This window comes from Actinoplanes sp. NPDC051851 (genome assembly GCF_040681165.1).
Taxonomy (GTDB): Bacteria; Actinomycetota; Actinomycetes; order Mycobacteriales; family Micromonosporaceae; genus Actinoplanes.
On the sequence record NZ_JBFAYF010000044.1, the window covers coordinates 1 to 56,360 of the forward strand.

The following is a 56,360-nucleotide window of genomic DNA, read 5'->3' on the forward strand; positions in this document are numbered from 1 at the left end:
GCCCCGGCGCGCGCCCGGCCCGGGGCGGGGCGCTTTCCCGTTTTGGGCGGGCCGTTGGGGGCCCCCGCCCCCGTCTCGGCCCACCCCTGAGCACCAGCCAGGACCGGGCGGCGCGCAACGGCCCAGAGTGGGCACGGGCCCTGCGCCGGGTTTGTGATCGTGCTCGCGCCACGGGTTTGTGATCGTGCTCGCGCCACAGGGCTGTGATCGTGCTCGCGTCGGGTTTGTGATCATGCTCGCGCCGGGGTTGTGATCGTGCTCGCGATGCGGGCGGAACGGGCGGAGCGCGGGGCAGCATGGGGACATGTCGACTGCTTCGAAGATCTTCACTCCCGCGGTGTTCGGTGCGCTGGAACCGCGTAACCGGCTCGTGATGGCGCCGCTGACCCGGATCCGTGCCGGTGCCGACGGCGTGCCCGGGGATCTGCTGGTGGAGTACTACGCGCAGCGCGCCTCGATGGGGCTGATCGTGACCGAGGGCACCTGGCCGGTCGCCGAGGGCCGCACCTGGATCGGGCAGCCGGGGATCGAGACGCCCGCGCAGGTCGAGGGCTGGCGGCGGGTGGCGGACGCGGTGCACGGCGCGGGCGGAACGATCGTCATGCAGGTGATGCACGGCGGGCGGATCTCGCACCCGGAGATCACCGGGACCGGGCGGACCGTCGGGCCGAGCGCGGTGGCCGCCCCCGGCGAGATCCGGGTGCCGGACGGGAAGGCCGCGCTGCCGGTGCCGCACGAGCTGACCGTGGCCGAGATCGGTCAGGCGGTGGCCGGATTCGCGGCGGCGGCGCGGAACGCGATCGAGGCCGGGCTGGACGGCGTCGAGGTGCACGGGGCCAACGGCTACCTGATCCACGAGTTCCTCTCGCCGGCCTCGAACCTGCGCGACGACGAGTACGGCGGCACCCCGGCGAAGCGCGCCCGGTTCGCGATCGAGGTGGTCACCGCCGTCGCGGCGGCGATCGGCGCGGACCGGACCGGCATCCGGATCTCGCCGGAACACAACATCCAGGGCGCGCTGGAGACCGACGCGGACGACGTGCTCGCGACCTACCTGGCGCTCGCCGACGGCCTCGCCCCGCTCGGGCTCGCCTTCGTGGACGTCCTGCACGCCGACCCGGCGGGCGCGCTGATCCAGAAGATCCGCGGGGCGGTCGCCGCGCCGGTCATCGTGAACACCGGTTTCGGCGTGGTCACCACCCGCGAGGAGGCGATCCGGCTGGTCGAGGAGGACCACGCCGAGGCGGTGGCGGTCGGCCGCGCGGCGATCGCGAACCCGGACCTGGCCGAGCGCTGGGCGCACGGCCACGGCGAGAACGACATCGACAGCAGCACGTTCTACGCGGGCGGCGCCCGCGGCTACACCGACTATCCCGCCCTGCGCTCGTGATCATCCGGCCCGCTCGGCCGGCCGACGTCGACGTCATCATGGCGTGGCGCCGCGAGCGGGCCGCCTGGCTGGCCGGGCGCGGGGAGGACCAGTGGTCCATCCCGCTGCCCCGGTCGGCGGTCGAGGCCACCGTCGCCGCCGGGCAGACCTGGATGGCCTGGGACGGGAGCGCTCCGGCGGCGACGATCACCCTCACCGGGTACGCCGCGGCCGGCGGGCTCTGGAAACCGGACGTGGACCCGGAGCCGCTCTGGTACCCGGAGGACGACCCGGCCGACGCGCTCTACGCGGCGAAGATGATGGTGCCGCTGGAACGCGCCGGGTACGGGCTCGGCGACGACCTGCTCGACTGGGCCGGAGGGCGTACCTGGGAGGCGGGTTTGACCTGGATCCGTCTCGACGCCTGGACCGGTAATGAACGGCTGCACGCGTTCTACCTGCGACGCGGGTTCGCGCACGTCCGGACGGTGGCGAGCCGGGTCTCGGGGGCCTGCTTCCAGCGCCGCAGCGGACCGTACCGTGGCCGGTTCAGTCCATCCCCCGCCGGCCCGGGGCCCAGAACGGCTTGACCGTGACGGCGCTCCGGGGCCAGCCGCGCTCGGTCATCAGGTGGCGGCGCAGGGTCTGGCAGGTGCGCGCCTCCCCGGCGATGTACGCGACGCCGGGGGTCTCGGGCAGAGCCATCTCCCGCAGCGCCTGGAGCAGGTTCGATTCCTCGCGATGGATCCAGTTGTCCAGTGCGAGCGGCAGGTGGTCGGCCGGGCTCTCCGCCTCGACGACGCCGTACAGCGGCGACGAGACGCCGCGCATCATCGCGCCGAACGGCACCGCGGCGGTCTCGTCGCCGAGGAACAGGTGGTAGGGCGCGTCGGGGCGGACCACCAGGCGGCCCTCGGGACGGGTGAAGCTCACCTGCTCGCCGGCTCCCGCCGCGCGCGCCCAGTCCGCGCCCGGCCCGGGATCCGGGTGGTCGACGAGGACGCAGAGGTCGATCCAGTCCGCGTCGCGGTCCCAGATCGAGTACGTCCGCAGGGTCAGGGCGCCGACCCGGACCCGGACGTGCTGGCCGGGCGTCCACTCCAGCCCGGGCAGCGACTCACCCACGAGCCGGATCCGGCGCATCCGCGGCGTGATCTTCTCGACGTCGGTGACGGTGGCACGGACCAGGAAACGGTCCAGCAGATCGGCTTTGCGCATGCGGCCCAGCATCCGCCTTAATGTGTACATGAAGTCAAGCGTCGGAGAGGTGGCCGCCCGGTTCGGGCTGCCCACCCACGTACTGCGCCACTGGGAGAGCGTGGGCCTGCTCAGCCCGGCCCGGGACGCGGGCGGCCAGCGTCGCTACGGCGAGGCCGACCTGCGCCGGATCGCGCTCATCCTGCTCGGCAAGGAGGCCGGGTTCGGCCTGCGGGACATCCTTCTCATCCTGCAGTCGGGCACCCCGCTCAAGGAGACGGACGTGCTCAAACGCCAGCTGCTCACCCTGGAGCGCCGGATCGCCGAGGCGACCGCGGCGAAGGAGAGCATCGAGCACGCGATGGGGTGCCCGATCCCGTTCGAGGAGTGCCCGGACGCGCAGGCGCACATCACCGCCCGGATCCCACCGGTGCCGGGAGCCGCCGCAGCGACGGCGTGAGCGTGCCGGCGACCGCGATCGCGAGCATCAGCACGGCGAGCAGTCCGATCGTGCCCACCGGACCGAGCCGGGTGAGCGCGTAGCCCCCGGCGACCGAGGCGAGCGGCATGACGCCCCAGGAGATCGTCATCGCGGCGCTCGTCACGCGGCCGAGCAGCTCGTTCGGGACCAGGGTTCCGGCGTACGTCATCAGCACCACGCCGGGCAGCGGCCCGACGAACGCGCAGGCCGCGCCGATCAGGCCGATCCCGACGGGGCCGTCGGCGACCAGCAGGGCCGGTAGCAGCGCCGCCCAGACCCAGTTGACGCCGACCACCATGGTGCGCGCCGTCAGGTGCCGGTGCAGACGGGTGGCGGCGATCGCACCGGCCAGCCCGCCGCCGCTGTACAGGCCGAGCATCAGACCGATCCCGGCCGGGCCGGTGCCGTGCCGCTGGGCGAGCACCACCAGGGTGAGGCCGAGCGCCTGGAAGACGGCGTTGCCGCCGGCCGCACCGACCAGGCCGGCGGTGGCGGGGTCGCCGGTCAGGGCGAGCACGAGCAGGGGCATGGCCGTGCCGCTCGCGGTCGCACCGAGGGCCGAGATCGCCTGCCCGGTCCAGAGGGCCGCGAAGTCCCGGTTCATTTCCCGTACGGCGTCGGAAAGGCGTGGAACAGCACCGTGACGTGCCGGGCGTCCCCGTTCGCCGGGTCGGGTTCGCGGTACCACCGGCTGAGGAAGGCGATGTACTCCTCGCCGAACCGGGCCAGCTCCTCGGCGGTGAGCGTGGTGCCGCCGAACGAGTGCTGGGCCGCCGTCGCGAAGGCGCCGTACCCGTCCCGCTCCGCCAGGTAGGTCCGCAGCTCGCGATCGCCCCGCTCCATCCACTGCCGCCAGACCTCGGCCGCCGCGGCGGCGACCTCGGGATCGTCGGCCTCCTTCGGCAGCCGCATGTCCTGCGGCACGGCCCGCCAGTAGCGGCGTCGCCCGGCGGAGAGCGCGGTGTCCTCCTCGACGAACCCGAACCGTTCGAGCTGCCGCAGGTGGTAGCTGGTGGCCCCACGATCCGCCGAGTACTCACCGGCGAGATCCGCCGAGGTGGCCGGCCCGCCGCGCAGCAGCCGGTGGAAGAGCTGCTGGCGGAGCGGGTGCGCGAGCGCTTTGAGCGTGTCGACGTCGGTGAGCAGTCGCTGCCGGTTCTCGGTCACCTTGAGAAGATATCTATGCAAAGAATTCTTCTCAATAGGCGGCCCGATAGAAGGCGTAGGTGCCCAGGGGACCGCGGCGGTGGGCGCGGCCGGTCTCGGCGGGGGCGGGGAAACCGGCGTCGCGCATCGCGGTGAGCAGTAGGTCGGGGGCGTTGGCGGCGAGCAGGGGGTGGGAGCGGGAGCCGGGCGTGGCGGCGTGGGCGTCGACGACGTGGAGTTCGCCGTCCGGGCGCAGGACGCGGCGTACCTCCAGGAAGGCCTGTGATTTCTGGGGCGGGGTCAGGTGGTGGAGCATGTAGGAGGAGAGGACCCGGTCGAACGAGCCGTCGGGGAAGGGCAGCTCGCCCGCGAAGGCCTCCGTGTAGGTGATCGCGAGGCGGCGGCGGGCGGCGGTGCGGCGGGCCAGGCGCAGCGCCGCCGGGTCGGGATCGATACCGGTCAGATCGGCCTCCGGTACGCGACGGCCCAGGGCCGTCAGCAGGTCGCCGGGGCCGCAGCCGATCTCCAGGACGCGGTGGCCGGACCGGACGCCGGCGCGGTCCAGCAGCTCGCCATGGACACGGCGGAGGCCGGCGAGGCGGGTGAACGGGCGGTAGAGGAAGAGCAGGCGGTGGCGGCCCATCGCCGGGATGTACGTCGATGCGGACATGTGGTCCTCCGAAGCGCTGATCGGACGGAATTCGGGCGTACTCTCAGCGTCACCGGACGGCCGGGCACGGGCATCGCCGGATCCGTGGCGAGGATGGGACGATCTGTGGGTACCAGGCTCGGGGCGAGGGACGCGCGCGGAGTCCCGGTGGCGGTCTTCGACCGGGTGCCCGGAGCGCCCTCGATCGGGGTCGGGCGGCTGCCGGGGCCGGAGCATCCCGCGGTGGGGGAGCAGCGGCACACGCACGACTTCCTGGTGCTCTTCTACGCGCGGCGGGCCGGCGGTTCGTTCCGGATCGACGAACGGAGCTGGACCGTGACCGATGGTGATCTCTTCGTGCTCGCGCCCGGCCAGGTCCTGTCGTTTCCACAGCGCACCGGGGAGATGGTCGGCGACGGGTGGGTGGCGTTCTTCCCGGCCGACGTGATCCGCACCGGGGCGTACGCCACCTGGCGCTCGCACCCGCTGCTCTTCTCGTTCGCCCGGGGCGCCGACCGGGCGCAGCGGCTGCGGATCCCGGAGCCGGACCGGGACGCCTGGTCGGACCGGTTCGCCGCGCTCGGCGACGAGCTGCGCGGACGGCGGGACGGCTATCGGGACGCCGCGCAGGCCCACCTGACGCTGCTGCTGGTGGCGCTGGCCAGGCTCGCGGCCGCCGCCGACGTCGGTGACGAGCTGCGCGAGGCCGACGAGCCGCTGCTCGCCGCGGTCTTCGACGTGATCGAGCGGCGCTACCACGAGCCGATCTCGCTGGCCGACGTCGCGGCCGAGGTGGCGCTCACCCCGGGACACCTGACCACCGCGGTACGCCGGAAGACCGGCCGGACCGTGCAGCGGTGGCTGGCGGAGCGCCGGATGCAGGAGGCCCGCGTCCTGTTGACCGAGACCGATCTGACGGTGGCGGCGGTCGGGCGGCGGGTCGGCTATCCGGACACGAGCTACTTCATCCGGCGCTTCCGGGCCGATCACCAGGTGACACCGGCACGGTGGCGAGGAACGCCGTCAGCGCGTCGTGGTACGGCCGCAGCGAGCTGATCGAGACGTACTCGGAGGGGCCGTGCTGCCCGTCGCCGTCGGGCCCGAAGATCACCGCGTCGATGCCGAGCGCGGAGTAGAACCGGCCGTCCGCGGCGCCGTGCTTGCGCAGCAGGGTGCCGGGGTAGCCGGCCGCCCGCGCCGCCGCCCGCAGGGCCAGCACCGAGGGGCTCGACGGATCGGCGTGGTGCGGTGCGCCCCTCGCGTCGACGACCACCGCGACGTCCGGCCCGGCGATCTCCGCGAGGCGTTCCGCGGTGACCGGATCGGAGGGTGGGCAGCGGATGTCCAGCCAGGCGGTGGCGTCCGCCGGTACCTGGTTGATCGCGGTGTTCCCGGTCGTGATCCGGGCCACGTTGACCGTGGTCGCCCACGCCTCGGCTGCCGGCACCGGATAGCGCTCCAGCACCCGCCCGATCGCCCCGATCAACGTCACCAGCGCGTTGTCGCCGGTCCACGGGTACGCCGCGTGCGCCGCCCGGCCGGACGCGATCAGCCGGGCGTGGACCAGGCCCTTCGACTCGGTGACCACCCGCAGTCCGCTCTGCTCCCCGATGATCACGAAGTCGCCGCGGACGCCCTGGCCGAGCTGGTGCCCGGTCCCGTCGAAGCCGCCCACCTCCTCGTCGGTGACCAGCTGCAGGGCGATCGGGTACGGCAGTGACCCCGCGACCTCCCGAAAGACCGTGGCGAGCACCACCGCGGCGGCCTTCATGTCGTGGGCGCCGCGCCCGTAGAGCCGGTCGCCGTCGATCACCGGCCGGAACTGCTCATCGGTGCCGGGGACCACGTCGAGGTGCGCGTTGAGGATGACGCGGGGGCGGCCGGGCTGCGCGGAAGCGGTCACCAGAGCACTGGGTTTGCCCCGGGACTCGAAACGGCGTACCCGGAAATCGGTTGTTGAGAAAACGGAGAGCACCATCTCCAGGGCGCGGTGCAGCTCGGCGGGCCGGTCCGCGGTGGAGCGGACGCCGAGCAGCTCCACCACGGTGGCGACGAGGTCCTCCATCAATCGAATCTAACGGGGCAGCTGCTCGCCCGCCTCGATCGAGACCGGCAGCCGGTTCTCGGCCGGCGGCAGCGGGCAGGTGGCGAACTCGGTGTACGCGCAGGGCAGGTTCACCGCCCGGTTGAAGTCGAGCACCACGGTCCCGTCCGCGTCCGGCGCGTCGATGGCGAGGCTCCGGTTCGCGGCGTAGGTGGTGATCCCCGAGGTGGCGTCGGTGAAGAGCGCGAAGAGCGACCCGGTGTGCCCGCCGTTGAAGACGGTCAGCGTGAGCGCCTTCCCGTCCAGCTCGAAGTGGATCCGGCCGGGGGATTCGTAGACGTGTTCGAGGCCCTCGGCTACCGAGCCCACCGTGGTCGGCCGCGGCGTCTCGAACGGCTCGAACCGGCCCCGGACCACGTAGTCCGCGGAGGGCGTGTACGCGGGCGTGCCGAGGTACTTCACCCGGGTCGGGTTCTCCGGGTGACGCGGGCGGACCACGTCGTACCCGCCCCGGCGGGCGACCTCGATCACCGCGTCGCCGTACCCGACGGTGACGTCGCCGCGCTCGGGCAGCGGGCCGAACCGGTGTTCGCCGGTGACTCGTTTTTCATCGATGGTGATAAATTCGTCGGCACCGAGCCCCACGGTGACCCCGTCGGGGCCGGTGCTCCACTCGCCCGGCGCGCCGGGGAGGTGCTGCGGGGTCTCGGTCAGCCAGTGCAGGCCGGTGATGGCGAGGAATCCGTGCCGGCCGGCGCGGCGCTCCTCGTGCGCGGCGTGCCACTGGGCCCACTGCTGTTCGAAGGTGGTCATCCTTCGACCTTAATCCCTATCGGGAGACTGGGATATGGTGGGTGATCGTGACATCTGCTAACTTCGTCGGCAGGTCATGAGTGCCAGCGCACAAGCCCCGGCTTGCTGGCCGGCAACCCTTGCGTTCGCGATGGGGTGCCCCGGGTGAAGACCGGGCCGATGTCGACCGACATCGGCAAGTGCGGACTTGCGGAGGCATGACCATGTCAGCTCTCGACGTCATCGGTGACGACCTGAAGGTCGCCCTTCCCACCGGCGAGCCGGTCCGGTTCGTGCACCTCGACTACGCGGCCTCCGCGCCGTGCGTCGAGGCCGCGGCCGCGGCGGTGGCCGATCTCCTGCCGCGCTACGGCAGTGTCCACCGGGGTGCGGGGGTACGCTCACAGGCCAGCACCCTGGCGTACGAGCTGGCCCGGGACGTGGTCGCGGAGTTCGCCGGCGCCGGTCCCGAGGACCACGTGATCTTCACCCGGAACACCACCGACGCGCTGAACCTGCTGGCCCGCGCGCTGCCCGCCGGGACCACCACGCTGCTCTTCGACGGCGAGCACCACGCCAACCTGCTGCCCTGGCCGAACCCGCGCCGCCTGCCCGCCGAGGGGGATCCGGTCGAGGCGCTGCGCGCGGCGCTGCCCGGCCTGACCGGCCCGGCCGTGCTCACCATCACCGGCGCGAGCAACGTCACCGGCGAGCTGTGGCCGGTCCGGGAGCTCGCCGACCTCGCCCACGCCCACGGCGTCCGCGTGATCGTCGACGCCGCGCAGCTGGCGCCGCACCGGCGGATCTCGCTCACCGAGCTCGGCGCCGACTACATCGCGTTCTCCGGGCACAAGCTCTACGCGCCGTTCGGGGCGGGCGTGCTCGCCGGCCGCGCCGACTGGCTGGACGCGGCCGAGCCCTACCTGCTCGGCGGCGGTGCCAGCGCCTCCGTCGGCGACCTGCCCGGCGACCGGGTCTGGTCCACCGGCCCGGCCCGGCACGAGGGCGGCACCCCGAACCTGCCCGGCGCGGTCGCGCTCGCCGCGGTCTGTACCGCGCTCGCCGAGGCCGACCGGGACGCCCTGCACCGCCACGAGCAGGACCTGCTCGCCCGGCTGCGGGAGGGCCTGAGGAGCGTTCCCGAGGCGGTCGAGGTGAGCATCTTCGGCCCGGACCAGCCGCGGGTCGGCATCGTCTCGCTGGCGCTGCCCGGTCATGACCCGGCGCTCGTCGCCGACCGGCTCGGCAAGGAGCACGGCATCGGCGTCCGGGCCGGCCAGTTCTGCGCGCACCCGCTGGTTCGCCGCCTGACCGGCTCGGCCGTCGCGGGCTCCTGCGGCACCAGCGGCACCGGTCTGCTGCGGGCCAGTTTCGGCCTGGGCAGCCGCGCCGAGGACGTCGACCGGTTCGTGACGGCCCTCGCGGCGGTGCTCCGCTCCTGATCCGCTACCTCCCGGAACCTACGCCCCGGGTGGTTTTCGACCGATCATGCGTACGTGGCGACCTGGCTGAAATGGCTCCGCGACCGGCTACCGACCGGCGGCGGACTGCGCGACGAGGACTGGGCGGTGCGGCACCAGCTGCTCACCGTCCTGCTCGGCGTGGTCGTCGTGGTCGTCACGGTCTTCGGCGCGCTCCAGGGTGACCACAGTGAGGCGCTGCTGCTCACCGACGGGCTCGTGCTGCCCTGCGTGGTCGCCGGTACGCTGCTGAAGAACCGGCGGCTGCGCTCGGTCTTCGTCGCGCTCGGCTTCACCGCGGCCTGCGGCGGGTTCGTCTCACTCTGCAACGGCCTGACCGAGGCGCACTTCACCTTCTTCATCGCGGTCGCCGCGCTCGCCCTCTACCGGGACTGGGCGCCGTTCGGCGCGTTCCTGGTCGCCACCACGCTGCACCACGCGGTCTTCGGCGTGCTGATCAGCGACCACACGTACGACCACCACTCGGCGGTGGCCCACCCGCTGGTCTGGGCGCTGCTGCACGGCGTCGCGGTCTTCGCCGCGGCCGGTTTCCAGATCGTCCAGTGGGGGCTCACCGAGGAGGAGGAGCGCCGCGCCCAGGAGAACCTGGACGAGAGCCAGGCCCAGCTCAGCGTCGCGTTCGACGAGACGCCGGTGCCGATGGCGATGTTCGCGCCGGACGGCCGGATGCTGCGCACCAACCACGCGTACCGGGAGTGGCTGGGTCTCCCCGCCCAGCTGCCGGAGGGCTACACCGTCCAGGACATCCCGCTCACCCCGGTCGGCGCCGAGGACCCGGCGTTCGACCACGCGATCCGCAGCCGCGAGCCGATCACCCAGACCCGGCAGTTCCGGCGCCACGACGACGGCACGCTGATCTGGGTCCAGGTGCACAGCACCCCGCTCTACGACAAGCAGGGCACCCTGCGGTTCGTCTTCGCGCACTGCATCGACGTGACCAGTGCCCGCAACCACGAGGCCGAGCTGCGCCGGCAGATCCGGCACGACGCGCTCACCGGGCTGCTCTCCCGGAAGGCGTTCGAGCACGACCTGGGTGAGATGCTCGGCGGGACGGTCCCGGTCAACGTGATCTACCTGGACGTGGACCGCTTCAAGTCGATCAACGACGGCTCCGGGCACGCGACCGGCGACGACGTGCTGCGCGCGCTCGCCGACCGGCTCACCACGGTGGTCCCGTCGCAGGCGCTGCTCGCCCGCCTCGGCGGCGACGAGTTCGTGGTCGGCCTGCCCGGCCCGGCCGCCACCGGCCTGCGGGTCGGCCGGGAGATCCTCGCCGCGCTCGGCGAGCCGCTGCAGGTCGCCGGCAACCCGCTGCCGATCTCGGTCAGCATGGGCGTCGCCACCGACCACGGCACCGAGCACTCGGACGACGTGGTGCTCGCCGCCGACACCGCCATGTACGTGGCCAAGCGCGCCGGCGGCAACCGGATCGAGGTCTTCACCGACGACATGCGCGTCTCCGTGCACGAGCGGCTCGCCGCCGAGTCCCGGCTGCGGCAGGCGCTCGCCGGCAACCCGCGCTGGACGCTGCCGCTCTGGTTCCAGCCGGTGGTCTCCACCGCCACCGGCCGGATCATCGGCGCCGAGGCGCTGGTCCGGATGCGGACACCGGACGGGCGGATCCTCAGCCCGTACCACTTCATCCCGGCCGCCGAGGAGACCGGCCTGATCGTGCCGCTCGGCGAGCACGTGCTGCGCTCCGCCGTCGACCACCTGCTCTACTGGTCCGGCTCGCTCGGCTACGTGTCGGTCAACGTCAGCCCGCGCCAGCTCGCCGAGGCGGACTTCGTGCCGATGATCGCCGACCTGCTCGCCGCGCACCCCGGCCTGGACCCGTCCCGGCTGGTCCTGGAGATCACCGAGACCGCGCTGCTCGCCTCGACGGTCGACGTCAGCGAGCGCCTGGCCACTCTCAAGAAGCTCGGCGTGCGCATCGCGCTGGACGACTTCGGCACCGGCTACAGTTCACTGACCTGGCTGAAGTCGGTCCCGGCCGACATCGTGAAGCTGGACCGCTCGTTCGTGGCCGGCCTGGCGCACGACGCCCGCAAGTCGTCGATCATCTCGGCGGTGCTCTGGCTGGCCCGGTCGCTGGGCATGTCCACCATCGCCGAGGGCGTCGAGGAGATCGACGACTGGGAGGCGCTGCGGGCCGCCGGGTGCCCGGCCGTGCAGGGGTACTTCTTCAGCGAGCCGCGGCCGCCGGAACAGTTCCAGGAGATGCTGCTGGGCGGTGCGTCCGTCACCTCCTCGGGGTCAGTTCACCTGTTTGAAACCACGGAGGGGGCTCTGGCCGGTTAGAGTCCCGGCATCCTGGACAACGTTGATCCCTTCATCGGCACCGCGGCGACCGACCTGCCTCGCGCACACGGTCTTGCTGCCACGTGGTGGTGGCCCAAGCCGCAGGTGGGTAACACCCACCCGGGCGCGACCTCGCCCCTGGGCATGGTCTCGGCCTGCGCCTACTCCGGCGCCTACCCGACCGGTTACGGCCGGTATGCGAAGAACACCGAGGGTGTGCCCGAGGAGATGTTCGAGCGCATACAGGCGTCCGGCTTCACGCACTTCCAGCAGTCCGGCACCGGCGCGATCCGGAAGTACTACAACTATGTCCGCGTCACGCCGATGGTCCAGCCGCTCGACGACCTCGGCCAGTCGTGGACGCTGCACGACGAGCGCGCCGACGCGGGGTACTACGCCGCGAACCTCGACACCGGGGTGCGCTGCGAGATCACCGTCGGCGAGAAGGTCGCCGTGCACCGGTACACCTTCCCGGACCACCACAGCGCGCGGGTCGTCATCGACCTCTCCTGCGGCGGCCTCGCGATAGACCTCGGGCGCACCGTCCCGCTGCGCGCCCAGGTGGAGAGCATGGGGCACGGCCGGGCCCAGGGCACCGTGGTGATGGAGGGCGTGCCGCTCTCCGTCTACCTGGAGGCGGACACCCCTGGCTGGCGGCAGATGCTCTGGTACGACCGCCGCCTCATCCCGGGCGGCACCCGGCTCGACTTCGACAGCATCCGGCACACCACGCTCCGCCCGTTCGGCATGCTCTTCATGGGCTCGGCCCGTGCCGGGCAGAGCATCGAGGTGCGGATGGGCTTCTCGCTGCGCGGCTGCGAGCAGGCCAAACGGAACCTGGAACGCGAGTGCGGCACGTCGGCGCCGGCCTTCGAGGGCGTCCGCAGCCGCACCCGGCACCGCTGGCGCGAGCACATCGACAAGGTCCAGGTGGACGGCGGCACCCCGGCCCGGCGCACGGTGATGGCGACCTCGCTCTACCACTCGCTGATCAAGCCGTGCTTCGCCGACGACGAGAGCCCGTTCTGGCCCACGTCCGGCCCGTACGCGTTCGACATCTGCACCATGTGGGACATCTACAAGACGCAGATCCCGCTGCTGCAGGCGATCGCCCCGGACCGCGCCACCGACCTGCTCGAGTCGCTGATCCGGGTCTGCGAGGAGGAGGGCAACTTCCCGATCGGCTACCGGATGGCCCGGGGCGCCGACCGGTTCTTCCGGCAGGCGTCGGCGCTGGCGCACACCGCGATCGCCGACGCGCACGCCCTGGACCGGCCCGGCCTGGACTGGGGCTGGGCGCTGGTGCACATGGTCGACGACCTGCGCCGGATGTACGGCGAGGACTTCTTCGAGCACGGCGTGGTGCACCCGATCACGCACACCCTCGATCTCGCGTACGCCCACCACTGCACCTCGAAGCTGGCCCGCGCGCTCAACGACCACCGCCTCGCCGACGACCTGGAACGCCGTTCCCGGCACTGGGTGAACGCCTTCGACCCGGGCACCGGGCTGCTGCGCGACTCGGAGTTCTACGAGGGCGGAAAGTGGAACTACTCGTTCCGGCTGCTGCACGACATGGCGGCCCGGATCGAGACGGCCGGCGGCGACGACGGATTCATCGACAAACTCAACCGCTTCTTCGGGTACGACGCCGAGCCGGTCAAGCAGCCCGGCATCGGACCGCAGCCGGCCGAGATGGCCCTCGGATACGCGCTCAACCGCTTCGAGGGCCTGAACAACGAGCCGGACATGGAGGCACCCTGGGCGTACCACTACGCCGGGCGCCCCGACAAGACGGCCGAGGTCGTGCACGCCGCGCTGACCTGGCAGTTCGGCACCGGCCCGGGCGGTCTGCCGGGCAACGACGACTCCGGCGGCCTCAGCTCCTGGTACGTCTGGGCGTCCCTGGGCCTGTTCCCGGTGGCCGGCCAGAACCTCTTCCTGGTGAATACCCCGGCTTTCGCCCGCTCCGCGCTGCGGGTCGGCGACGAGGAGTTCATCATCGAGACCAGCGGGCACCGCGAGACGCCGATCGGCGTGGACGGCCTCGACCGGGACCCGCCGGCCCAGTACGTCCAGTCCGCCACCCTCAATGGAAAACCCCTGCACGCGGCCCATCTGAGCGCCCGCGACGTGCACCGCGGGGGCCGGCTGCACCTGAAGCTCGGCCCCGAGCCCTCCACCTGGGGACACGGGATCCGCCCGCCGTCCCTCTCCCAACCCCCCTCTCGATAGCTAAGGAAAAGACCATGAGCCGTCCTACCCGGAGACTCGTGATCGTGGTCCGCGCCGACCCGGTGATCTGCGGACACTCGGGCGAGGCCCGTAACCTCGCCGAAGTGGCCCTGACCCGGGGTTTCGACGACGTGCGGCTGCTGACCTGGCCGATCGCCACGCTGCAGGCGGCCGGCCTGCCGCTGAAGCCGCTCGATCGGCTGCTGCCCTACAGCGACGGCATCACCGTGGAACGGCCCGAGGCGGTCGGCGACTACCGCGTCCCGGACGGCCGGCACCTCGCCGGTCTCACCGGGCGCCTGGTCGAACTGCTCGCCGAGGAGATCCCGACGGTCGTGCTCTCCATGTACCTCGTGCCGCACACCCAGGTGGTCAACGACGCCGTCACCGCGGTCAAGGCGGCCGGTTTCGACCCGAAGGTGCACACCATCGCCAAGGCGGTCGGCTCGGACGTCACCAACGTCATCCGGTCCTGCCTGCGTGAGGGCCGGTTCGGTGCGGCGATGACCCTGCTGACCACGTTCCTCGCCAGCGACGAGCTGGTCGCCGTCTCGGAGTACACCAAGGACGAGATCGTGGCGTCCGCCGAGGAGGTCGACGCGCACAGCGGCACCCGCTTCGCGCAGCAGTGCCGGGACCGGGTGACGGTCAGCTACCCGCCGATCGACTCGTCCGCGTTCCTCGGCCTGGACGACGCCGCGGTGGAGGCCGCCCTGGACAAGCGGGGTCTCAAGCGCGGCCGGTACATCCTCTTCCTCTCCCGGGTGGCCCGGGCGAAGGGCATCTACGACCTGGTGATCGCGTACGGCCAGATGCGTGCCCGGGACGAGATGCCGCTGGTCATCGCCGGCAACGGCCCCGCGCTGGAGCACGTGCGGGCGATGGCGAAGGAGGACGACAACATCATCTTCCTCAACGACGTGGACGACGACGAGAAGCCGCTGCTGATGGCGGGGTGTGCGGCGTACGCGCTGCCCACCAAGCCGGAGCCGGACTTCGTCGAGACGTTCGGCATCGCCCTCTCCGAGAAGATGCTGGCCGGCGGCGGCCCGATCGTCACCACCATCACCGGCGGCACCGGCGAGGCGGTGGGCGACACCGCGATCATCGTCGAGGCGGGCGACATCAACGCCCTCGGTGACGCCCTCGACCGGGTCGTCCTCGACATGCCGGAGGAGGAGAAGAGGGCGATGGAGCAGAAGGCGCGCGACTACGCCATGCGCTTCGACCGCGTCGCCGTCTTCGACGACCTCCTCCCCACCAAGGATTGACGCACGCTCTCCGGGCAGGTCACCCCCCTGCCCGGAGACCTTCTTCCTTTTCCGGTACGCCCACCGCGCTCACGACACGGTCCACAACTCCACGTCGTCGCCGTCCGTGGCCACCACGTATCTCGCATCGTTGTCACGCACCGCGAGCGCCGCTACCCGGCTGAGCCGGCTCGACGTGACGTGCAGCGACTCCGTCACGGCCCCGGCCGGATGGAACCGCAGGGTCCCCTCGTTGCTGCCGGTGACGACGACCGACTGGTCGGGAGAGACCGCGATCGCGCTGATCCCGGCGTCGCCGTGCAGTGTTCTCACGGTCCGCGGCAGCCGGGTGTCGCCGTAGGACACGACCGACTCGTCGGGGACCCTCCGGGCGGCGACCCCGGAGCTCCCGACCATGGTGACCACCGGTGACGGGTTCTTGTCCGTCGGCGATGCCGCGGGACCGAGGCGTTCCGCCGTCGCCCCTGCGGGCAGCACGGAGATCCCTCCGAAGGCGTCGGCCGCGGCGAGCCGGGCGTCGCCATCGCCGAAGGAGAGGCTGTCGATCTCCCGGTCGACGTCCCACCGGGACAGCGTCCTACCGATACGATCCAGCAGCCGGACGGCGTGGGGCGACCGCGTAGCCGAACGGTGATAGTCGTTCGTGACGGCGATCGCGAGGCGTTCGCCATCGGGCGACACCGCCACCGCGGTGATCGCATCGAGGTCGTCGGGCAGGACGATCGGCGCACGCGGCACGCCCTTCGCCGCGTCGAGATCGAGATCCCAGACATCGACCCTTCGCCCCTCACCCAGGGCGAGCACGGTGCCGTCCCGGTTCAGGGACACCGTCTGGTCCGGCGCCCAGCTCCGGGGCCGGTCGAGCCGGATGACCAGGGCGGTGGCCGGCTGGTGGAGCACGGTCACGGTGGCGCCCAGCATCGCCGCCGCCGCGACGCCCGCCACGGCGATCCGCAGGCGCCGCCGCCTGGCGAGGGCCTCCTCGTCCGGTGGTGGCGTGGCCTCGGCGGGTCGCCCGGCGAGCCGCTCCTGGAGGCGTACGTGCCGGAACTGGTACATGCCGCCGGACTCGCGGAGCAGGCCGCGGTCCCGCGCGTAGGCCAGGAAGCGGGGCAGATCCCAGGGCAGCTGGCGTCGCAGGGCCAGCACGAGGCGCACCGCGAGATACCGGGGCCAGGCGTGCGTGAGGAGCACCAGCAGCCCGATCGTGATCGCCGGGAACACGAAGACGTACCCCCAGGCCAGGTTGTCCTCCGCCGACGAGAAGTCGGACCAGCCGAAGGCCGGGGTGGCCAGGCCGTCGGGTTCCGGTTCGCCGGAGAGCCAGCGCAGGAGCGCGCTCCCGCCCCCGGCGCTGAGCGTGGCCGCGGCGAAGACCACCGGCAGGAGCCCGGTGGCGATGACCCCCGCGGTGGCGGCCGCTCCCCGCAACGCCGATCCGCGGTCGTCCCGGAGGAAACGTGCCGGGCTCGGCTTCTCGGAGAGCTCGGACGGCGCGCTCAGCACGGCGTCGCACCCGACGGCGAGGCCGAGCAGCACGCTGACACCCAGGACCATCGCGATCGCACTGATGAAGGTCTGGCCCATGCCGAAGTCCCAGTCGTCGAAGACGGTCACCGCCACGGCCCAGCCGATGAATCCCGGCACCGCGGGGATGGCGGCCACCATGAGACCGGCCGCGATGCCGCCCCGGAACCGGGGCAGGCTGCCGCGGAGCGAGGACGGTGACCGGCCGGGTGGCCGGGCCGGCGCGGCGTACCAGGTCAGCATGGCCAGCACGGCGAAGCCGCCACCGAAGCAGGCGCCGATGCCGAGGACCAGGTCCTGGGGGAAGGCTCTCGGGGCGAGCGCCGCCGCGAGGCCGCCGTAGGCGAGCGTCACGGCCAGCAGGGCCGTGCCCGCGACGAGGGTGATGACCGGGATCGCCCAGCGGCTCAGCAGACGTTCGCTCAGCCGCCACCAGGCGATGTCCCGCTCCCGGTGCCGGTGCAGGTACTCGGCGAGGAAGACCAGCCAGCGCTCCACCTGCTCCGCGTCCCACGGCGAGGCGGCGACCGCGGGCTGCCACGGGCGGCGGCGGTCGTCGCGGAATTCGGCCGCCACCACCCGGTCGAGGAGGTGGTCCTCGGCGTCGTGCCGGCAGGTGATGGCGCCGGTGTCCAGCAGTGGGGACGGATCGCCGTCCGGCCCGCCGTGGACGGTGCTCGCCATCGCGATCATCAACGGCGTCCGCAGCGCCTCGGCCAGCGCGCCCTTCTGTTCCAGAGCGTCGTAGACCTTCTCCCAGACGTCGCTCGCCGAGGTGTTCGCCGTGCGCAGGTAGCCAATGGCGTCGACGGCACTGACCGGGGAGACCTCGATCACCGGCGCCTCGTGCAGGGCCGGCGCACCACCCCGGATGGTGTCCTCGTACTCGACCGCGCGGCAGGTCACCACGACCCGCCCGGCGGGCCCCACGGTGTGGATGATCGCGTGCACGGCGCTGCGCCGGGCCGCCTCCGGGATCTCGTCGAGCCCGTCCACGATCGGCAGCAGCAGCCCGGCCCGGAGCAGGTCGCGCGGCGCCTCCGGGGTGTCGCCGAAGTAGGAGAGGGCCAGCGACCGGACGATCCAGTCCTCCATGGTCTCCGAGATCGGGTCCCAGGAGGAGGCGGAGAGCAGCACCGGCACCGGGTCCTCCGCGGTGGGCGGCGGCGCGCCGTCCCAGAACCGTGACTCGGGCAGCAGGCCGACGGCGAGCAGCATCGCCAGGACGGTCTTGCCCGACCCCGGTTCGCCGAGCATGATCAGCCGCCCGCTGCCGATGTCGCGATACACCGCCGCCAGTGAGGCGGCAGCCTCGTCGAAGCGCCCGGCCAGCCGCCCGGACGGCGACCGCAGCCGGTGGCCCGCGCCGGCGCCCACCTCCCTGGCGGTGACCGTCCACTCCAGGGGCAGGACCGGGGCCCGCGTCTGCTCGTTGCGCAGCCAGCGGGCCTCCGCCTCGCCGATCCACTGGGCGCGGACGTCGCGGGCGAGGCGGCGGGCCAGGCCGGTCGTGTCCTTGGGCGCCGGCTCCACAGGGAAGGCCTGGACGACCGCGACGGCGAGCGCGGCCAGCGCCGCGAGCAGGCCGACGACACTGGCCACGGCGGCGGAGCTGTCCAGATCGGTGAACGGCACCCAGGCCAGGAACCCGGCGAAGGAGACGGCGAGGGAGTAGAGGGCCACCCTGCGCAGCAGGACTCGGCGTTGGGGCACTCCGGGATGGTCCTCGGACTACCCGGCGTCCCGCATCTGCCGCGCGTCGCTTGTCACCCGGTCGGCGCGAAGTTGGCAGCCCGCTCAGAGCGTCGGCAGCAGGGTGTCGAGCTTGGCGTAGCCCTGGTTCACGCCGGTCGCCATGCCGCCGTGCAGCCAGGCGTCGCGGTCGGTGAAGCTCTCCACCAGGGACCGGGCGTGCAGCCGGGTGCGGCCGCCGCCGAGGTCCGTGAAGGTCGTCGTGCCGAGCGCGACGCCGTCGGGCTGGCCGTCGAAGGTGAACGTCTGCACGATCCGGTCCGGGCGCACCTCGTGGAAGCAGCCGTGGAACCCGTACGCCTCGTCGCCGCGCCGGTGCACGTAGCGCCAGCGCCCGCCGGTCCGGGCGTCCCACTCCAGGATCTCCGCGGCGACCGAGTCGGGACCGATCCACCGGGCGAACACCGCCGGGTCGGTGTGCGCGCGGAACAGCTGTTCGGGTGTGGCCGTGAAGTCCCGGACGATCCGGATGATCGGCACGTCCGGGTCCGCGGTGATCGTCGCCTCGCTCATCTCTCCAGCCTCCGATACCGGCCCGCTTCGCGGCGACCGCTTGGTGGAAAGTACCGCTGCCGTGTGAGATGGATCGATGAGTGTGTACGGGGAGGCCGAGCGCATGGTGCGCCGGATGTGTGAGGCGGCGTCCGCCGGGGACCTCACGGCCATCGACGAGCTGTTCGCCGCGGATCTCTACAGTCATCCGCTCGGCGCCTGGGGCCTGGACGCGATCCGGGACGTCTGGTCGCGCACCCACGCCCGCTATCCGCAGCTGCGGATCACCCCGGAGGAGATCCTCGCGACCGGGGACCGGGTCGCGGTGCGGGCCAGCGTACGGACGTCCCCGGACGCCGAGCCGGCCACCCTGATGGAGTTCTGGCGCCTGCGCGACGGCCGGATCGCCGAGCTCTGGGGCCTCAGCACACTGCGCTGACCCTGGCTCCGGCGGCCCAGCGCACTGCGCTGACCTTGGCTCCGCCGGCCCATCACGCTGTGCTGACCCTGCGTGATGGTGACCGGGCGGTATGTGTTGTGACGGGTGTCACGACGTCGGTGTTCCGGCAGCACCGGGCGTTGCGAGCCGCCACGCTGTCCTCGACCACGCATCGTCCGGCATGACTATGCGTCAAAATATCGCCCGGCGTCCGCGATCGCGGGCCCGGACAACCCTCACGAGGACCGAGGTTCGGTGCCGAGTTCTGACGACGACCAGCGGCCGGTGTCCCGGGCGGGCCGGCTGCGGCTCACCCGGATGCCGTCCCTGCCACCGGGCGGCACGGGCCGCCCGACCATGGACCGCCTGACCGCCCCGCCCGCCCCGCCCGCGGCGCCCGCGCTCCCGGCCGCGCCCTCCTCACCCACCCCGCCCCACCTGCCCGTTCGGCCCGCCGCGCCGCCGGCGCCCGCCGTCCCCGCCACGCGGCGCCCCCGCTGGATCCTTGCCCTGGCCCTCGTGCTGGTCGCCGGGGCCGGCGCCGCCGTCGCCCAGCGCCTGACCGCCGCCCCCGAGCCGGCCGGCGCGGTGGCCACGCCGCCGCCCGAGCCCGACTACTCGTGGACGCCCCCGGTCCTCGACGAGAGCACGGCCCCGCCGCCGGCCGCGGTCTCGCCGCCCACCGTCGCCCCGTCGTCACCGGCCCCGTCCGCGACCACGTCGCCCACGCCGGACGGCCGCGCCAACCCCTCCGGCGCCAACCTGGCCCTGCGCTCCACGGCCACCGCCTCGGGCGTCGAGGGCGACCCCTGGCTCCCGCGGTACGCCGTCGACGGCGACACGACCACCCGCTGGTCCAGCGCTTTCACCGACCCGGGCTGGATCAGCCTCGACCTCGGCGCCCGCTGGCAGGTGACCACTGTCACGCTGGTGTGGGAACGTTCCTATGGTGTCGCCTACCGCGTCGACACCTCCACCGACGGCAGGGCGTGGAAGACCCTCTGGTCCACCACGGCGGGCACCGGCGGCACCGTGAAGATCCCGGCCCGCGACACGGTCGCCCGCTACGTCCGCATGTACGGCACGAAGCGCGTCAGCGAGTACGGCTACAGCCTCCTGGAGTTCCAGGTCCGCTGACCCGGCCCGGCGGGGCGGCCTCGCGCCCCGCCGGCGCGCGATCAGCGGAGCGGTTTCTCGTAGATCCGGTAGTCGACCGGCGTCGCCAGCATCGGCGCGAGCTGCGGGTACTCCTCCTCGAACTGCCCGGTCCGCTGCACCGCGTAGCCCATCCGGGTGTACCAGCCGTGCAGGAACTCCTTCGAGTCCAGGGTGAACTCCCGCGGCACCAGCAGCTCCAGGCGCATCGTCCGGTCGCCCCGGGCCCGGCACGCCGACTCGGCCCAGCGCACCAGGTCGCGCCCGATGCCCTGGCCACGGCGGCGCGGGTCGGCGGCGAGCATCGCGATCTCGCCGGTGTGCGCGTCGATCTGGTGCACCCGGACCACCCCGGCGAGCTCCCCGTCGAGCATGTCCACGACGAGTTCGCCGAGGTGCGCCAGCACGGTGACCTCACCCACGGTGGTCCGGGCGGCCCCGGCCTGCCAGAGCCCCTCCTCGGACTCCGCGTAGACCTGATTGACCATTTCGGTGACCGCGGTGAGGAGCGCGGTGTCGTCGTCGGCGAGCAAGGAAATCATGTCCCTGCCTACGCATCCGGAGGCCGTCCGGTTCGCCCGCCGCGACACGGTGATCGCTACTTCTGAAGACCGGTCAGGAGATCTTTCAGTACGGCCGTCAGATCGGCGGTGTGGGCGCTCAGCTGATTCTCCGACGTCACGGCGCCCGCCGGGACGAGCGCGGTCACCGTGGCGTTCCCCGACCAGGTGATCGCGTGCAGCTTCCCGCCGTCGGCGTAGATCACGCCGCCCTCGCCCACGCCGGTCAGGTCCGCGGCCGGCTGACCTCGCAGCTGCGCCTCGGTCTTCTCGGTGTTCGCGGCCTCGGCGGGCGGCTCGTCGCCCTCGTCCTTGCCGATCAGGTAGCTCGCGGTCAGCTCGTCCCCGTACGTGCAGGTCGCCGTGTAGAGCGTGGGCGTGTCGATCTCCAGCGACGCGTCGAAGACGCCCTTCCCCTCCCCGGTCAGCGCGGGGCAGGTCCCGCCGATGTCCGTCCAGGTCCCGCCCGCCGCCGCGGCCGCTCCCGGACTCTCCTCGCCACCGCTCTCCCCGCAGCCACCCAGCAACGCCACGACCAGTGCCGCCGTGATCCAACGATGTGCGCGCATCTTTCTCTGTCCCCCCGGTCAATACAAGATCGACAGAATGCTCGCATGTGACAGCGGTGCGTCGCGGTCCTGAACGATGCGTCAGTGATCACAGGAACGGTAGCGGCGACCGGTCGGCGAACTGCAGCTTGCCGGGGTTGGCGACATTGTGGAGCGCGACGATCCGGCCGTCCTCGCCGATCTCCGCGGTCAGCGTCGCCAGCACCCGTCCCGCTCCGCGGAACACCAGGCCCGGCACGCCGTTCAGCTCGACGACCGCCGCCGTCATGTCGGCCGGGTCGACCCCCTCGTACGCCCGCTTGCCGACCCCGGCGAACCAGGCGGCGACCCGCTCCGCGCCGACCACCGGGCGCATCGCCTGCCGGACCCGGCCCCCGCCGTCGGTCCAGAGCGCGACGTCCGGCGCGAGCACCTCCATCAGCGTGTTGATGTCCCCGCCGGACGCCGCCGCGAAGAACCGCTCGGTCACCGCCCGCTGCCGGGCCCGGTCCACCGGGAACCGCGGCCGCCGTGCCCGCACGTGCCCGCGCGCCCGGTGCGCCGTCTGCCGCACGCTCTCCGCCGTCCGGTCCACCGCCGCGGCGATCTCCTCGTACCCGAAGCCGAACGCCTCCCGCAGCACGAACACCGCCCGCTCCAGCGGCGTCAGCGTCTCCAGCACCAGCAGCAGCGCCGGCGTCACGTCCACCTCGGGCGCGCTGGTCGGCACCGGCTCCGGCAGCCACGGCCCGGTGTACGCCTCGCGCCGCGCCGCCCGGAGCCGGTCCATCGCCGTGTTGGTGACGATCCGGACCAGGTACGCCCGTGGGTCGTCCACCCTCGACCGGTCGCCCGCCGACCACTTCAGCCAGGTGTCCTGCACCGCGTCCTCGGCATCCGCCGCACTGCCCATAATCCGGTAGGCGACCGCGAACAGCAGCCCTCGATGTTGATCGAAGTCGGTCACCGGTCCGCCCGGTGGCGTCGCTCCATCCGGCGGCGTCGCCCGGTCCGGTGTCACCGTCGCCATCCCAGCGTCGCGTGGCGCGGGAAGCGCAGGGTGCGCCGGAAGGTCTGCCACGGCGACGCGGTCACCGTCTCCTTGTACCAGACCGCCGCGCGCCCGGTGAGGTACCCGCGCGCCGGGGAGTCGTCGGCGCGGGTGAACTGGACGACCGCGTCGTCCCGGCCCAGGCTCACCGGCGCGTGGACGTAGCCGAACCGGAACGGCCTCGGCGCGCGTCCGTTCAGCTCCCGGACGATCTGGGTGGCGGCGTGCACCCCGGTCGGCATCCCGCTCTGGCAGGTCCCGTGCAGCACCCCGTGACGCTGGGTCACGGCTGCCGCGTCGCCCACGGCGTACACGAAAGAATGCGAAACGGAGCGTAAGCAAGCGTCGGTGACGATGCGTCCCTGGTCATCGGCCGTGAGGCCGGCCTCGGCCGCCAGTGCCGGGGCGCGCACGCCCCCGGTCCAGATCACGAGATCAGCGGGAATGCTCTCACCGCCGGCGATCACGATCCCGTCGGGTCGGATCTGGGTGATCTCCACGCCGGAGCGGACCGCGACGCCGAGTCGCCGCAGGGCCCGGTCCAGGTGTGCCTTCGCGCCCGGTCGCATCCGGCTGCCGGGCGCCTCCCGCCCGGCCAGCGTCACGCCCAGCCCCGGGTACTGCCCGGCGATCTCGGCGGCGGTCTCCAGCCCGGTCAGCCCGCTCCCGCAGACCACCAACCGGCCGTCGCGCATCCCGGCCAGGCGGCTCGCGATGAGCGTCGCCTCGCCGATCCCGTACGCGTGCTCCCGCGCTCCCGGGACGGCATCCGGATCGGTGACGCTGCCGAGCGCGTAGATCAGCGTGTCGAAGCCGATCTCCCGCTCGTCGTCGATCCGCACGACCCGGCCACCCAGATCGATCCCGGTCACCCAGCCCCGCTCGAAGGCGATCCCGCTGCCCCTGACCAGCTCGGGTATCCGCAACTCCGCCAGCCGCTGCCCGGACGCCGCCTGGTGCAGCCGTAGCCGCTCGGCGAACCGATCGCTCGCGGTGACCAGCGTGATCGCCACGTCCCGCCGCCGCCTGGTCCGCCCGGCCAGCCCGGCCGCCGCGATCATCCCGGCGTAGCCCGCTCCGAGCACCACGATCCTGCGCATCGCCCCGCTCCTCCCGTCGTCACCGCGTTCGTTCCGCGCGTTCTTTCCGTGCAGGTGACGACGGGGCCGGCGGCGTTCGTGATGCGCTGTGACGCGCGCCACACTCGGCGGTCTACGTGAGCAGGCGGGAGTCGGCGTGTAGCGATGCCGGGAGCTCGATGGTGATCCACTCGTTGTTGTCGGCGGTGCCCTCGGCGCGGCCGCTGGAGAACGGGAAGTTGTTGTCGTTCAGGACCGCGAGGTGGGTCTGGTCGAGGATCGCCACGTCCTCGATGGTCTGGAACGGGAAGGTGAACGTGGTGCCGAAGCCGCCCAGCCTCTTCGGGTTGGCGATGTTCATCAGGTCGACCAGCAGCGTCTTGTCGAGCAGGCCGTCGCCGTTGCGGTCGCGCTTGTCGGTCAGGTAGAGGCGCTTGAACACGGCCGTCGAACCCTGGCCGCCGTCGCGCTCGATCACCAGGAAACGGTTGTCGTCGACCGCGATGGCGTCACCGATCGCGTTGCTCGCCGACTCCAGGCGGTAGGTGTACCGCTTGCCGGTGTACGCCCCGGCCCGGGTGTCGAACTCGTTCAGCCGGAGCTGTCCCGCGACGTCGCCGTTGACGGTGCCCTCGAGGAGCCCGTACAGGAAACGGCCGTTCGGAGAGGTGGCCAGACCCTCGAAGCCCTTGCTGCTGGTGGTGGTGGCGGTGGCCCCGGTGCGCTTCGCGGTCTCCGGGGCGACCACGCCATCCAGCGGCACCGGCGTGGCGAGCATCCGCCCGGCCCGGTCGAAGTGCAGCAGGTACGGCCCGAACTCCTCCCCGATCCAGTACGACCCGTCCGCCGCCTTCACGATCGACTCGGGGTCGAAGTCCGCCCCGGTCAGGACGCGGTCGGCCCGGGTCAGCGGCCAGGGCACGTACCCGTGCGGATCGGTCAGGTTGATCCCGCCGAGCACGTCCACCTGGCTGTCCGCGAAGCTCGGCGCGAGCCGCTGGACGCGGAGCAGGAAGTCCGCCGAGTTCGCCTGGTTGCCGTACCCGTTGTCGGAGAGGACGCCGTACGTCCCGTCCCCGTTGTCCACGATGCCGGAGAAACCCTGCACCGGCTGGTCGGCGAAGGGCGCGGTGAACCCGTGCAGGTCCCCGGTGGCCGCCGTGCCGGACCCCTCGCTGCCCGGGACGAAGCTGCCCGCGGGCAGCGAGGCCCAGCCGGTCAGGGTCGGCGTGGTGACGTGGGCGTGCGAGCCGGCGTTGGCGTTACCGGCGAGGGCGAGTGTGAGGACCAGCGCGCCGGCGCCGGCCAGCGAGCGATTGATGATCTTTCCCATGTGACCGGACACTAGGCATCGATGATGAACCGGTGTCGACCTCGCGATGGACGACCGTACTCCGTCAGTCGATGCCTTCGATGATGCGGAAGTCGCGCTCGGCGCCGTCGGCGAGGGCGGCCAGCGCCTCCTGGTAGGCCGCGCTCTCGTGCACGGCGACGGCCTGCTCGAAGCTGTCGAACTCGATCAGGACGGTGCGCTCGGCGACACCGGCGTCGTGCGCCACGACCCGGCTGCCTCGGGAGAGGACCCGGCCGCCCCCGGCCGTGACGGCCGGACCGGCCAGCGTGTTGTAGGCGGCCAGCTTCCCGGGGTCCGCGATGGTGCGGTACGCGCTGACCCAGTAGCCCTTGGGCATGGAACCTCCAGTGGTGAACGGGTACATCTGACTCACGACCGACGACGGGCGAGAACGAGGCTCGCCACCGTCGTGATCGCCATGGCGACGACACCGGTCAGCGCCGCCGTGGTGTAGGCGCGGTCGTCGGGGAGGAGACGGCCGGGTGCGGTGCCTGCGGCGAGGATCAGCCCGCCGACGGCGCTGCCCAGGGAGTACCCGACGCTGCGGACGACATAGTTGAAGCTCATCGCGCTCGACGTCTCGCTCCTGGGCGTGACGGCCAGGATGACGCCGGGCATCGCGGCCGAGAAACCGCCGACGCCGAGACCGAGCACGCCCATCGCCACGAAGAGTTCGGCCAGGCCCGACCGGGCCGCCGCGAACAGGACGAACCCGCCGCCGACCACGACGGCGCTGCCGGCCAGCAGCAGGGGGCCGGGGATCCGCTGCTGAGCCCGCGGCGTGAGCTTGCCGGCGGCGAACCCGAGTACCGAGAACGGGATGAGGACCAGCCCGGCGACGAAGGTGGTCAACCCGAAGCCGTAGCCGGCGCCGTGCGGGGTCTGCGCGTACCGGGTGATGAGGGTGAGCAGGAGGTACATGCCGATCCCGCCGACGAACATGGCGAGGTTCGCCCCGGCGACCGCCGGGTGCCGTACCGCCCGCACGTCGATCAGGGGCGCCGGGCTGCGCAGCTCGATGACGGTCCAGACGGCGAGCAGCGCCACCGCGGCGACGGCGAGGCCCGCGGCCGCGGCGGGGTGCCCGCTCCACAGGCTCCGTTCGCCGGCCAGGAACAGCACCAGGAGCAGCGCGGCGGCCAGGACGACCGCGCCCGGCACGTCCACCCGGGCAGAGCGGCCCTCGGGGGCGTCGGGCACGGAGCGCCATGCGGTCAGGAGGGCGGCGGCGGTGACGACCAGGCCGAAGCCGTACGCGGCGCGGACCCCGCCGAGCCCGGCGAGCAGCGCGGCCAGCGGGTAGCCGACGCCGGCCCCGATGATCGAGACCACCGAGATCAGGGCGATCACGGCCGCGCCGCGCTCCTCGGGGAGGTGGTCCCGGGCCACGCCCATCATCAGCGCCGTCAGCCCGAGCCCGACGCCCTGGGCCGCCCGGCCGGCCAGCAGCCACGCGAACGGCAGCGGCAGCACGGTGAGCGCGCTGCCCGCGACGACGACCGCCAGCGTGGCGAGGATGGTGACCCGCCGGTGCGGACCGGCGCCGAGCCGTCCCAGGACCGGTGTGGCGACGGCGCCGCTGAACAGCGCGACGGTCAGCGTCCACTGCGCGCTGCCGAGCGACACGTGGAACGAGGTCGCCACGCTGGTGATGAGCGGCGTCCCGAGGCTGGCGACCGCGGCCACGACCAGAGCGATGAAGACCAGGGCGGGGACGAGCAGCCGCGTCTGCACCCCGTTCATCGCTTCGGCCCGTCGCGGTCCTGGTTCTCCAGCTCCGCCAGATGCCGCAGCGCCGGAAGGGCCGCCATCAGCGCCGCGATCTCGTCGCCGGTGAGCTCGCCGATCAACCGCTCGAACGCCTGGACGCCCGCCTGGTGCCGCGTCCGCACATAGGCGGCGCCGGCCTCGGTCAGGGAGACCAGCGTGACCCGCTTGTCGGACGGGTTGCCCTGCCGCTCGACCAGGCCGGACTCCTCCATCACCCGGACCAGGGTGGTCATCGCGGGCTGGGTGACGCCCTCGACCGCGGCCAGGTCGGTGATCCGCCGCGGCCCGGTCCGGTCCAGGGTGGCCAGGGTGGCGGCGGAGGTCAGGCTCATGTCCCGGGGCAGCCGCCGCGCGGCCCTGGTGGCCAGCCCGTAGAGGGCCGCCCCGATGTCAGCGCCCGCAGCATCGTCTCGACGACTCACGCCCGAAGCATAGCATTTTTATATTTAAATTCTATGGAAGTGACGGTCTCACGGACGCGCGGCGGCGCGGTCCAGCACGTCGTCGGCCGGGCAGCGGTTGCGGTACACGTACGTGTCCGCGAAATCGGCCACCGCGTCGCGCAGTGCCCGGTCGGCGCCGTGCCGCGCGAGCGCGCCGTAGGCCGCCAGGAAGCAGGCCCGGGCCGCGGCGGCGAGGACCGGGTCGGTGAGGCCGTCCCGTGCCGCGCGCTCCCACAGGCCGCGCTCGCCGACCAGGTGCGCGGTCGCCGCGTACGCCTCCGCGGCCGCCGGCGGGTCGTCGAGCAGCACGGTGGCGACGGTCGCCGGGACCCGCCAGTTCTGCCCGGCCTGCCGGTCGGCGACGTCGAGCTCCAGGTGGCCGCGCGCGGCGACCGGCGGGCGCAGGGCGGTGAGGTGCCGCTGCAGGTCGGCCTCGGTGATCCGGTTGCCGGCCCGGAGCCGCTCGCGCAGGGTGCGCCCGGTCACGGTCGGTGCCTCCATGACGTACGCCGTCCAGGCCGTACGCGGATCGACCCCGATCCGGCCCTCGCTGGTCGGCAGCACCGGGAGGTCCCGCCGCAGGGCCTGTCGCACGCTGCGCCAGCCGGTCGGGCGGCCGTGCCGCAGCGGAGCGTTCGCGAACGCGGCGGCCAGCACCGGTGCCAGGGTGTGCGCGAGAGCCCAGCGCTGCTGGAGTCCGAGGATGCCGCCGCCCTCGAGGCCCGCCTCCAGGCCGACCCGGATGCCGGCGGTCGCGGTGCCGAGCGCGTGCGCGGGGCCCTCCGGGTGCACGGTGTCGGTGGCGTGCGGCAGGACGGTCAGCCCGTGCTGCTCGACGACGCGCTGGGAGGCGGCCAGGTCGTCCTGCATCCGGCGCAGCGCCACCTCGAGGCCGGGGGAGGGCGGCCCGCTGACCACCATGACCCGGGGCGAGCGGGCGTCCAGGAATCCGTGGCGCAGGGACCGGCGGCCGGTGGGCGCGCAGGCCGGGTCGAGCAGCAGGTCGACGGCGATTCCCACGAAGCCGGGCACCGCCGGCGCGAACGCGCTCGCGGCGATGAGTTCCTCGGCGGCCCGCTCGGTCAGGAAGGTCACTGCTGCCTCCGAATGCTCGTGTCGCGGTTCCTCCTGCCGCGAGGGCCCACCATAGCATTCCTATCTGAGGGATAGGAATAGCCGGTCACGGCGCCGGCGAATGGCGCCGAGGGCCCGCCCGGCGCCCGCCGGTCGGCGCCGGGAACCTACCGGATCGCACCGTAAAGCACCCTGCCGGGTCACCGATATCGAGATAGGTTCCTAGGATGCCCTAGGGGGCGTCATCGGGGGAACTGCTGATATCCCCGGGGTTCACGGGGTCCTACGGTCGGAGCATGACATCGAATCCGGTCACCGTCCGGTGGTCGGCCCTCGCCGGCCCGGTCCTGCTGCTGTTCTACGGTGTCCTCCGCCTGCTCGGTGGCGTGTTCACGAACCTCGGCCACCTGGCCTTCCTCGTCGGCCTCCTGGTCTTCGCGCTGCTGGTCACCGGCCTGCGCGCCCTGGTCCCGCCCGGTTCCCGCCGGCTCGCCACGATCGCCGCCGGCGCCGCGCTCGCCGGGCTCGCCCTGCTCTGCGCCGCGATCCTCGCCGACCTCCCGTTCGACCTGCGGGAGACGCCGGGCGTACCCGAAACGGCGGGTTTGACTCTCTTCCCGGTGGGTGCGCTGACGCTCTTCGGGCTGCTGGTCGCCGCCCGCCGTCTGCCCGCCTGGACGCCGCTGCTCTTCGGCGCCGGCATCGCCCTGAGCCTGCTGGAGCTCGCCCTGCTCCCAGCCGGCGCCCTGCTCATCCTGCTCGCCCTCGGCCCGCTGCGCCGCCACACGCCCGAGCCCGCCCTACGCCCGCGGCTGGCGAGCGGCCTCCGCTGACCCGGTCGATTCTGTCCCGCCCGGGCCGCCGGATCGTCGGCCCGGGTTCGATCGTGGCCCGGCCGGCGTGCCCCGCGGGCGGTTAGCCGGCGATCCGGAGTGCCTCAGGCCGGTCGGCTGGCGATCCGGAGTGCCTCAGGCCGGTCGGCTGGCGTTCCGGGGTGTCGCGGGCGCTCCGAGAGACCCCGGAACACCAGCCACGCGGGGAAAGCTGGCGCCCAGGGGTCACTCAAGCCCGCCGAGACACCCGTGACCACCAGCCACGGGGATCGTCCCCGCAGTCGATCATGAAAGGTCGATCAAGCCGGGCCACACCGGGCCCACCCCGGACCGTGACCGAGAACGCCCACCCCGCCGGCATCGACCAGCGGAGTCGCCGCGGAGGGGAAGCGAGCGGGATGCACTGAAAACGCACGTCGATCGGGGTATTGAAACGTAAAACCCGACTGCAACGGCCGGGTTCCGCTAGTCGCCGTCGCCCGTGCCGATCTGACCTTTCGTACGGGTCGGAACGGCGAAAGGCGAAGAGATGGGTGCGATCCGGGCACGGGTAGCCGCGTGGCGGCCCCGCCCCTGGGTGACGGCGCTGCTCGCCACCACCCTGGCCGTGCTCTCCGGGCTGGCGCTGCTGGACGCCGGACGGCACGCCCGCATCGTCGACGAGCTCTCCGCGGTCGGGAGTCAGGTCACGGCGTACCAGGAGGCGGCCTATCTCTCGGCGACCGAGCTGTCGCTGATCCAGGCGTCGCTCGCCGAGCCGTACGGTATCGAGCGGGCCCGGCTGCTGGGCGCGGACCGGCAGACGTACGAGGCGATGCGGGCGATCGCCGAGACGGAGGCGGAGTTCGCGATGCAGGCCGGGCTGATCGCGGTACGGCAGCTGAACCTGCGCCCGCAGATCGAGAACTTCCTCGGCCAGCTGGACCGGGGCGACCGCGACGCCGCCCGGGTGACGCTGGCGACGATGCTGGAGCCGGCGTACGGGCGGATCGCCGAGCGCCTCGGTGCGATGAAGAACGTCTACCTGGCCCGCTACCGGGACCGGTTGGCGTCGGCGGAGCACGACTCGGCGGGGCTGCTGCGGGCGAGCCTGACCACCTTCGGGCTGAGCCTGGTGGTGCTGGCCCTCTTCGGCTGGTCGTCGCGGGCGTACCGGCACGCGGTGGAGCGCCTGGCCGCCACCGACGTGCTGACCGGGCTGCCGAACCGGACGGCGTTCACCGCCCACGTGCAGCGTGCGCTGACCGCTGGTCCGGCGCCCTCGGTGCTGATCGTCAACATCGACGGCTTCCGGTACGTCAACGACCAGCTCGGCCCGCGCGTCGGTGACCTGCTGCTCTCCGAGGCCGGTCGCCGGCTGGCCGCCTCGGTCCGCTCCACCGACGTGGTCTCCCGTCTCGGCGGGGACGACTTCGCGGTGCTGCTGCTCGACAGCGACCCGGCGGCCGCCCCGGAGATCGCCGCCCGGCTGCACGCCGCGTTCGACGAGTCGTTCCTGCTGGACGACGTCACCGTGGACCTCGAGGTCAGCGTGGGCGCGGCCACGGCGGGCCCGGACGACGACCTGAGCACGCTGCTCGGGCACGCCGACACCGCGATGCGGGAGGCCAAGGAGCATCGGGAGGGTTTCCGGGCGTACGTCGGAAAGGGCCAGGACGGTGACGCCCGGCTGACCCTGCTCGGCGACCTCCGCCGCGGGATGGACGACCCGGACCAGCTGACGCTGCACTACCAGCCGAAGATCGCCCTGGCGACCGGCGAGATGATCGGCGTCGAGGCCCTCGCGCGCTGGACGCATCCGGTGACCGGCCCGATCTCGCCCGGCCAGTTCATCCCGGTGGTGGAGTCGACCGGCCTGATCCACCGGTTCACCGACCGGGTGCTGGACATCGCCCTGCGGCAGGCCGGAGCCTGGCTGACCGCGGGGCACCGGGTGCCGGTCGCGGTGAACGTCTCCACGCGCAGCCTGCTCGACCCGACGTTCCCGGAGCGGGTCGGCGCCGCCCTGCTCGCCGCCGGTGTCCCCGGTGAGCTGCTCTGCGTCGAGGTCACCGAGCACAGCGTGATGTCCGACCCGTCGACGGCGATCGAGGCGCTGCGCCGGATCCGCGAGCTGGGCGTGAAGACCTCGATCGACGACTACGGCACCGGGTACTCGTCGATGAGCTACCTGCGGCTGCTCCCGGCCGACGAACTGAAGATCGACCGTTCGTTCGTCATGGGGATCACCGCGGACGCCGGGAGCCGCGCGCTGGTCGCGTCCACCGTCGACCTGGGGCACAGCCTGGGCCTGGTGGTGGTCGCCGAGGGCATCGAGGACCAGGAGACCGCGGACGCGCTGACCTCGCTGGGCTGCGACACCGCGCAGGGCTACCACTTCGCCCGCCCGATGCCGGCCGCCGACCTGACCGCCCGGCTGGGTGCGGAGCTCGTCACCAGCGCGGGCTGAGGTTCGCCTCGTGATGCCGTGATGGCCGCCATGCGGCTCGGCGTACTGGTCCGGGCACCTGGGCGCACCGATCGGCTGAGCGGGTCGAGATCGACCGTCCACTGTGGCAGGCTCGGCGGATGACCGAACCGCTCGACTCCGGCCGTCCGCACCCGGCCCGCGTCTACGACTACCTGCTGGGCGGCAAGGACAACTTCGCCGCCGACCGGGCCGCCGCCGAACAGGGCCTGCAGGCGAACCCGAACGCCGCCACCGCGCCGCGGGAGAACCGGGCGTTCCTGCGGCGCACGGTGCGGTTCCTGGCCGAGTCCGGGGTGCGGCAGTTCCTCGACATCGGCACCGGGCTGCCCACCTCGCCGAACACGCACGAGATCGCCCAGGCGGTGAACCCGGCGGCGCGGATCGTCTACGCCGACAACGACCCGCTCGTGCTCGCCCATGCCCGCGCGCTGCTGACCAGCGCACCCGAGGGGCGGACCGCGTACGTCGACGCCGCGTTCCAGGAGGGGGAGCGGATCCTGGACAGCCCCGGGGTCCGGGACACGCTCGACCTGACCGAACCGGTCGCGCTGCTGCTCTTCGCGGTGCTGCACTTCATCGAGGACGCGGACGACCCGTACGGCACCGTCGCGCGGCTGATGGACGCGCTGCCCGGCGGCAGTTACCTGGTGGTCTCGCACATCACCGCCGACCACGACCCGGAGGGCTGGGCGCGGTTCACCGCGGTGATGCGCCGTCAGGGCATGGCCAGCCGGTTGCGCTCGCTCGACGAGGTCGCCCGCTTCTTCACCGGCCTCGACCCGGTCGCCCCGGGTGTCGTCCCGATCCTGCGCTGGCGCCCCGAGGCCGACTCCCCGTTCACCGACACCCAGGTGGCCCTCTACGGCGGTGTCGGGAGAAAGCCCTAGCTCTCAGGTCCGGGCGGCGCCGTCCGATCGTTCTTGGGGGTGGAGGATGCGCTCGGGACAGCTCGGATTGCCGCGGTTCGCCGTCGTGCTGATCACCATGGTGCTGGTCAGCGAGATCCTGGCGGTCGTGTACCCGCCGGCGCGCTCCGCCGTGCTCGGGATCTGGCTGCTGGTGCTCGACCCGCTCGGCGTCGTCTACTCGTGGCGGGCCGCGCGGCGGGCCACCGGGAGCGCGCTGACCTGGCGTCTGGCGACGGCGGGGCGGGCCTGCTCGGCGGCGTCGACGGTGATCTGGACGGTGGACACGCTGCACCATTCGGCGGCGTCGTACTGGGGTGCGACGGTCTGCGGGCTCGCGATGTTCGCGCTGCTGAGCGCGTCGGCGCTGAGCATCTCGACGTACCGTCTCGCGGGCAGTCACCGGTGGGCGTTCCTGGCCGAGGTGGGCACCGTGCTCAGCAGCGGTTTCATGCTGATCTGGTACTTCGCGCTGGAGCCGGCGCTGGTCAAGGGCGCCGGGGCGGCCTGGGGCTACGAGCTCGGCTACCCGCTCGGCAACCTGCTGCTGCTCTGCGCCGTGGTGGTGGTGCTGATCCGCGGCGCGGTGGCGCGGATGGTCCGGCCGCTGATGGTGCTGCTCGGCGGGATGCTGCTCTACGCGGTCGGCGACGCGGCGTTCTCCGCGGTCCGGGTCCAGGGCCAGGCGACCGGCGAGTCGATTCTGGCCTCCAGCTGCCTGGTGATCGCCTCGCTGCTGATGACGGTCGCCGCGATGCAGCAGTGCGCCCGGGACGACACCGAGGCCGCGCCGGCCACCATGCCCGCCTGGTCGGCGCATCTGCCGTACGCCTGCGTCGCGGCCGGCTCCACCCTGCTGGTGGTCTTCACCATCCGCGAGCACGCGTTCATGCCGTGGGGCGGGCTCGCGATCGGCCAGGCGGTGATGACCGCGACGCTCGCGCTGCGCCAGTTCATCTCGGTACGGGACAGCCACCGCCTCACCGTGATCGACGCCCTCACCGGCCTCGCCAACATCACCGGGCTGCGGCTGGCGATGGACCGGCGGCTGCGGGACCGCAACAGCACCGCGCTGATGCTCGTCGACCTGGACGACTTCAAACTGATCAACGACGGGTACGGCCACGCGGTCGGCGACCGGGTGCTCATCGAGTTCGCCCGGCTGACCCGCGGCGCGATCCGGCGCGGCGACGTGGCGGCCCGGGTCGGCGGCGACGAGTTCGTGGTGCTGCTCGCCGGGGTCGCCGAGGAGTCCCAGGCGGTCGCGGTCGCCGACCGGATCCTCGCCGCGCTCGCCGACCACCCGGTGCTCGCCGACGGCGACGAGATCACCATCCGGGCCAGCATCGGCCTGGCGCTGGCCGCGCCCGGCGACTCGGCCCAGGAGCTGCAGCGCCGCGCGGACCTGGCGATGTACGAGTCGAAGCGCTCCGGGGCACACGGCTGGCGGCTCTACGACGCGTCGATGATCGACCGCCGGGCCCGCGAGGCGCTGATCGGTGACAAGCTGCTGCCGAGTCTCGCGGCCGGCCAGTTCGAGCTCCACTACCAGCCGATCGTGCAGCTGCCCGAGGGCTCGGTCCGCTCGGTGGAGGCGCTGCTGCGCTGGACGCACCCGGCGCTCGGCCCGGTCTCCCCGGTCGAGTTCATCCCGATCGCCGAGCGGACCGGCGCGATCGTGGAGATCGGCTCGTGGGTGCTGGCCGAGGCGTGCGCGCAGGCCCAGCGCTGGCGCGAGTCGGGCCTGTCCGCCCTGCACATGAACGTCAACGTCTCCCCGCGCCAGTTGCAGAACGGCGGATTCCTCGCCGAGGTCCTCGCCACCCTGGAGCGCACCGGGCTGCCCGCCGGCCGGCTTCTGCTGGAGATCACCGAGTCCGCGGTCGTCGACGAGTCCGCGGTCCCGGCCCTCGACGCCCTGCGCCGACACGGCGTCCGCATCGCCATCGACGACTTCGGCACGGGCTACTCCTCCCTGCAGTACCTCGCCCGCCTCCCGGTCGACGTCCTCAAGATCGACCGCGCGTTCGTCGCCGAGCTGGACGGCACCCCGCGCGGCGCCGCGGTCGCCGAGGCGGTGATCCGGCTGAGCACGGTCCTCGACCTGTGCGTGGTCGCCGAGGGCGTCGAGACCACGGCCCAGGCCACCGAGCTGCAGTCCCTGGGCTGCTCCGTCGCCCAGGGCTACCTCTACGGCAAGCCCATGACCGCCGCCGAGTTCACTGCCGTCAGCTCCATGCTCCCCACCCATGCCGCCTGACGTCCCTCGCCACCTTCGCTTTCCCCCGCTCTGCGCCCTTGCATGACCATTCTTCGGTACGTGATGTGTTCCGCGACCTTCAGCGCTCCCGCTCAGGGTGGCGCCGGGCCGCGCCGATCTTCCCGTCGGGGTAAGCCCTGATCGATGCTCGTGGTCATCACGGATGTGTGGCGCCGGGGCCCGCTGCGAGCCTGAGCGGATGACCCGCACCTGGCGCACCCTCACCGTCTGGCTGCACGTCCTCACCTCGGTCACCTGGATGGCCCAGGCCATGACCATGTGCCTGCTGCTCTGCGTGGCCTTCGCCACGACCGACCCGTCCGTCGCGCACGCCGCCATGTCGATGTCCCTGAAGGTCGACGGCCGCCTGGTCGGCCCGATGGCGGACGCCTCCGCCTTCACCGGTTTCATGCTGGCGGCCGCCACGCCGTGGGGCTTCTTCCGGCACTGGTGGGTGGCGGTCAAGTTCACCATCACGGTGGTCCAGCTCTACATCGGCATCTTCCTGCTCTCCCCGGCCCTGGCCCATGCCGCGACCGCCGGCCCGACCCCGCTCCAGATCACCGGCACGGTCCTGATGGCCTCCGCGATCGCCTTCCAGGCCTGGCTCTCCCTCGCCAAGCCCTGGGGCCGCATCCGCGCGGCCCGCCCCGCCCCGACCGCACCCCGCTGGATCTTCGTGGTCGCCGTCGCCGGCACCGTCGTCGACCTGGCCGTCGCCTTCTGGGCCGGCCACCCCATGCCCCTGCTCTGCCTGACCCTGCTGACCGTGACCCTGCTCCGCCGCCCGAGCTGGATCCGCACCCCGCGCCGCACCCCCGCGCCCACGACCCCCGTCTGACGGGCCGCTCCCGGTGCCCCACTCCCGCGAAGGCGTTCCGGTGCGGCCCCGGATGGGGTGAGGTGACCGAACCCCGTACCCGGGGAGGAGGGGTGGCATGGTACACAACCTGGCACACACCGATCCTGGTTGAAATGTTTCACAAGGCATGGAACTCTGGCGGGGGATCGGCCGTGGATCGCGTTTCAACGTTACGTTCAAGAAAGGCCACCGGGTTGACACAGCAGCCGCGCAACGGACGGGCCCCCTCGGTCAAGGACGTCGCCGCGGCGGCCGGCGTCTCGCTCGGCACCGTGTCGAACGTGCTGAACCGGCCCTCGGTGGTCAGCACGGCGACCCGGGAGCGGGTCGAGCGGGCGATGGCCGACCTCGGGTTCGTGCGCAACGAGTCGGCGCGCCAGCTGCGGGCCGGGACCAGCCGGGCCCTCGCCTACGTGATGCTCGACGGCGGCAACCCGTTCTTCCACGACGTCGCCGAGGGTATCGAGGACGCCGCCGATGCCGCCGACCTGTCGCTCTTCGTCTGCAACAGCAACGGGCGGGCCGAGCGCGAGTCCAAGCACCTCGACCGGCTGTTGCAGCAGCGGGTGCAGGGCATCCTGATCACCCCGGTCGACCCGGACGCGCAGCATCTGGCGGACATCGCCCGGCGCGGCGTGCCGTTCGTGATGGTCGACCGGCTGAGCCGCGCGGGCGGGCACTGCTCGGTCGCGGTGGACGACGTGCTGGGTGGCCGGATCGCCGTGGAGCACCTGATCGATCGGGGTCACGAGCGGGTCGCGTTCGTCGGTGGCCCGGAGAGCATCGGGCAGGTCCGGGAGCGCTATCAGGGAGCGCGGGAGGTGTGGGCGGAGTTCGGCCGGCCCGCCGAGGACCTGATCTACCTGCCGACCGAGGCGCTGACCGTGAGCGAGGGGCGTTCGGCGGGGGAGCGGCTGGCCGGGCTGCCGTCGCGGCGCCGCCCGACCGCGGCGTTCTGCGCGAACGACCTGCTGGCGCTCGGCCTGCTGCAGCACGCGGTGACGGCCGGGCTGCGGGTGCCGGGCGACCTGGCGATCGTCGGCTTCGACGACATCGACTTCGCGGCGGCCGCGGCGGTCCCGCTGACCTCGGTCCGGCAGCCCCGGCAGGAGCTGGGGCGTACGGCCGCGCGCCTGGTCCTGGACGAGGCGACCAACCCGGACCACGAGCATGAGCAGGCCACGTTCGTCCCGGCGCTGGTCGCCAGGGCGTCGTCGGGGATCGTCCGGGGTGGGTAGGGCCGGGGATCGTCAGGGGTGGGGTAGGAAGGCCGCAGAACGGGTATGAGGACAGGTGACCGAGGAGGTTGCCATGACCATTCCCGAGCCGACCGGCCGGCCGGACATCGAGCGCCCGATCGACCTCAACGACGACCCGGACCGGGCCAAGGCGGGCCCGGCCCCCATGCCGGAACACCACCAGGAGCCGGACAGCCCGCGCACCGGGGTGCCCGCGAGCGACAAGTGAGGAAATGCGGTGGCGGCCCGAACCGGTTACCGCCACCGCTATAGACGAAGACGCGCCGGCACCCGGCGCAGGTTGCCGGGTGCCGGATGAGTCACAGGCCACTATGGCCGAAACAATCGGCTGCTACGAGGTGTGCGGGCAGTTGCCCCGCGACTCCTGGATCGCCGAGCCGCTCGGCAGCGGGCAGAGGAACTGCTCGTACCGGGTGTCGTTGTCGATGAACCGCTTGAGCCAGGAGATGCTGTACTTGGCGATCGTCACGTTCGCCGAGGTCGGCGCGGAGTGGGTGGCGCCGTCCAGCTCGATGTACGCCTTGTCCAACGTGCTCGGCAGGCTGGTGTAGAACACCTCGGCGTGCGAGGACGGCGGCGCCGTGGTGTCGTTCTCCCCGCCGAAGATCAGCGTCGGCACCGTGTCGGTGGAGAAGCTCTTGGTGGTGTGCCAGGGGGCCAGCGGCACCGCGGCCTGCAGCGACGGCCGGTTGACCGAGGCGGAGAGCGCCCCGCCGCCGCCCATCGAGTACCCCATCACGCCGGTCCGGGTCGCGTCGATGCGGGACTTGACCGAGCTGGAGCCGGTCAGGTAGTCGAGCGCGGCGAGCAGCTGGGTGGCCCGGCTGTCCGGGAAGTCCAGCGTGGTGTTCGTGTCGATGATGAACACCACGAAGCCCTGCGAGGCGATCCGCGGGCCCAGCCAGGCGACCGCCGACTGGGAGTTGGTGAAGCCCGGGGCGATGGAGATCGCGCCGAACGTGCCGGCCGTGGTGTCGGTGGGGTAGTAGATCGTCCCGCCGCCGAAGCCGCTGACGCTGGAGCGGGAGACGGTGACCGTCGCGGTGGCGAACGGGCCGGTCACGGCCTCGATGCTGGCGGTGGTCGGCGCGGGACCCCGCTCATAGGGGTTGTCGGCGGCGTGGGCGGGTGCGGTGCTGATCGCGACGATCGTGACGGCGGTGGCGACGATCGCGGCGATTCTTGATCTGACGGCGAGCACGTGGACCTCCGGAGAGGAGCGCAGATCGATGGACGTAGATATCGTCCGTCACGGAGCTACTCGCCGGTAATCCCATGGCCATAATTGTTACCGCGTTATGTCCGGCGCGACAGTACCGAGTTGCTTCACGTGGCGCAGCAGCGGCGCCGACTCGACCCGCTCCACCCCCTCCAGCTGTCCGATCCGCTCGCTCAGATAGCGGTAGAACTCCGGCATGTCCCGGCAGATCGCGGTCACCTGCAGGTTCGTCGGCCCGGTGGTGGCCGCCGCGAAGACCACCTCCTCGTGCTCGCTGAGCGCCTCGCCGACCGCCGCGAGCCGCGACGGCGCCACCGAGAGCCAGAGCAGCACCGCGGCCCGGTACCCGAAGCTCTCCATGTCCACCTCGACGTCGCCGTAGAGCGACCCGGACTCGAAGAGCTCCTGGGTCCGCCGCCGCACCGTCGACTCCGGCCAGCCGGTCACCCCGGCCAGGTCCGCGAAGCTGAGCCGCCCGTCGCGGGCCAGCGCGTCGATCAGCGGCGCGTCCGCGTCGGTCAGGCGGGCCGCCGAGGTCCCGGTGGTGGCCGGCGTGAGGGCGGCGATCTGGTCGTCGGTGAGCGCGCCGTCCCGGCGATCGGGACCCACCGCGCCGCCCACGAAGTTGTGGATCACGCAGTGCGCGGTGACCGCGACCAGGCGCGGGGTCCGGGGCAGCTTCTGCAGCAGCAGCGCCTCCCGGTCGTGGCTGGCCGGCACCCGGACGTTCGCCGAGATCTCGGTGCCGCCCGAGGTGATCGTCACCCAGGCGGTGTCCGGCCGGTGGGCCAGCGCCTTGGCGATCGCCAGCGCCGCGTCGGGCGCCGCGCGCAGCCGGAGCACCCAGTTCTCGTAGCCGAGCCCGATCGGGTTGGGCAGCCCGACCACGCGGACGCCCGCCTCCGCCCGCAGGCGACGGTAGCGGCGCGCCACGGTCTGGTCGGAGACACCGAGGACCGTGCCGATCTCCTTCCAGCCGGCCCGTCCGTTGATGCGCAGGGCGTGCACGACCTGCCGATCAAGATCGTCGAAATCCATGCGAAAAATGTAGCAGCATGTCGAGATCCGCAACACAAGCCGATCTGGAACGAGAAATCCGGGGAAACAGCGCAGAGTGAGCCCATGCGCAAATGGTCACCACTGATCGCCGTCTGCCTCGGCACCTTCCTGTTGCTGGTCGACGTCACCATCGTCGTCGTCGCGCTCCCGGCCATCGCCGGGAAGTTCCACGCCACCTACGCCGACCTGCAGTGGGTCCTCGACGGGTACGCCCTCGCCCTCGCCGCCCTGCTGCTCGGCGCCGGCTCGCTCGCCGACCGGTTCGGCCGCCGCCGCGTCTACCTGATCGGCGTCCTGATCTTCGCCCTCTCCTCGCTGCTCTGCGCGATCGCCCCGAACGAGCAGGCCCTGATCGCCTTCCGGGTGCTGCAGGGCGTCGGCGGCGCCGCCATGTTCGCCACCACGGTCGCGCTGCTCAACGTGACCTATCACGGTCACGACCGGGGCGTCGCGTTCGGCGTCTGGGGTGTGGTCAACGGCGTCGCCGCCGCGGCCGGCCCACTCGCCGGCGGCCTGCTCACCGAACACTTCGGCTGGCGCTGGATCTTCCTGGTCAACCTGCCGGTCTGCATCGCGGCCGCCTGGTTCACGATCGCCGGCGTGGCCGAGTCCAAGGCGCCGTCGGGCGGCCGGTTCGACGTACCCGGAACGCTCACCTTCACCGTCGCCGCCGGCTCGCTGACCTACGGCCTGATCCGCGCCGGTGACGCCGGCTGGACCGACGCCGGTGCGCTGGCCGCGTTCGCCGTCGCGGTCGTCGCCGCCCTCGCGTTCCTCGCCGCCGAACTGCGCTCCGACCACCCGATGCTGGACCTGAGCCTGTTCCGCCGGGTCCCGTTCAGCACGCTGATCGCCGCCGCGTTCCTCACCCAGGCCGCCGCGTTCGGCTACCTGCCCTACCTCACCGTCTGGCTCCAGCAGATCCTCGGCAACGGCCCGGTCGACGCCGGCCTGCTCGGCGCGCTCCCGATGGCCGCCGCGTCGATGCTGGTCGGCGCGTTCGCCGGGCACGCCCTGCAGAAGGTCAAGCCCCGCTGGTCGGTCGGCCTCGGCCTGCTCCTGATCGCCGCCGGCGACCTGCTCCAGGCCCGCCTCGACGACGCCAGCACCGGCAGCGCGCTGATCCCCGGCCTGATCGTCGTCGGTCTCGGCGTCGGCTGCGTCCTGCCGTCGCTCTCCTCCGCGGTACTCGCCGAGGTCCCGCGCGAGCGCAGCGGCATGGCCGGCGGCGCCCTCAACACGTTCCGCCAGCTCGGCTTCGCGGTCGGCGTCGCCGTCTTCGGCTCGGTCTTCCAGCACCACGCCGAGACCGGCGCCTTCGCCGCCGGCCTCAATGCCACCCTCCGCCTCGCCGCGGTGATCGCCCTGGTCGCCGGCCTCCTGGTGCTGGCTCTGGCGCGACACCGCGAGCCCGCTGCGGCCCCGGTCCCGGTGGGTTGAAGGCTTTTCCAGTACGCCGTCCGGGCCCTCGCCGCGCTCAGGAGGCACTGCCTCGCGGGGCGCGCGAGGCAGTGCCCACTCCCGGCCACAGCGCGTCTCCCGCTCCCGGCTGGTGCTCACGGTTGACCCCGCTGGCCGATTCCGGATCGCGGGGTGGGCGTTCTCGGTCGTTGCCCGGGTCGGGGGTTATCCACCGCCGGGGTTTGTCCACAGGGCCCCGGGCCAAGATCGCTGTTTTGTGCCACTGTTCCGTTAGGGATGGGGGTTTCCCCCGGTCGGGGTGGGCCCCGTCTGGCCGGACTTGATCAACATTTCATGATCAACTACGGGTTTGATCTTGGTGGCTGGCGTTCTGGGGTGTGTCGGCGGGCTGGAGTGACCCGTGAGCGCCAGCTTTCCCGGCGCGGCTGGTGTTCAGGGGTCTCTCGGGCGCCGGAGACACCCCGGATCGCCAGCCGACCGGGGCCGAGGCACCCCGGATCGCCAGCCCGCCACCCACGGGGCGCCGCCCGGCCGGTCCACGAACGAATCCTGGCGGGCGGGGCCGGCGATCCGCGGACGGCGAGTGTTCGGGTGGGCTCGCTGGGCGTCGCCGGGTGGGCGGCGGCGGTCCGGGTGGCGTCGCCCCGTTCCGGGCGCGGCGCCGTATCGCCCCCTGCGCGGCGCCGTATCGCCCCCTGCGCGGCGCCGTATCGCCCCCTGCGCGGCGCCGTCTCGATCCGGGCGCATCATCGTGGTGTGCCGAAACGTGTGGACCATGAGGAGCGGCGGCGTCACATCGGGGAGGCGCTGCTGCGGATCGCGAGCGAGCGGGGTCTGCAGTCGGCGACCATGCGGGAGGTGGCGGCCGAGGCGGGCGTGTCGCTACGGCTGGTGCAGTACTACTTCACCAGCAAGGAGGAGCTGCTGGTGGCCTCCCTCGCCTACCTCGCCGAGCAGCTCACCGCCCGGGTCCGGGAGTTCATCCGGGCGCTCGGGGACCCCACCCCGCGCACGATCGTGGTCGGCACGCTGACCGCGGTCCTCCCGACGGACGCCGAGGGATTGCGGCTGACCAGGGCGTACACCGGCTTCTACACGCTGGTGTTCAGCGAGCCGGAGCTGGGCGAGAAGCACGGGCCGACCTATCCGGACAGGATCGAGCGGCTGATCACCACACACCTGCGCGCCGCGCAGGAGGCCGGGCTGGCCGACCCCACCCTGCACCCGGAGATCACCGCGGCCGGTCTGCTCGCCCTGGTCAACGGCCTCGGCTCCAGTGTGCTCGGTGGCCAGCGCGACGGCGCCGCGGCCCTGGAGATCCTGACGTACCACCTGGACCGGATCTTCACACCGAGCGGAGTGCCGGCGGGCGGAGTGCCGGCGGGCGGAGGATCCGCGGACGGCGTCCCATCGAGCACCGCCGATCGCGCCATCGACTGATCGCTGAGCGTGATTGTCCGCGAGCTATCGTCGGACCGTGCCGATTCCCGCCGTGCGGCCCCGTCCGGGCCGAGCCCGCGCGGCGCGGCTGCTGACCGTCGTGGCGTTCACCCTGATCTGCACGCAGGAGGTCCCCGCCGTCCGCCCCGCCGCCGCGCCCGCGGTCGCCGCCGTCGCCCCGTCCCCGTCGGCCTCCCCGTCCCCGAGCCCGTCACCTTCCGGAGTGAAGCCGTCCGCTCTGGATCAGCTCGCCGGCCCGGCCGCCCCCGGTGACCTCGACGTCATGACGTTCAACCTCAAGTACGCCAGCAGGGCCACCCCCAACTCGTGGAAGCAGCGCCGCCCGGTGATGCGCACCCTGCTGACCGTCGAGCACCCCGACCTGATCGGCACCCAGGAGGGCCTCCCCGACCAGCTGCGCGACATCGAGTCCGACCTGGGCCCGGAGTACGACTGGATCGGCCTGGGCCGGGACGGCGGCGACGACGGTGAGCACATGGCGATCTTCTTCGACACCACCCGGCTGAGCCCGGTGAAGTCCGGGAACTACTGGCTCTCCACCACCCCGGGCGTGCCCGCCTCGGTCAGCTGGGGCACCAACTTCACCCGCATGGTCACCTGGGTGCTCTTCGCCGACCTGCGGACCGGCCGCCACTTCTACGCGGTCAACACCCACCTCGACAACACCAGCGAGAACGCCCGCCGGCACGCCGCCCGCCTGATCCGGTCCAGGCTGGCCGCCCTCGACGACCTGCCGATCATCCTGACCGGCGACTTCAACAGCCCGGCCGAGACCGGCAGCCAGGTCTACCGCACCCTGGTCACCGAGCCCGGCTACCAGGACGTCTGGGACACCGCGCCGTCGCGCGGCCCGGAGTACCAGTCCATCCACAACTATCAGCCGCTGGTCCGTGACGGCGAGCGCGACGACTGGATCCTCGCCACCCCCGGCGTGCTCCCGGTGGCGGTGCTGATGAACACGTACCGCCGCGGTCGCCAGTACCCCAGCGACCACCTCCCGGTCGAGGCCCGTATCCGCCTGCCCTGCCCTGACGCGTATTGCGGAATGCCGGGAGGGTCGGGGGAAAGGTGACCCGGTGTGACCGGAAGAACGCGCTCGGGTGCCATTCGGCTTGGTCGGGGTCGGTGGAAAGAACGAGCAGATCACTGAAGCGGGTGATCGGTATTGGCGATCAACGGTGACGCCCGTCTACGGTGACCGCGATATCCGGTGGAACGCGCCCCGGAAACGCGAGAGCATCGATGGGGAGGGTGGGTTTGGAAAGGTTTCTGGATCTGCCGTTCTTCAAGATCCTGCGCAATGGCGTCTCGACCTTCAATGCGGTGGCCACGGTCTGCACCGCACTGACGGTGGCGGGAACCGCGGTCTTCTATTTCGTCTCCCATCTTTCGGCGGACGGCATCGCGGCGATGGTGGCCCTGGCGCCGGCCGGGCTCGCCGTGGTCGTCTCCGGCACGCTCTCGGTCGCCGCGCAGAAGCTGCCGACCGCCGAGTACCGGATCGAGCACCTCTCCGGGACGCTGATCGTCCGGCCGGTCGACGGCCACCACAGCTACACCAACGAGCGGGTGCAGACCGTTCGCCCGCTGCGCAACGACACGCGCCTGGTCGAGCTCCGCTCGTACGTGACCGGCCGCTCCCAGGGTGAGACCCGAGTGGAATCCATGTTCCCGGACCAGGTGCTCTTCGACGGCCGGGTCGCCGAGGACGACGGGCGGTACCGGCGGTGGATCTATCTCGGCGCGCCCCGGGGTCGCGGCGACGCGGTGCAGGTCGGCGTGCGGCAGACCTTCGACGACGCCGCGGCGGCGATGCTGCCCTTCTACCGCGAGGGCGGCGGCACGCACCGGGTGAAGGACATGACGGTGACCGTGCGGTTCAGCCACGACGAGGATCCCGACGTGGAGGGCCTGGTCTGGAACACCAACTCGAAACCCGGCAAGAAGGCGGTGGTCGGGACTCTCGAGGTGAAACGGGTCAATAACCGGCGTGACGGCACGGTGGACTACATCGTGCATATTCCGCGGCCGAAAAGGTACCACTGTTATGGTTTCCGGTGGAGGTGGAGCAGTTGACATGCGCTTTTATCGGCGCCCGTGTGTGCTGCTCCGGAGGGTACGAGACCAGCGCTCGGGTGAGGAAATACAATGGACAACGACTGATGTAAACAATTCCGGGTCTGTGGTGGTGCGGCGTACCGCCACAGACCCGGAGCCCGACACCCGGAACCGCGATATCAGTTGTTTTCCATCTGGCCACCCATCTCGAACGCTTGTCTCAAGTACAGCACGAAACGGCACGCCGGTCCACCGCATTCCCTCGCCGTCGAGAATGGACCGCGAGCATTGTCGGCGCCGTTTCAGGGCCGCTGCTAGAATGGCTCCCATTGTGCTCGGCCCGGGAGGGCCGCCCGATCCGCGGAGAAGCCGCCCCGGCCCCGGGGATCCCCCCGCCGCGATCATGTCGGGAAGCCGACACCGGTACCCGGCGAGGGCGCCTACCGGCCCGGACGGGCGGCGAGTATGTAGTGGCGCAGCCGTACCGGCCGTCCGTCCGGCGTGGTCCAGTCGGCGGTGGTGGCGTGGGTGAAGCGCCACCCGGTCGCCTCGTAGAACGCGATCGCGCCCGCCCGGCCCTCGTCGACCACCTCCAGGACCAGGTCGCGGCCGTGCTCCGCCGCCCACGAACGGACCTCGCCGAGCAGGCCGGTGGCGACGGACGCACGGCGGTGATCCGGATGGACGAAGAGGCGGGACACCTCCACCGGCCGTCCCCCGGCGTCGCCGACCAGCGCGACGTGCCCGGCCACCGTCCCGTCGGCGCCGGTGGCGATCCAGGAGTGCAGCAGGCCCGGCGGGATCAGCCAGGCGTGCGGGTCGGCCGGCCAGTTGACCGGGTAGCCGTCGCTCTCGTGGACGGTGCGCAGCGTCGTCACGCACCGGTCCACGTCGGTGTGCCGGCGGGTGACGATCCTGACGGGGGTCACCGGAGCATCGCGGCGTCGTCCGCCGTACCGGAGGAGGTCTGGATCGTGAGAACGGGTGTCGCCGGGACCGGCTGCTCCGCCGGGATCGACGCGATGCCGGCCAGGATCAGCGCGCCGCCGATCATCTGCACCGCGGTGAGGCTCTCGCCGAGGACCAGCCACGCGAAGACCGATGCGAACACGACCTCCAGCAACCCCATGAACGAGGCCAGCCGCGACCCGATCCGCCCCGACCCGAAGATCCCGGTGGCGTACGCGATCGCCGTCCCGAAGACCGCCACGATCCCCAGCGGCACCCACCACGGCACCGCCGACCCGAAGAGCGTGATGTCACCCGTGGACGCCGTGAACGGGATCAGCCCGGCGGCCCCGACGGCACCGAGTACCAGCCCGCCGAGCAGCAGCCCGACCCCGGCCAGCGCGACCGGCGGCAGACCGTCGTGTGCCCGCGCCGCGACCACGTAGTACACCGAGCAGCCGATCGCCGCCGCGAACGCCAGCGCGACGCCCACCGGGTCGACCGCCTGCAGCGCGCCCGGCCCGATCACCAGGACCAGCCCGCCGACCGCGAGCAGCGACCCGAGCAGAACGGCCGGCCGGGGGAGGTGCCGGGTGGTGGCCCAGGCCCAGAGCACCAGCAGCAGCGGTGAGGTGTACTCCACCAGGAGCGCCGTGGAGACCGGGATCCGGTGCACCGCCGCGAAGTAGGTGAGCTGGGTGAACGCGACCCCCACGAGCCCCATCGCGGCGACCCGGGTACGCGCCGCCCAGAGCAGGCGCCACCGCCCGCGGAGCGCGACCAGCACGATCGGCAGCAGCAGGAGCCCGGCGGTGAGCGTCCGCGCGGTGACCGCCGCCGCCGGTGACCAGCCGGTCTCCAGCAGCGGCTTGATGAAGGCGCCCGAGGTCGCGAAGGTCGCCGCCGAGACCACCGCCGCGGCCAGTCCCAGCCTCATGGCGTCTCCTTCGTCAGGGGCTATCGTGGTTACGCTCATGACGCTAGGCGGCCCACCGTGAGGAGTCAACATGATCTTTGCCCCTGACACCGAGGGAGCGCTCGCCTTCGTCGTGACGCTCGTCAACACCGCGCCGGAGGCCAGCCGCAGCGGCGACGACGAGCTCGCCACCGTCGCCCAGCTGCGAGAGCTGCTCAGCCACGACGCCTGGTCCGGCCGTTTCGACTTCGACGATCAAGAGCTTTCCGGGGTACGCGAGACCCGCACCCTGCTGCGCGAGCTCTGGTCCCTGGGGCGCGACGACGCGGTGGAGGTGGTCAACCGGATGCTCCGCGAGGCACAGGCCGTCCCGTACCTGGCCCGCCACGACGACCTGGACTGGCACATCCACGCGGTCAGCCCGGACGCCCCGCTCGGCATCCGCATGCGGGTCGAGGCCGCGATGGCCCTGATCGACGTGATCCGGATGAACGCCACCACCCGCCTGCGGGTCTGCGCCGCCGACCACTGCGACGCCATCCTGGCCGACCTCTCCCGCAACGGCTCGAAGCGCTTCTGCAGCACCCGCTGCGGCAACCGCACCAACATGGCCTCCTTCCGCTCCCGCCGGGTTTTAGGGCGCGATATGAACAAGAATTGACGAATTCCGGGTCTAAATTGCTACCCTCGGCGTGAGATGCAGGGAGGCTCAGGTGTTACTCCGGTTTCGGGTCACCAACTACGCGTCGATCAGGGATGAGCAGGAGCTCAGCATGGTCGCGCTCGACGACCACCCCGAGCTGGCGACCACGGAGGTTCCGCTCAGCAAGGATCGAGTCCTGCCTGTCGCCGGGATCTTCGGCCCCAACGCCTCGGGCAAGTCCAATCTGATCAAAGCGATGTCGTTCGGCCGCAACGCTGTGATCGAGTCGCATCAGCATTGGCTGCCCGAGGACCCGATTCCGCGCTGGCCGTTCCGGCTGGACGACGAGAGCCGGGATGCCCCCAGCGAGTTCGTCTTCGAGTTCATTCATCATCAGGTGCGATATGAGTACGGATTTTCGCTGAACGACATGGCGATCCTCGAAGAGTGGCTGTTCTCCTGGCCGAAGGGGCGCAGGTCGGTGCTGTTCGAGCGCACCGGGATGAACATCAGCTTCGGTGCGAGCTTGACCGGTCAGAAGGCTGCCATCGCTGATCTGGTCCGGGAGAACAGTTTGTTCCTCTCTGCGGCGGCGGCCAACAACCAATCCCATCTGCGCTCCGTTGCGACATGGTTCAGCCGCTGGAGGAGGACGACCTCGGCACATATCGTCGGCCAGCCAAACGGATCCGTGGACGAAGAGACCATCAAGCTGCTTCGCTACGCGGATACCGGTGTGATCGGTTCCACGATGGTGGAACGGTCAGCGGAGGAGATCGCTCTCAGCCTCGGCCGATCCGGGCGGTTCCGGACTCGTCGACCGCTCAACGACCAGGGCACTCCTGACGATGAGCCCGTTCGCAAGCCACCTCCCACTGTGGAATTGATCCACGAGGCCCGAACAGAGAGCGGAGGTGTGTCACTTCCCTGGGCATGGGAGTCGTCTGGTACTCAGATGTGGTTCCGCCTCGCTCGTACGGCGGTCTTCTGCCTCCGTGAGGGCGCAGTGCTGACGATCGATGATCTCGGCGGTGACCTGCATCCGCTGCTGACCGCTCAGCTCGTCGGGCTCTTTCAGGACCGGGAGACCAACCCGCACGGCGCACAGTTGATTTTCACCGGCCACGACGTCAACCTACTCGGGCGCCACGTGGAGCACCGCCTACGGCGCGACCAGATCTGGCTGACCGAGAAGTCACCGGGGATCGGCGCCACCAAGACGTATCCACTTACCGAGTACGGCCGTGTCCGTGACGGCGTGGACGATGTCGAGGGCCGTTATCTCCAAGGCCGCTACGGGGCGGTTCCATTCTTCGATCGCTCTCTGATCACCGAGCTCATCGAGGAGCCCTCGGACAACGGCGCGCAATAGCCGACGGCTGTCACGCTGCCCCGGCGCTGCCACCGAGGCCGGGACCATCGCGATCGTGTGCGAGGGCTGAGGAGCTTCTGAAGCTTCGGCGAGTCTGAGTCGGGGTGGTCACAGGAAGCGCGGTTACCTTGGGACACTCCCGCCCCCGGCTGGAGGATGTGACCATGCTCCGCAAGACGGTCGCGGTAGTGGCGGCGGTCGCCGCTCTCGCCACGCTGCCGTTGCAGATCGCCGCGCGCCTCGCCGTCACGCCGGTGGAGGCCGTGGTCGCGACGCCGCCGATGGGGTACAACGACTGGAACGCGTTCGGGTGTGACGTCGACGACCGGCTCATCCGGGAGACCGCCGACGCCATGGTTGCGAACGGGATGGTCGCCGCCGGGTACGAGTATGTGAACATCGACGACTGCTGGTCGCTTCCGGAGCGACGCGACGGCCGCCTGGTCGCCGACCCGGCCAAGTTCCCGGACGGTATCAAGCCGCTCGCCGACTACCTGCACCGCCGTGGGCTGAAGCTCGGCATCTACGGCGACGCCGGGACGCTGACCTGTGCCGGGTACCCGGGCAGCCTCGGCCACGAGCAGGTCGACGCCGACACCTGGGCGTCCTGGGGCGTCGACTACCTGAAGTACGACAACTGCCACAACTCCTCGGACGGCTCCCGTGCCGACTTCGTGCGCCGCTACACCGCGATGAGCTCGGCGCTGCGCCTCTCCGGCCGCCCGATCGTGCTGTCGCTCTGCGAGTGGGGCCAGTCCCAGCCGTGGACGTGGGCCTCCGGGGTGGGCCAGCTCTGGCGTACCACCGGCGACATCGCCGACACCTGGGACAGCCTCCGTTCGATCATCGCGCAGAACGCCCCGCTGTCCCGCTACGCCGGGCCCGGCGCGTTCAACGACCCCGACATGCTCGAGGTCGGCAACGGCGGCATGACCGATACGGAATACCGCACTCACATGATCATGTGGGCCATGATGGCCGCCCCGCTGATCGCCGGCGCCGACCTGCGCGCCCTCACCCCCAGCACGCTGGCCCTGCTGACCGATCCCGGCCTGATCGCCATCGACCAGGACCGCCTCGGCCTCCAGGCCACGGTCCTCTCCGACACCGGTGGCCGTCTCGTCCTCGACAAGCCGCTCTCCGACGGCGATCACGCCATCGCCTTCTACAACCCCACCGACACGGCGGCCTCGATGGGCGTCCGCCTCACCGCGACCGGCCTCGCCGCTGCCCCCGGCTACCGCATCCGCGACCTCACCACCGCCGCCGAGTCCCCGGCCACCCCCACCCTCGAGGCCACCGTCCCCCCGCACGGCACCGCCGTCTTCCGGATAACCCCCTTGAAAGGCCCCACCTAGTGAAAACCCTTCCCGGGTACGGCCGTCCGGGCCGTCAGGCGGGCCCGGTCGCGGCGAGGCCGGCCGGGCTATGTGTGGGCGAGCTCGCCGGAGAGGGTGACCATCACCGTGGCGACCTCGCGGGCGTGGTCGTGCAGGTGGCGCAGGAGGTCCGTCGAGTCGGCGGGGTGGTGGTGGGCGCGTTCCTCCAGGTCGGCGCAGATCGCGGCGAACTGGTTGGCGCCCAGCGTCGCCGACGAGCCCTTCAGACCGTGGGCGAGCCGGGCCAGGTTGCGGGTGTCGCCGGTGGCGGCGGCCCGGTCCATCCGGTCGAGGACGGCCGGCAGGCGGTCGGCGAAGTTGTGCAGGATCTGCGCGAGCTGCCGCCGGTTCCCGGGAACCGAACCGGCGATGCTGCCGACGCAGGCGCGGATGTTGTCGGACTCGGCGAATCCGACGCCGATCTCCACCCAGTCGCCGTTCTCCGACTCCGCCCAGGTCCCGGCCCCGATCCGGGCGGCCGCCGCGTCGACGGGCCGGTCCCGGGCAGGGGAGGGGGAAGGGGCGGGAGTAGGAGTGGGGGACGCGGGATGCCGTCCGAGCGAGGCCGCGATACCGGCGGGTGCGGCGGGGCGGAGGACCGCGGGCGGCTCCAGCGTCGTGGTCATCGTGTGCAGCGGGGCCAGGCGCGGGGGAGCGGTGGCCAGCCGGACGTCGGCGTGGGCGGCGGCCGCGGCCAGCACCGTGTCCAGATCGGCCTCGTGGATCGGCTTGGCCAGGAAGCCGTCCATCCCCGCGCGCTGGGCGGCCGCCTGATCGTCGACCATGGCGTTCGCGGTGAGCGCGACGATCCGCGGCGCACCGTGCGGCGGTGGCGCGGACCGGAGGCGCTCCGTCGCCGCGAGTCCGTCCAGCACCGGCATCTGGACGTCCATCAGCACCAGGTCGTACCGGGCCCGGTGGACCGCCTCGACCGCCGCCGCGCCGTCCGCGACGATCTCGACCTGGTGGCCGCGGCGTTCCAGCAGGAGTTGCGCGACCCGCTGGTTGACCGGGTTGTCCTCGGCGACCAGGACGTGCAGGGAGCGGCCGGCCGGTACCACGGGCAGCGCGGGTGCCGGCTCGTCCAGGACACCGGGGCGCAGGCGCAGGGTGACCGTGAAGGTGGAGCCCTGTCCGGGCTGGCTGTCGACCACGATCCCGCCGCCCATCGCCTCGGCCAGGCGCTGGGTGATGACGAGGCCGAGGCCGGTGCCCTGGTACGTCCGGGCGGTGGAGGCGTCGACCTGGCTGAACGGGAGGAAGAGCCGGTCCAGGTGATCGGCGGGGATGCCGATGCCGGTGTCCCGTACGGCGATCCGCACGGTGTCCCGGTCGTCGGGTAGAGGGGAGGACGCGGGGGAGAAGGGCGGCGCGGTGGAGACGTGGACGGTGACCGCCCCGTGCTCGGTGAACTTGACCGCATTGCCGAGCAGGTTGACCAGGATCTGGCGGATCCGGCCCTCGTCACCGGCGACCACCTCCGGGCAGTCCGCCGCCAGATGGCTGGAGAGGTGCAGGCCCTTGGCGTCGGCGGTCAGCGCGACCAGGTTCATCGCCTGCTGTACGCACGAGCGCAGCGCGAACGGCCGCTCCTCCAGGCTCAGCTCGCCCGCCTCGATCTTGGAGAAGTCCAGCACGTCGTTGATGATCACGAGTAGCGAGCCGCCGCTGGCGTGCACCGTCTCGACCAGCTCCCGCTGCCGGTCGTCCAGGTCGGTGCCGAGGAGCAGTCCGGTCATCCCGATCACCGCGTTCATCGGCGTACGGATCTCGTGGCTCATGGTGGCGAGGAAGGCCGACTTGGCCGCGGTCGCCGCGAGCGCCTCGTCGTGGGCGGAGACCATCGCGCTGGTGGAGGCGTTCACCGCGCGTGCCATCTGCGCCAGTTCCTGCGGCCCGGTGACCTCGGCGCGCTGGGTGAGGTCGCCCTCGAGGACGCGCTGGGCGGCCGCGGTCACCTGCCGGGCCGGCGCGGTGATCCGGTGGGTGATCCAGCGGGCGGCGAGCAGCACCAGCGCGGCGGTGACCACCGAGACCCCGAGGATCAGGCGCTGGGTGAAGGCGGCGCTGGAGTCGGTGGCGTCGATCTGCGCGGCCAGCCGGGACTCCTCGTGCCGGTGCATCGCGCCGACCAGGTCCAGCACCGGGTCCATGTCGATCCGGCCGGGGTCGTCGAGCAGCACCCCCAGCTGATCCAGATGGCGTTCCTGGACGGCGTCGCCGGCGACCTCGCGCCGCAGCCCGTCGACGCGCAGGCCGACCTGGGCGACGGCGTCCCGGTACCCGGGCGAGCCGGCCGGGGAGTGGTCCAGGTCGTGCACGGCGTCGTTCAGCCCGCCGAGCATCCCGAGCCGCATGTGCGAGTGCCGCAGCGGCTCCTGGCTCCGCTTCAGGTCACCGATCCGCACGTACGCGCCGGTGCCGACCACCGCGAGCGCGAGAAGCGCGAGCAGGAACCCGGCGGCGAGCATCCGGCCCACGGTCCAGCGGGAGATCCGGTCACCGCGGTCCGCCATGAGAACTACCCTAAGTAGCCGAGGGAGGGAGTGCGGTGACTTCCGTGCTGGTGGTGGACGACGACCCGACCGTGCTGCGGATCGTCGAGACGGTGCTCCGCTGCGGTGGTATCGCGGTGGAGAGCCGTGGCTCCGGGCGGGACGGTCTGCGCGCCGCGCACGAGCACGTGCCCGACCTGGCGGTGCTCGACGTGGCCATGCCGGACATGGACGGGCTGGCCGTGTGCCGTGCGCTGCGGGAGGACGCGGAGACCGCCGACGTCCCGATCATCCTGCTCACGGCGCGCGGGCGGTGGCTCGACGTGGCGTCCGGCTACGACGCGGGGGCGGACGACTACCTGGTCAAGCCGTTCACCGCGCAGGACCTGCTGCACCGTGTGGAGGTGCTGACCGGAGCCGGGCCGCGGTGACGGGCGGCCCGCTCCGGGCGTACCGGAGGGAACTCAGGAAGCGGACGGCCCGGCGCCGCCGCAGTCACCGCCACCACCCGGCCCGCCGCCGCCCGGACCGCCCGAGGGCATGCCCCCACCGGGACCGCCGGAAGGCGGGGCGCCGCCGCCACCGGGACCGCCCCCGGAGGGCATGGCACCGCCCGACGGCATGCCGCCGCCGGGACCACCGGAGGGCATCCCGCCGCCGCCCGGACCGCACGACGGGGTCGAGGTCGTCGTGGTGCCGGCCGGCGTGTCGGTGTCGTCGTCGGACGAGGAGTCGCCGCACGCGGTGATCAGCAGCGCGGTGGTCAGCGTGGCCAGCGCGAGTGCGGCGTGGTGCCGTCGTGTCGGGGTACGCAAGGAGGCTCCTGGGAATCGGGTCCGTTCGTGCGGAGGAACAGCCACAATCTACGATCATGAGCAAGCTACTGGGGCAAAACCGGAGTAAACGGCGCATCCGGTGGATCGGCGCCGGGATCGTCGTGCTGGGTGTGGCGGCCGGCTGCGTGATAGCGGTGATCAATCACGAGGACACCACGGTGACCGCGAAGATCGTGGTGTCCGACGTGGGCACCGGCGACGTCACGCTGGACGTGGCGACGACCGGCACGGTGGAGCCGGCCACCGAGCGCGACCTCTCCTTCGGGGTGGACGGCACGGTGGAGACGATCAAGGTTCGGGCCGGCACCACGGTCACCGCCGGGCAGAAGCTCGCCACCGTGGACAAGACGGACGCGACGACGGACGTCGACGACGCCGAGGACACCCTCGACGACGCCGAGGACCGGCTGGCCGCCGCGGAGACCGCGGCCGCGAAGGTGACGGCCAGCGCCACGATGTGCGTCACCGCGACCTCCGATCACCGCGGCGGCGGGGCCACCTCGACCGCGGTGGCCGCGGCCACCGGCGATGCGCCGCTCTCTCTGGAGCGGACCGCCGCGACCGCGTGCACCACGCCCGGCTACCCCGACACCCAGAACGATCAGGTGCTCAGCGCCGAACAGTCGGTCAACCGGGCGGAGGTCTCGGTCGCCGAGGCGAAGATCGCGCTGGCCGGGGCGACCATCAAGGCCCCGATCGCCGGCACCGTGGTCTCCGTCTCGGGCAGCGTCGGCGACAAGGTGAGCAGCGGGAAGACCTTCGTCACCCTGGCCGACACGTACGACATGCAGGTCGAGGCGGACTTCCCGGAGGCCGACGCCGGCTCGCTCGCGGTCGGGCAGACCACCACGATCACGCTCGCCGACCACGACGACACGCTCGACGGCACGGTGGTGCAGGTCGACCCGGTCGGCACCTCGGACGGCACGCTGGTCCGCTACGGCGTGGTGATCGCGTTCGGTGAGGCGCCCAGCGACCTGCTCGTCGGGCAGAGCGCGCAGGTCCAGGTCCGGGTCGGCGAGAAGAAGAGCGTGCTGCGCGTCCCGTCCACGTCGGTGCACGACGTCTCGGGCGGCTCCGGGACGGTCCTGGTCCGCCACGACGGCGAGTCGAAGGAACGCACGGTGACCGTCGGACTGCAGGGTGATTCCTACACCGAGATAACCGACGGACTGACCGCCGGAGAACAGGTCGTACGTTCCTGGTGATCGGGAATACCGGCGAACACCCCACCACGAACCGGTCGCTGAGGACATGATGGCTCATGTGAAAGCCCTTCGTTCACCCAGCACGGCGATCAACGCCCTGCTGGCCCTCCTGGTCGTGGGCGCCGTCATCTGGGGCGTCACTCTGATCAGGGATACATCCTCCGGAAACGAGGCTGCGGCCTCCGGCGTTCGTACCGTCACCGTCACGCAGGGTACGGTCACCAAGACCGTCTCCGCGGACGGCACGGTGGAGAGCGCCTCGACCGCCGCCGCGACGTTCGAGACGTCCGGCACGGTCACCAGTATCAAGGTCAAGGTCGGGGACACCGTCACGAAGGGCCAGCTCCTGGCCCGGGTGGACGCGAGCGATGCCCAACGCTCGCTGGACCTGGCCGAGGCCAACCTCGATGCCGCGAACGACGCCCTGGACCGGGCCGAGGACGCCGGCACCGACACCACCACCGCGGAGAACGAGGTCACCTCGGCCGAACTGGCCGTGGACGACGCTCAGGCCGCGGTGGACGGCACCAAGCTCACGGCCCCGATGGCGGGTACGATCACCGCCGTCAACGGGACCGTGGGCGGATCCTCCTCTTCCTCCGGATCCAGCGGGGGAAGCAGCAGTTCGAGTACGAGCACCAGCTCCGGTGGCTTCATCGATCTGGCGGATCTCAGCAAGATGCAGATCACCGCCTCGTTCTCCGAGTCCGACGCGACCTCGCTGAAGGCCGGGCAGTCCGCGACAGTGACGTGGAACGCCCTGGAGAGCGCGGAGACCACCGGCAAGGTCGTCCTCGTCGACCCGACCGCGACCACCAGCAACAGCGTGGTCACGTACGGGGTGACGATCAGCCTGCCGGACCCGCCGGACGGCGCCAAGCCGGGCCAGACGGTCAGTGTCGCGGTGGTCACCGGCAGCGTGGAGAACGCCGTCTCGGTCAACTCGGCGGCGGTCACCGCGACCGGCCGCCGGTACACCGTCACGGTGCTCGACACGTCCACCAACACCCAGGAGACCCGCCAGGTCCAGGTCGGGCTCGAGGGTGACGACGCGTACCAGGTCACCTCCGGGCTGACCGCGGGCGAGAAGGTCGTCATCCCGACCAGCACGACCACCACCAGCAACTCCAACTCCGGTGGGGGTTTCGGTGGCGGTGGCGGGTTCACCGGTGGTGGCGGGGGCCAGGGCGGCCCTCCGGGCGGGCGCTGAGCGATGACCCGGCCGGTCCTTGACGTCCGCGACCTCACCAAGGTTTACGGGGAGGGCGAGACTGTCGTGCGCGCCCTCGCCGGCGTGTCGCTGCAGGTGGATCGTGGCGACTATGTGGCGATCATGGGCTCGTCCGGGTCGGGCAAGTCCACCCTGATGAACATTCTGGGCTGTCTCGACATCCCGTCCACGGGGTCCTACCTCCTGGACGGGGTGGATGTCAGCCGGCTCACCGACGCCCAGCTCGCGCTGGTGCGGAACCGGCTGATCGGGTTCGTGTTCCAGTCGTTCAACCTCATCCCGCGTACGTCGGCGGTGGCGAATGTGGAGCTGCCGCTGGCGTACTCGGGGATGCGCGCCGCGGAACGACGGCGGCGTGCGATGTACGCGCTCGATGTGGTCGGCCTGGCGGACCGGGCCGACCACGAGCCCAACCAGCTCTCCGGTGGGCAGCAGCAGCGGGTCGCGGTGGCCCGCGCGCTGGTCACCGAGCCGGCCCTGCTGCTGGCCGACGAACCGACCGGCAACCTGGACAGCCACTCCACCGAGGACGTGCTCACCGTCTTCGACGACCTGCACGCGGTCGGGCGCACCATCGTGCTGATCACCCACGAGCCGGACGTCGGCGCGCGTGCCGGCCGCCTGATCAAGCTCTTCGACGGCCGGATCTCCTCCGACATGCGCCAGGACCAGCAGGGACGGCACGCCGCATGACGACTTCACGACCTTTTTCCGGTACGGCACCGGGGCGCCTGCCATGAACTCGACGGAGATCGTGCGCTTCGCACTGCGCGGCCTGAGCGCGAACAAGCTGCGCACCGCGCTGACCATGCTCGGCATCCTGATCGGTGTCGCCGCGGTCATCCTGCTGGTCGCGGTCGGCAACGGCTCGGCCCAGGCGGTCGCCGACCGGATCTCGGCGCTCGGCACCAACACGCTGACCGTGATGAGCACCAGCCGCGGCTCGGGCGGTCTCACCGTCAAGGTCGCCGAGGCGCTGGAGAACCGGGAGCTCGCGCCGGACGTGCAGTCGGTGTCGCCGGTGGTCAGCACCTCGGGAACGCTCACGTACGAGGGCAGCGACCACGACGTGAGCTCGTTCATCGGCACCACCCAGGACTGGTTCGCCGCCTCCACGTACGCGATCGGCACCGGCGCCCTCTTCACCGCCGACGACGAGGCGCAGGCCCGCCGGGTGGTGGTGATCGGGCAGACCGTGCAGGAGGAGCTCTTCCCCGGCGTGGACCCGGTCGGCGAGCAGGTCACCATCGGCGGCGCGCTCTTCACCGTGGTCGGCGTCCTGGAGGAGAAGAGCAGCTCGTCCGGCCAGTCCGA

At 72.1% G+C, this 56,360-nt stretch carries 52 protein-coding genes and 1 riboswitch (1 of these 53 running past the window's edge); of the genes, 29 read left to right on the forward strand and 23 right to left on the reverse strand.

From position 1 onward, the window contains the following. Positions 1–304 precede the first annotated feature (304 nt). Positions 305–1,390, forward strand: coding sequence for an alkene reductase (locus AB0M08_RS32900; RefSeq protein WP_364501834.1), 1,086 nt, complete (start codon positions 305–307; stop codon positions 1,388–1,390). Then, positions 1,387–1,959 (forward strand): GCN5 family acetyltransferase, encoded by a 573-nt coding sequence (locus tag AB0M08_RS32905; protein WP_364501837.1) that lies wholly within the window; start codon positions 1,387–1,389, stop codon positions 1,957–1,959. Before AB0M08_RS32900 ends, AB0M08_RS32905 begins: the two co-directional genes overlap by 4 nt. Here the strand turns inward: AB0M08_RS32905 and AB0M08_RS32910 are convergent. Then, positions 1,919–2,587, reverse strand: a complete 669-nt coding sequence (locus AB0M08_RS32910; protein WP_364501839.1) for a siderophore-interacting protein — start codon at positions 2,585–2,587, stop codon at positions 1,919–1,921. The two genes, AB0M08_RS32905 and AB0M08_RS32910, sit on opposite strands and share 41 nt — an antisense overlap. Before the next feature lie 28 nt (positions 2,588–2,615). Here AB0M08_RS32910 and AB0M08_RS32915 point away from each other — a divergent pair, with 28 nt between their 5' ends. Beyond that, on the forward strand, positions 2,616–3,026 hold the full coding sequence (locus tag AB0M08_RS32915) for a MerR family transcriptional regulator (protein WP_364501841.1): 411 nt from the start codon (positions 2,616–2,618) through the stop codon (positions 3,024–3,026). Here AB0M08_RS32915 and AB0M08_RS32920 read toward each other — a convergent pair. From AB0M08_RS32920 to AB0M08_RS32930, 3 genes are read right to left on the reverse strand one after another with little or no spacing between them, the layout of a single operon-like run. Next, positions 2,977–3,651, reverse strand: coding sequence for a hypothetical protein (locus tag AB0M08_RS32920; RefSeq protein WP_364501844.1), 675 nt, complete (start codon positions 3,649–3,651; stop codon positions 2,977–2,979). The genes AB0M08_RS32915 and AB0M08_RS32920 overlap by 50 nt on opposite strands. Then, complete coding sequence (locus AB0M08_RS32925; protein WP_364501846.1) at positions 3,648–4,214, reverse strand: helix-turn-helix domain-containing protein; 567 nt, start codon at positions 4,212–4,214, stop codon at positions 3,648–3,650. The genes AB0M08_RS32920 and AB0M08_RS32925 overlap by 4 nt, the downstream gene beginning before the upstream one ends. Positions 4,215–4,245: 31 nt before the next feature. After that, positions 4,246–4,863 carry a class I SAM-dependent methyltransferase gene (locus AB0M08_RS32930; protein ID WP_364501849.1) on the reverse strand — a complete coding sequence of 206 codons (618 nt, stop codon included), beginning with the start codon at positions 4,861–4,863 and terminating at the stop codon, positions 4,246–4,248. Positions 4,864–4,956: 93 nt separating this feature from the next. On the opposite strand from AB0M08_RS32930, the gene AB0M08_RS32935 reads away from it, so the two are divergent. Beyond that, positions 4,957–5,898 (forward strand): AraC family transcriptional regulator, encoded by a 942-nt coding sequence (locus tag AB0M08_RS32935; RefSeq protein WP_364501852.1) that lies wholly within the window; start codon positions 4,957–4,959, stop codon positions 5,896–5,898. On the opposite strand, the gene AB0M08_RS32940 is transcribed toward AB0M08_RS32935, so the two are convergent. Together AB0M08_RS32940 and AB0M08_RS32945 are read right to left on the reverse strand one after the other, a co-directional pair. Then, complete coding sequence (locus tag AB0M08_RS32940) at positions 5,807–6,907, reverse strand: M20/M25/M40 family metallo-hydrolase (RefSeq protein WP_364501854.1); 1,101 nt, start codon at positions 6,905–6,907, stop codon at positions 5,807–5,809. The two genes, AB0M08_RS32935 and AB0M08_RS32940, sit on opposite strands and share 92 nt — an antisense overlap. 9 nt (positions 6,908–6,916) lie before the next feature. After that, positions 6,917–7,699 (reverse strand): DUF1684 domain-containing protein, encoded by a 783-nt coding sequence (locus AB0M08_RS32945; RefSeq protein WP_364501857.1) that lies wholly within the window; start codon positions 7,697–7,699, stop codon positions 6,917–6,919. A 72-nt stretch (positions 7,700–7,771) separates the two neighbouring features. Next, a riboswitch (SAM riboswitch) is annotated at positions 7,772–7,887 on the forward strand. 9 nt (positions 7,888–7,896) lie between these two features. Between AB0M08_RS32945 and AB0M08_RS32950 the strand changes: the two genes are divergently transcribed. The 4 genes from AB0M08_RS32950 to AB0M08_RS32965 are packed head-to-tail and all read left to right on the forward strand — an operon-like array spanning position 7,897 to position 14,966. Continuing rightward, complete coding sequence (locus AB0M08_RS32950) at positions 7,897–9,120, forward strand: aminotransferase class V-fold PLP-dependent enzyme (RefSeq protein WP_364501860.1); 1,224 nt, start codon at positions 7,897–7,899, stop codon at positions 9,118–9,120. Positions 9,121–9,174: 54 nt separating this feature from the next. After that, complete coding sequence (locus AB0M08_RS32955) at positions 9,175–11,460, forward strand: EAL domain-containing protein (protein ID WP_364501863.1); 2,286 nt, start codon at positions 9,175–9,177, stop codon at positions 11,458–11,460. 12 nt (positions 11,461–11,472) lie between these two features. Then, complete coding sequence (locus AB0M08_RS32960; protein ID WP_364502029.1) at positions 11,473–13,695, forward strand: glycoside hydrolase domain-containing protein; 2,223 nt, start codon at positions 11,473–11,475, stop codon at positions 13,693–13,695. 14 nt (positions 13,696–13,709) lie between these two features. Continuing rightward, positions 13,710–14,966, forward strand: a complete 1,257-nt coding sequence (locus tag AB0M08_RS32965; protein WP_364501865.1) for a glycosyltransferase — start codon at positions 13,710–13,712, stop codon at positions 14,964–14,966. Positions 14,967–15,035: 69 nt separating this feature from the next. On the opposite strand, the gene AB0M08_RS32970 is transcribed toward AB0M08_RS32965, so the two are convergent. Together AB0M08_RS32970 and AB0M08_RS32975 are read right to left on the reverse strand one after the other, a co-directional pair. Next, the gene (locus tag AB0M08_RS32970; protein WP_364501867.1) at positions 15,036–18,206 is read right to left on the reverse strand and encodes a hypothetical protein; all 3,171 of its coding nucleotides are present in this window, start codon (positions 18,204–18,206) and stop codon (positions 15,036–15,038) included. An 84-nt stretch (positions 18,207–18,290) separates the two neighbouring features. Continuing rightward, positions 18,291–18,758, reverse strand: a complete 468-nt coding sequence (locus AB0M08_RS32975) for an SRPBCC family protein (RefSeq protein ID WP_364501870.1) — start codon at positions 18,756–18,758, stop codon at positions 18,291–18,293. A gap of 76 nt (positions 18,759–18,834) precedes the next feature. Here AB0M08_RS32975 and AB0M08_RS32980 point away from each other — a divergent pair, with 76 nt between their 5' ends. Together AB0M08_RS32980 and AB0M08_RS32985 are read left to right on the forward strand one after the other, a co-directional pair. Then, the gene (locus AB0M08_RS32980; protein ID WP_364501873.1) at positions 18,835–19,176 is read left to right on the forward strand and encodes a nuclear transport factor 2 family protein; all 342 of its coding nucleotides are present in this window, start codon (positions 18,835–18,837) and stop codon (positions 19,174–19,176) included. 255 nt (positions 19,177–19,431) lie between these two features. After that, a complete protein-coding gene (locus AB0M08_RS32985; RefSeq protein WP_364501875.1) occupies positions 19,432–20,313 on the forward strand; it encodes a discoidin domain-containing protein in 882 nt (293 codons plus the stop codon). Positions 20,314–20,354: 41 nt separating this feature from the next. Here the strand turns inward: AB0M08_RS32985 and AB0M08_RS32990 are convergent, their stop codons facing one another. From AB0M08_RS32990 to AB0M08_RS33030, 9 genes are all read right to left on the reverse strand, one after another. Then, entirely contained in the window at positions 20,355–20,873 is a 519-nt protein-coding gene (locus tag AB0M08_RS32990; RefSeq protein WP_364501878.1) for a GNAT family N-acetyltransferase, read from the reverse strand. Positions 20,874–20,929: 56 nt separating this feature from the next. Beyond that, positions 20,930–21,460 carry a hypothetical protein gene (locus AB0M08_RS32995; protein WP_364501881.1) on the reverse strand — a complete coding sequence of 177 codons (531 nt, stop codon included), beginning with the start codon at positions 21,458–21,460 and terminating at the stop codon, positions 20,930–20,932. Positions 21,461–21,548: 88 nt separating this feature from the next. Next, positions 21,549–22,406: an RNA polymerase sigma factor SigJ gene (gene sigJ / locus AB0M08_RS33000; protein WP_364501884.1), complete on the reverse strand. Its 858-nt coding sequence runs from the start codon at positions 22,404–22,406 to the stop codon at positions 21,549–21,551. A 50-nt stretch (positions 22,407–22,456) separates the two neighbouring features. Beyond that, positions 22,457–23,590: an FAD-dependent oxidoreductase gene (locus AB0M08_RS33005; protein ID WP_364501886.1), complete on the reverse strand. Its 1,134-nt coding sequence runs from the start codon at positions 23,588–23,590 to the stop codon at positions 22,457–22,459. Between the two features lie 112 nt (positions 23,591–23,702). After that, a complete protein-coding gene (locus AB0M08_RS33010; RefSeq protein ID WP_364501889.1) occupies positions 23,703–24,902 on the reverse strand; it encodes an esterase-like activity of phytase family protein in 1,200 nt (399 codons plus the stop codon). A 64-nt stretch (positions 24,903–24,966) separates the two neighbouring features. Next, positions 24,967–25,260 carry a DUF1330 domain-containing protein gene (locus AB0M08_RS33015; RefSeq protein ID WP_364501891.1) on the reverse strand — a complete coding sequence of 98 codons (294 nt, stop codon included), beginning with the start codon at positions 25,258–25,260 and terminating at the stop codon, positions 24,967–24,969. Positions 25,261–25,292: 32 nt separating this feature from the next. Beyond that, positions 25,293–26,657: an MFS transporter gene (locus tag AB0M08_RS33020; protein WP_364501893.1), complete on the reverse strand. Its 1,365-nt coding sequence runs from the start codon at positions 26,655–26,657 to the stop codon at positions 25,293–25,295. Between the two features lie 5 nt (positions 26,658–26,662). Beyond that, positions 26,663–27,115, reverse strand: a complete 453-nt coding sequence (locus tag AB0M08_RS33025; RefSeq protein ID WP_364501896.1) for a MarR family transcriptional regulator — start codon at positions 27,113–27,115, stop codon at positions 26,663–26,665. A 48-nt stretch (positions 27,116–27,163) separates the two neighbouring features. Beyond that, positions 27,164–28,231, reverse strand: coding sequence for a glutamate-cysteine ligase family protein (locus tag AB0M08_RS33030; RefSeq protein ID WP_364501898.1), 1,068 nt, complete (start codon positions 28,229–28,231; stop codon positions 27,164–27,166). A gap of 275 nt (positions 28,232–28,506) precedes the next feature. Here AB0M08_RS33030 and AB0M08_RS33035 point away from each other — a divergent pair, with 275 nt between their 5' ends. From AB0M08_RS33035 to AB0M08_RS33065, 7 genes are all read left to right on the forward strand, one after another. Then, positions 28,507–29,043, forward strand: coding sequence for a hypothetical protein (locus AB0M08_RS33035; RefSeq protein WP_364501901.1), 537 nt, complete (start codon positions 28,507–28,509; stop codon positions 29,041–29,043). Positions 29,044–29,572: 529 nt separating this feature from the next. Beyond that, a complete protein-coding gene (locus AB0M08_RS33040) occupies positions 29,573–31,492 on the forward strand; it encodes a bifunctional diguanylate cyclase/phosphodiesterase (protein ID WP_364501904.1) in 1,920 nt (639 codons plus the stop codon). 119 nt (positions 31,493–31,611) lie between these two features. After that, a complete protein-coding gene (locus tag AB0M08_RS33045) occupies positions 31,612–32,400 on the forward strand; it encodes an SAM-dependent methyltransferase (protein ID WP_364501907.1) in 789 nt (262 codons plus the stop codon). Between the two features lie 46 nt (positions 32,401–32,446). Next, on the forward strand, positions 32,447–34,678 hold the full coding sequence (locus tag AB0M08_RS33050) for a bifunctional diguanylate cyclase/phosphodiesterase (RefSeq protein ID WP_364501910.1): 2,232 nt from the start codon (positions 32,447–32,449) through the stop codon (positions 34,676–34,678). A 199-nt stretch (positions 34,679–34,877) separates the two neighbouring features. Then, the gene (locus AB0M08_RS33055; protein WP_364501913.1) at positions 34,878–35,519 is read left to right on the forward strand and encodes a hypothetical protein; all 642 of its coding nucleotides are present in this window, start codon (positions 34,878–34,880) and stop codon (positions 35,517–35,519) included. A gap of 215 nt (positions 35,520–35,734) precedes the next feature. Further along, positions 35,735–36,778, forward strand: a complete 1,044-nt coding sequence (locus AB0M08_RS33060) for a LacI family DNA-binding transcriptional regulator (RefSeq protein ID WP_364501916.1) — start codon at positions 35,735–35,737, stop codon at positions 36,776–36,778. Positions 36,779–36,851: 73 nt separating this feature from the next. Then, positions 36,852–37,007 (forward strand): hypothetical protein, encoded by a 156-nt coding sequence (locus tag AB0M08_RS33065; RefSeq protein WP_364501917.1) that lies wholly within the window; start codon positions 36,852–36,854, stop codon positions 37,005–37,007. A gap of 123 nt (positions 37,008–37,130) precedes the next feature. Here AB0M08_RS33065 and AB0M08_RS33070 read toward each other — a convergent pair whose 3' ends face one another. Together AB0M08_RS33070 and AB0M08_RS33075 are read right to left on the reverse strand one after the other, a co-directional pair. Beyond that, positions 37,131–38,000: an alpha/beta hydrolase gene (locus AB0M08_RS33070; protein WP_364501919.1), complete on the reverse strand. Its 870-nt coding sequence runs from the start codon at positions 37,998–38,000 to the stop codon at positions 37,131–37,133. 87 nt (positions 38,001–38,087) lie between these two features. Further along, a complete protein-coding gene (locus AB0M08_RS33075; RefSeq protein ID WP_364501921.1) occupies positions 38,088–39,056 on the reverse strand; it encodes an AsnC family transcriptional regulator in 969 nt (322 codons plus the stop codon). A gap of 84 nt (positions 39,057–39,140) precedes the next feature. On the opposite strand from AB0M08_RS33075, the gene AB0M08_RS33080 reads away from it, so the two are divergent. The 4 genes from AB0M08_RS33080 (at position 39,141) to AB0M08_RS33095 (ending at position 44,036) form a co-directional block, all read left to right on the forward strand. Beyond that, positions 39,141–40,517, forward strand: a complete 1,377-nt coding sequence (locus AB0M08_RS33080; protein WP_364501923.1) for an MFS transporter — start codon at positions 39,141–39,143, stop codon at positions 40,515–40,517. 738 nt (positions 40,518–41,255) lie between these two features. Beyond that, a complete protein-coding gene (locus AB0M08_RS33085; protein WP_364501924.1) occupies positions 41,256–41,939 on the forward strand; it encodes a TetR/AcrR family transcriptional regulator in 684 nt (227 codons plus the stop codon). Between the two features lie 37 nt (positions 41,940–41,976). Continuing rightward, the gene (locus AB0M08_RS33090) at positions 41,977–43,032 is read left to right on the forward strand and encodes an endonuclease/exonuclease/phosphatase family protein (protein WP_364501926.1); all 1,056 of its coding nucleotides are present in this window, start codon (positions 41,977–41,979) and stop codon (positions 43,030–43,032) included. A gap of 185 nt (positions 43,033–43,217) precedes the next feature. Continuing rightward, positions 43,218–44,036: a hypothetical protein gene (locus tag AB0M08_RS33095; RefSeq protein ID WP_364501929.1), complete on the forward strand. Its 819-nt coding sequence runs from the start codon at positions 43,218–43,220 to the stop codon at positions 44,034–44,036. A 422-nt stretch (positions 44,037–44,458) separates the two neighbouring features. Here the strand turns inward: AB0M08_RS33095 and AB0M08_RS33100 are convergent, their stop codons facing one another. Continuing rightward, complete coding sequence (locus AB0M08_RS33100) at positions 44,459–44,947, reverse strand: GNAT family N-acetyltransferase (RefSeq protein ID WP_364501931.1); 489 nt, start codon at positions 44,945–44,947, stop codon at positions 44,459–44,461. Further along, a complete protein-coding gene (locus AB0M08_RS33105; RefSeq protein ID WP_364501934.1) occupies positions 44,944–45,903 on the reverse strand; it encodes a DMT family transporter in 960 nt (319 codons plus the stop codon). Before AB0M08_RS33105 ends, AB0M08_RS33100 begins: the two co-directional genes overlap by 4 nt. A 70-nt stretch (positions 45,904–45,973) precedes the next feature. Here AB0M08_RS33105 and AB0M08_RS33110 point away from each other — a divergent pair, with 70 nt between their 5' ends. From AB0M08_RS33110 to AB0M08_RS33120, 3 genes are all read left to right on the forward strand, one after another. Continuing rightward, a complete protein-coding gene (locus AB0M08_RS33110; RefSeq protein WP_364501937.1) occupies positions 45,974–46,543 on the forward strand; it encodes a CGNR zinc finger domain-containing protein in 570 nt (189 codons plus the stop codon). 112 nt (positions 46,544–46,655) lie between these two features. Continuing rightward, a complete protein-coding gene (locus AB0M08_RS33115) occupies positions 46,656–47,897 on the forward strand; it encodes an ATP-binding protein (protein ID WP_364501940.1) in 1,242 nt (413 codons plus the stop codon). 164 nt (positions 47,898–48,061) lie between these two features. Further along, complete coding sequence (locus AB0M08_RS33120; protein WP_364501942.1) at positions 48,062–49,255, forward strand: glycoside hydrolase family 27 protein; 1,194 nt, start codon at positions 48,062–48,064, stop codon at positions 49,253–49,255. A 68-nt stretch (positions 49,256–49,323) separates the two neighbouring features. Here AB0M08_RS33120 and AB0M08_RS33125 read toward each other — a convergent pair whose 3' ends face one another. Beyond that, positions 49,324–51,792 (reverse strand): ATP-binding protein, encoded by a 2,469-nt coding sequence (locus AB0M08_RS33125; RefSeq protein ID WP_364501946.1) that lies wholly within the window; start codon positions 51,790–51,792, stop codon positions 49,324–49,326. A 35-nt stretch (positions 51,793–51,827) separates the two neighbouring features. Between AB0M08_RS33125 and AB0M08_RS33130 the strand changes: the two genes are divergently transcribed. Further along, the gene (locus AB0M08_RS33130) at positions 51,828–52,202 is read left to right on the forward strand and encodes a response regulator (RefSeq protein WP_364501949.1); all 375 of its coding nucleotides are present in this window, start codon (positions 51,828–51,830) and stop codon (positions 52,200–52,202) included. A 33-nt stretch (positions 52,203–52,235) separates the two neighbouring features. On the opposite strand, the gene AB0M08_RS33135 is transcribed toward AB0M08_RS33130, so the two are convergent. After that, positions 52,236–52,586 (reverse strand): hypothetical protein, encoded by a 351-nt coding sequence (locus AB0M08_RS33135; protein WP_364501952.1) that lies wholly within the window; start codon positions 52,584–52,586, stop codon positions 52,236–52,238. Positions 52,587–52,642: 56 nt separating this feature from the next. Here AB0M08_RS33135 and AB0M08_RS33140 point away from each other — a divergent pair, with 56 nt between their 5' ends. The 4 genes in view from AB0M08_RS33140 to AB0M08_RS33155 are tightly spaced (at most 49 nt apart) and all read left to right on the forward strand, a layout consistent with a single transcriptional unit that may run on beyond the window. After that, positions 52,643–53,815, forward strand: a complete 1,173-nt coding sequence (locus AB0M08_RS33140; RefSeq protein WP_364501955.1) for an efflux RND transporter periplasmic adaptor subunit — start codon at positions 52,643–52,645, stop codon at positions 53,813–53,815. Between the two features lie 49 nt (positions 53,816–53,864). Next, positions 53,865–55,025 (forward strand): efflux RND transporter periplasmic adaptor subunit, encoded by a 1,161-nt coding sequence (locus AB0M08_RS33145; RefSeq protein WP_364502032.1) that lies wholly within the window; start codon positions 53,865–53,867, stop codon positions 55,023–55,025. A gap of 3 nt (positions 55,026–55,028) precedes the next feature. Further along, a complete protein-coding gene (locus tag AB0M08_RS33150) occupies positions 55,029–55,739 on the forward strand; it encodes an ABC transporter ATP-binding protein (RefSeq protein WP_364501958.1) in 711 nt (236 codons plus the stop codon). A 43-nt stretch (positions 55,740–55,782) separates the two neighbouring features. Then, positions 55,783–56,360, forward strand: partial view of an ABC transporter permease gene (locus AB0M08_RS33155; protein ID WP_364501961.1) — the 5' portion only. It continues 613 nt past the right edge of the window; the window shows 578 of its 1,191 coding nt (coding positions 1–578); its start codon is at positions 55,783–55,785; its stop codon lies beyond the right edge, outside the window.

What these genes read in the sequence shown, in the direction of transcription:
- AB0M08_RS32900 (WP_364501834.1), top strand. Translation starts at nt 305, where the DNA reads ATGTCGACTGCTTCGAAGATCTTCACTCCCGCGGTGTTCGGTGCGCTG.
- AB0M08_RS32910 (WP_364501839.1), bottom strand. Translation starts at nt 2,587, where the DNA reads ATGCGCAAAGCCGATCTGCTGGACCGTTTCCTGGTCCGTGCCACCGTC.
- AB0M08_RS32915 (WP_364501841.1), top strand. Translation starts at nt 2,616, where the DNA reads ATGAAGTCAAGCGTCGGAGAGGTGGCCGCCCGGTTCGGGCTGCCCACC.
- AB0M08_RS32920 (WP_364501844.1), bottom strand. Translation starts at nt 3,651, where the DNA reads ATGAACCGGGACTTCGCGGCCCTCTGGACCGGGCAGGCGATCTCGGCC.
- AB0M08_RS32930 (WP_364501849.1), bottom strand. Translation starts at nt 4,863, where the DNA reads ATGTCCGCATCGACGTACATCCCGGCGATGGGCCGCCACCGCCTGCTC.
- AB0M08_RS32935 (WP_364501852.1), top strand. Translation starts at nt 4,957, where the DNA reads ATGGGACGATCTGTGGGTACCAGGCTCGGGGCGAGGGACGCGCGCGGA.
- AB0M08_RS32940 (WP_364501854.1), bottom strand. Translation starts at nt 6,907, where the DNA reads ATGGAGGACCTCGTCGCCACCGTGGTGGAGCTGCTCGGCGTCCGCTCC.
- AB0M08_RS32945 (WP_364501857.1), bottom strand. Translation starts at nt 7,699, where the DNA reads ATGACCACCTTCGAACAGCAGTGGGCCCAGTGGCACGCCGCGCACGAG.
- AB0M08_RS32950 (WP_364501860.1), top strand. Translation starts at nt 7,897, where the DNA reads ATGACCATGTCAGCTCTCGACGTCATCGGTGACGACCTGAAGGTCGCC.
- AB0M08_RS32965 (WP_364501865.1), top strand. Translation starts at nt 13,710, where the DNA reads ATGAGCCGTCCTACCCGGAGACTCGTGATCGTGGTCCGCGCCGACCCG.
- AB0M08_RS32975 (WP_364501870.1), bottom strand. Translation starts at nt 18,758, where the DNA reads ATGAGCGAGGCGACGATCACCGCGGACCCGGACGTGCCGATCATCCGG.
- AB0M08_RS32980 (WP_364501873.1), top strand. Translation starts at nt 18,835, where the DNA reads ATGAGTGTGTACGGGGAGGCCGAGCGCATGGTGCGCCGGATGTGTGAG.
- AB0M08_RS32990 (WP_364501878.1), bottom strand. Translation starts at nt 20,873, where the DNA reads ATGATTTCCTTGCTCGCCGACGACGACACCGCGCTCCTCACCGCGGTC.
- AB0M08_RS32995 (WP_364501881.1), bottom strand. Translation starts at nt 21,460, where the DNA reads ATGCGCGCACATCGTTGGATCACGGCGGCACTGGTCGTGGCGTTGCTG.
- AB0M08_RS33005 (WP_364501886.1), bottom strand. Translation starts at nt 23,590, where the DNA reads ATGCGCAGGATCGTGGTGCTCGGAGCGGGCTACGCCGGGATGATCGCG.
- AB0M08_RS33010 (WP_364501889.1), bottom strand. Translation starts at nt 24,902, where the DNA reads ATGGGAAAGATCATCAATCGCTCGCTGGCCGGCGCCGGCGCGCTGGTC.
- AB0M08_RS33015 (WP_364501891.1), bottom strand. Translation starts at nt 25,260, where the DNA reads ATGCCCAAGGGCTACTGGGTCAGCGCGTACCGCACCATCGCGGACCCC.
- AB0M08_RS33035 (WP_364501901.1), top strand. Translation starts at nt 28,507, where the DNA reads ATGACATCGAATCCGGTCACCGTCCGGTGGTCGGCCCTCGCCGGCCCG.
- AB0M08_RS33040 (WP_364501904.1), top strand. Translation starts at nt 29,573, where the DNA reads ATGGGTGCGATCCGGGCACGGGTAGCCGCGTGGCGGCCCCGCCCCTGG.
- AB0M08_RS33045 (WP_364501907.1), top strand. Translation starts at nt 31,612, where the DNA reads ATGACCGAACCGCTCGACTCCGGCCGTCCGCACCCGGCCCGCGTCTAC.
- AB0M08_RS33050 (WP_364501910.1), top strand. Translation starts at nt 32,447, where the DNA reads ATGCGCTCGGGACAGCTCGGATTGCCGCGGTTCGCCGTCGTGCTGATC.
- AB0M08_RS33055 (WP_364501913.1), top strand. Translation starts at nt 34,878, where the DNA reads ATGACCCGCACCTGGCGCACCCTCACCGTCTGGCTGCACGTCCTCACC.
- AB0M08_RS33065 (WP_364501917.1), top strand. Translation starts at nt 36,852, where the DNA reads ATGACCATTCCCGAGCCGACCGGCCGGCCGGACATCGAGCGCCCGATC.
- AB0M08_RS33075 (WP_364501921.1), bottom strand. Translation starts at nt 39,056, where the DNA reads ATGGATTTCGACGATCTTGATCGGCAGGTCGTGCACGCCCTGCGCATC.
- AB0M08_RS33080 (WP_364501923.1), top strand. Translation starts at nt 39,141, where the DNA reads ATGCGCAAATGGTCACCACTGATCGCCGTCTGCCTCGGCACCTTCCTG.
- AB0M08_RS33105 (WP_364501934.1), bottom strand. Translation starts at nt 45,903, where the DNA reads ATGAGGCTGGGACTGGCCGCGGCGGTGGTCTCGGCGGCGACCTTCGCG.
- AB0M08_RS33110 (WP_364501937.1), top strand. Translation starts at nt 45,974, where the DNA reads ATGATCTTTGCCCCTGACACCGAGGGAGCGCTCGCCTTCGTCGTGACG.
- AB0M08_RS33115 (WP_364501940.1), top strand. Translation starts at nt 46,656, where the DNA reads ATGGTCGCGCTCGACGACCACCCCGAGCTGGCGACCACGGAGGTTCCG.
- AB0M08_RS33120 (WP_364501942.1), top strand. Translation starts at nt 48,062, where the DNA reads ATGCTCCGCAAGACGGTCGCGGTAGTGGCGGCGGTCGCCGCTCTCGCC.
- AB0M08_RS33125 (WP_364501946.1), bottom strand. Translation starts at nt 51,792, where the DNA reads ATGGCGGACCGCGGTGACCGGATCTCCCGCTGGACCGTGGGCCGGATG.
- AB0M08_RS33140 (WP_364501955.1), top strand. Translation starts at nt 52,643, where the DNA reads ATGAGCAAGCTACTGGGGCAAAACCGGAGTAAACGGCGCATCCGGTGG.
- AB0M08_RS33145 (WP_364502032.1), top strand. Translation starts at nt 53,865, where the DNA reads ATGGCTCATGTGAAAGCCCTTCGTTCACCCAGCACGGCGATCAACGCC.
- AB0M08_RS33150 (WP_364501958.1), top strand. Translation starts at nt 55,029, where the DNA reads ATGACCCGGCCGGTCCTTGACGTCCGCGACCTCACCAAGGTTTACGGG.